Origin of the sequence: Promicromonospora sp. NPDC057138 (assembly GCF_042670845.1) — a bacterium.
In the GTDB taxonomy this organism is placed as follows: domain Bacteria; phylum Actinomycetota; class Actinomycetes; order Actinomycetales; family Cellulomonadaceae; genus Promicromonospora.
In genome coordinates this window covers 1-40,687 of sequence record NZ_JBHUUX010000056.1, presented here as the reverse complement: position 1 = coordinate 40,687, position 40,687 = coordinate 1, and the positions used below count along the sequence as shown (strand labels likewise).

30 protein-coding genes are annotated in these 40,687 nt (G+C 72.9%); 14 read left to right on the top strand and 16 right to left on the bottom strand.

The genetic code is table 11. From position 1 onward, the window contains the following. Positions 1–68 precede the first annotated feature (68 nt). The 5 genes from ACFT2C_RS22895 to ACFT2C_RS22875 all read right to left on the bottom strand — a co-directional run bounded on the left by ACFT2C_RS22895 (position 69) and on the right by ACFT2C_RS22875 (position 9,023). Entirely contained in the window at positions 69–1,952 is a 1,884-nt protein-coding gene (locus ACFT2C_RS22895; RefSeq protein WP_377209385.1) for an OmpL47-type beta-barrel domain-containing protein, read from the bottom strand. A 26-nt stretch (positions 1,953–1,978) separates the two neighbouring features. Further along, positions 1,979–6,019 (bottom strand): ThuA domain-containing protein, encoded by a 4,041-nt coding sequence (locus tag ACFT2C_RS22890; protein WP_377209384.1) that lies wholly within the window; start codon positions 6,017–6,019, stop codon positions 1,979–1,981. Between the two features lie 34 nt (positions 6,020–6,053). Continuing rightward, entirely contained in the window at positions 6,054–7,148 is a 1,095-nt protein-coding gene (locus tag ACFT2C_RS22885) for a multicopper oxidase domain-containing protein (protein ID WP_377209383.1), read from the bottom strand. Between the two features lie 259 nt (positions 7,149–7,407). After that, on the bottom strand, positions 7,408–8,022 hold the full coding sequence (locus ACFT2C_RS22880) for a hypothetical protein (RefSeq protein ID WP_377209382.1): 615 nt from the start codon (positions 8,020–8,022) through the stop codon (positions 7,408–7,410). A gap of 104 nt (positions 8,023–8,126) precedes the next feature. Then, the gene (locus ACFT2C_RS22875) at positions 8,127–9,023 is read right to left on the bottom strand and encodes an alpha/beta fold hydrolase (RefSeq protein WP_377209381.1); all 897 of its coding nucleotides are present in this window, start codon (positions 9,021–9,023) and stop codon (positions 8,127–8,129) included. Between the two features lie 79 nt (positions 9,024–9,102). Here ACFT2C_RS22875 and ACFT2C_RS22870 point away from each other — a divergent pair, with 79 nt between their 5' ends. The 4 genes from ACFT2C_RS22870 (at position 9,103) to ACFT2C_RS22855 (ending at position 12,279) form a co-directional block, all read left to right on the top strand. Then, positions 9,103–9,735, top strand: coding sequence for a TetR/AcrR family transcriptional regulator (locus ACFT2C_RS22870; RefSeq protein ID WP_377209380.1), 633 nt, complete (start codon positions 9,103–9,105; stop codon positions 9,733–9,735). Between the two features lie 74 nt (positions 9,736–9,809). Then, the gene (locus tag ACFT2C_RS22865; protein ID WP_377209379.1) at positions 9,810–10,592 is read left to right on the top strand and encodes an alpha/beta fold hydrolase; all 783 of its coding nucleotides are present in this window, start codon (positions 9,810–9,812) and stop codon (positions 10,590–10,592) included. A gap of 71 nt (positions 10,593–10,663) precedes the next feature. Further along, positions 10,664–11,350: an NUDIX hydrolase gene (locus ACFT2C_RS22860; protein WP_377209378.1), complete on the top strand. Its 687-nt coding sequence runs from the start codon at positions 10,664–10,666 to the stop codon at positions 11,348–11,350. Next, the gene (locus tag ACFT2C_RS22855) at positions 11,347–12,279 is read left to right on the top strand and encodes a threonine/serine dehydratase (RefSeq protein ID WP_377209377.1); all 933 of its coding nucleotides are present in this window, start codon (positions 11,347–11,349) and stop codon (positions 12,277–12,279) included. Before ACFT2C_RS22860 ends, ACFT2C_RS22855 begins: the two co-directional genes overlap by 4 nt. A 1-nt stretch (position 12,280) precedes the next feature. On the opposite strand, the gene ACFT2C_RS22850 is transcribed toward ACFT2C_RS22855, so the two are convergent. Next, the gene (locus ACFT2C_RS22850) at positions 12,281–13,171 is read right to left on the bottom strand and encodes an aminoglycoside phosphotransferase family protein (protein WP_377209376.1); all 891 of its coding nucleotides are present in this window, start codon (positions 13,169–13,171) and stop codon (positions 12,281–12,283) included. 166 nt (positions 13,172–13,337) lie between these two features. Here ACFT2C_RS22850 and ACFT2C_RS22845 point away from each other — a divergent pair, with 166 nt between their 5' ends. Further along, positions 13,338–15,398: a HelD family protein gene (locus tag ACFT2C_RS22845; protein ID WP_377209375.1), complete on the top strand. Its 2,061-nt coding sequence runs from the start codon at positions 13,338–13,340 to the stop codon at positions 15,396–15,398. Positions 15,399–15,408: 10 nt separating this feature from the next. Here ACFT2C_RS22845 and ACFT2C_RS22840 read toward each other — a convergent pair whose 3' ends face one another. Further along, on the bottom strand, positions 15,409–16,860 hold the full coding sequence (locus ACFT2C_RS22840; protein ID WP_377209374.1) for a GuaB1 family IMP dehydrogenase-related protein: 1,452 nt from the start codon (positions 16,858–16,860) through the stop codon (positions 15,409–15,411). A gap of 173 nt (positions 16,861–17,033) precedes the next feature. On the opposite strand from ACFT2C_RS22840, the gene dxs reads away from it, so the two are divergent. Then, positions 17,034–18,920 carry a 1-deoxy-D-xylulose-5-phosphate synthase gene (gene dxs, locus ACFT2C_RS22835; RefSeq protein ID WP_377209373.1) on the top strand — a complete coding sequence of 629 codons (1,887 nt, stop codon included), beginning with the start codon at positions 17,034–17,036 and terminating at the stop codon, positions 18,918–18,920. Positions 18,921–18,997: 77 nt separating this feature from the next. Here dxs and ACFT2C_RS22830 read toward each other — a convergent pair whose 3' ends face one another. Beyond that, positions 18,998–19,378, bottom strand: a complete 381-nt coding sequence (locus ACFT2C_RS22830) for a helix-turn-helix domain-containing protein (protein ID WP_377209372.1) — start codon at positions 19,376–19,378, stop codon at positions 18,998–19,000. A 465-nt stretch (positions 19,379–19,843) separates the two neighbouring features. Between ACFT2C_RS22830 and ACFT2C_RS22825 the strand changes: the two genes are divergently transcribed. Next, entirely contained in the window at positions 19,844–20,509 is a 666-nt protein-coding gene (locus ACFT2C_RS22825) for a GNAT family N-acetyltransferase (RefSeq protein WP_377209371.1), read from the top strand. A 4-nt stretch (positions 20,510–20,513) separates the two neighbouring features. On the opposite strand, the gene ACFT2C_RS22820 is transcribed toward ACFT2C_RS22825, so the two are convergent. Further along, entirely contained in the window at positions 20,514–21,170 is a 657-nt protein-coding gene (locus ACFT2C_RS22820) for an MSMEG_1061 family FMN-dependent PPOX-type flavoprotein (protein ID WP_377209370.1), read from the bottom strand. Between the two features lie 98 nt (positions 21,171–21,268). On the opposite strand from ACFT2C_RS22820, the gene ACFT2C_RS22815 reads away from it, so the two are divergent. The 5 genes from ACFT2C_RS22815 to ACFT2C_RS22795 all read left to right on the top strand — a co-directional run bounded on the left by ACFT2C_RS22815 (position 21,269) and on the right by ACFT2C_RS22795 (position 28,633). Then, positions 21,269–23,470 (top strand): DEAD/DEAH box helicase, encoded by a 2,202-nt coding sequence (locus tag ACFT2C_RS22815; RefSeq protein WP_377209369.1) that lies wholly within the window; start codon positions 21,269–21,271, stop codon positions 23,468–23,470. Positions 23,471–23,531: 61 nt separating this feature from the next. Further along, on the top strand, positions 23,532–26,117 hold the full coding sequence (locus ACFT2C_RS22810; RefSeq protein ID WP_377209368.1) for a tetratricopeptide repeat protein: 2,586 nt from the start codon (positions 23,532–23,534) through the stop codon (positions 26,115–26,117). A gap of 82 nt (positions 26,118–26,199) precedes the next feature. Continuing rightward, positions 26,200–27,084 (top strand): hypothetical protein, encoded by an 885-nt coding sequence (locus ACFT2C_RS22805; RefSeq protein ID WP_377209367.1) that lies wholly within the window; start codon positions 26,200–26,202, stop codon positions 27,082–27,084. Further along, positions 27,081–27,857, top strand: coding sequence for a hypothetical protein (locus tag ACFT2C_RS22800; RefSeq protein ID WP_377209366.1), 777 nt, complete (start codon positions 27,081–27,083; stop codon positions 27,855–27,857). The genes ACFT2C_RS22805 and ACFT2C_RS22800 overlap by 4 nt, the downstream gene beginning before the upstream one ends. Before the next feature lie 29 nt (positions 27,858–27,886). Then, positions 27,887–28,633, top strand: coding sequence for a metallophosphoesterase family protein (locus ACFT2C_RS22795; protein ID WP_377209365.1), 747 nt, complete (start codon positions 27,887–27,889; stop codon positions 28,631–28,633). On the opposite strand, the gene ACFT2C_RS22790 is transcribed toward ACFT2C_RS22795, so the two are convergent. Further along, a complete protein-coding gene (locus tag ACFT2C_RS22790; protein WP_377209364.1) occupies positions 28,634–29,404 on the bottom strand; it encodes a class I SAM-dependent methyltransferase in 771 nt (256 codons plus the stop codon). A 253-nt stretch (positions 29,405–29,657) separates the two neighbouring features. Between ACFT2C_RS22790 and ACFT2C_RS22785 the strand changes: the two genes are divergently transcribed. After that, positions 29,658–29,888, top strand: a complete 231-nt coding sequence (locus tag ACFT2C_RS22785) for a helix-turn-helix domain-containing protein (RefSeq protein WP_377209363.1) — start codon at positions 29,658–29,660, stop codon at positions 29,886–29,888. Between the two features lie 154 nt (positions 29,889–30,042). On the opposite strand, the gene ACFT2C_RS22780 is transcribed toward ACFT2C_RS22785, so the two are convergent. Both ACFT2C_RS22780 and ACFT2C_RS22775 read right to left on the bottom strand, forming a co-directional pair. After that, the gene (locus ACFT2C_RS22780; protein WP_377209362.1) at positions 30,043–30,675 is read right to left on the bottom strand and encodes a metallophosphoesterase; all 633 of its coding nucleotides are present in this window, start codon (positions 30,673–30,675) and stop codon (positions 30,043–30,045) included. A 12-nt stretch (positions 30,676–30,687) separates the two neighbouring features. Then, a complete protein-coding gene (locus tag ACFT2C_RS22775; RefSeq protein ID WP_377209361.1) occupies positions 30,688–32,322 on the bottom strand; it encodes a hypothetical protein in 1,635 nt (544 codons plus the stop codon). Positions 32,323–32,454: 132 nt separating this feature from the next. On the opposite strand from ACFT2C_RS22775, the gene ACFT2C_RS22770 reads away from it, so the two are divergent. Continuing rightward, the gene (locus tag ACFT2C_RS22770; protein WP_377209360.1) at positions 32,455–33,867 is read left to right on the top strand and encodes a PLP-dependent aminotransferase family protein; all 1,413 of its coding nucleotides are present in this window, start codon (positions 32,455–32,457) and stop codon (positions 33,865–33,867) included. Here ACFT2C_RS22770 and ACFT2C_RS22765 read toward each other — a convergent pair. The 4 genes from ACFT2C_RS22765 to ACFT2C_RS22750 form a co-directional block, all read right to left on the bottom strand. Continuing rightward, on the bottom strand, positions 33,812–35,134 hold the full coding sequence (locus tag ACFT2C_RS22765) for an amino acid permease (protein ID WP_377209359.1): 1,323 nt from the start codon (positions 35,132–35,134) through the stop codon (positions 33,812–33,814). The genes ACFT2C_RS22770 and ACFT2C_RS22765 overlap by 56 nt on opposite strands. Before the next feature lie 57 nt (positions 35,135–35,191). Then, on the bottom strand, positions 35,192–37,015 hold the full coding sequence (locus ACFT2C_RS22760; RefSeq protein WP_377209358.1) for an NAD-binding protein: 1,824 nt from the start codon (positions 37,013–37,015) through the stop codon (positions 35,192–35,194). A gap of 87 nt (positions 37,016–37,102) precedes the next feature. Continuing rightward, positions 37,103–39,166: a 3-hydroxyacyl-CoA dehydrogenase NAD-binding domain-containing protein gene (locus tag ACFT2C_RS22755; protein ID WP_377209386.1), complete on the bottom strand. Its 2,064-nt coding sequence runs from the start codon at positions 39,164–39,166 to the stop codon at positions 37,103–37,105. Positions 39,167–39,232: 66 nt separating this feature from the next. After that, complete coding sequence (locus tag ACFT2C_RS22750) at positions 39,233–40,483, bottom strand: thiolase family protein (protein WP_377209357.1); 1,251 nt, start codon at positions 40,481–40,483, stop codon at positions 39,233–39,235. Positions 40,484–40,687 lie beyond the last annotated feature (204 nt).

Genomic DNA, 40,687 nt, shown 5'->3' with positions numbered 1-40,687 from the left:
GCCTGCCGCCAGGTCTCGCCCGGCTCGACCCCCGGTGGGCGAGCCTGTCGAGACCTCTTGCGGCCGGGCTACCGGCCCACGTCGGAGCGGTTGGCTGCGCTTGTCAGCTTGTCCGCCTGCCTCGGGGTGAGGACGCCGTCCGCACCGAGCCGGTCGGCGATCTGGCGGACGTGGCTCACGAACGCGGTGTGGCTGACCCATCCGCCGTCCGCGTCGACGAGGTCGGCGACCGTGCAGCCGTTGCCGGTGTCGACGTTGGCCACCTTGCTGTCCACGTTCCCCATGATCACCGTCGGGCGCTCGTCCGAGACCGGGCAGGCGTCGGTTCCCTCCCGGGAGACCGAGAACGTGAGCGTCCCCGTCCGGGTGACGTTCCCGGCGTTGTCGGTGGCCCGGTACCCGAGGGCGTGCGCGCCCGGCTCGGTGACGTCGAACGGGCCCGTGTACTCCCGGAAGACGAAGTCGTCGAGCGCGTACTCGATGAACGCCACCCCCGACTCGTCGTCCCGGGCCGTGATGGACACCGTCGCGGCGTCGAGGTAGGCGCCCAGCTCGTCCTGGTCGCCGTCCACCTGCGCCGACGCGATCGGCGGCGTCCGGTCCGGCGGATCGCTGCCGCCGACGACGACCAGCGACGCAGTGCCCGGCGCCGAGGTGTTGCCCGCGGTGTCCGTGGCCCGGTACGACACCGTGTGGGCGCCCGTCACGTCGACCACCACCGGATCGGTGTAGGCCGTCCACCCCGCGCCGTCGAGGTCGTACTCGACCTCGGCCACGCCCGAGCCGGCGTCCTCGGCCAGGAGCGCCACCGTCGCCGAGGCGACGTACGCGCCGTCGGCGTCCTGCTCGCCCGTGACCTGGGCGGTCACCGTCGGTGGCGTGGTGTCCTCCTGGGACGGCTCGACGACGGCGAACGACGCCGAGCCGGGCTCCGAGACGTTGCCGGCGTTGTCCGTGGCCCGGTAGGACACCGTGTGCTCGCCCGGTGCGTCGACGACCACCGGGTCCGTGTAGGCGGCATAGCCCGCGCCGTCCAGGTCGTACTCGACGCTCGCCACGCCCGATCCGGCGTCGAGGGCCGCGAGGCTCACGGTCGCGGACCCGACGTAGGCGCCGTTGGCGTCGAGCTCGCCCGTGATGTCGGGAGTGACGACGGGCGCCGTCGTGTCCTCCCCGTCAGCGGGCACCACCGTCACGTGCACCATCCCCGGTGCGGAGACGTTGCCGGCGTTGTCCGTGGCCCGGTGCTCCAGCAGGTACGTGCCGGGCTGGTCGAAGACGACTGGCTCGGCGTACGGGACGTACGCGCCGCCGTCGACCGAGTACTCGACCGAGGCGACGCCCGAGCTGTCGTCCTCGGCCGCGAGGCTCACGGTGGCCGAGCCGATGTACGCGCCGTCGGCGTCCTGCTGCCCGGCGACCTGCGCCGTCACGACCGGGGCGGTGGTGTCCTCGCCGCCGCCCTCGGTGACCACGAGCTCGCCCACCATCGTGCCGTGGCCCGGGATCGCGCAGAAGTACCGGTATGTGCCCGGGGTCAGGACGACGTCCGCCTCGTACCGGCCGCCGTTGTTGTCCAGCGGGTTGGCCAGGATGTCCAGGGTGACGTCGTGGTTGTACCCCGGCGTGCTGGTGTCGAACGTCAGGGTGTGGGACATGCCCATGGTGTTGCCCGTGGCCGTGCTGTTCTCGAAGACCACGGTGGCGGCCCCGGCGGTCGCCGTGGCGGGAGCCGTCGCGTACTCGGAGATGCTGGCGCTCGCGGTCCAGGTCAGGACCTGTTCCGCTGCCTCGTTGGTCGCCTGGTCCGGCGCCCCGGCGGGGGCGGACCAGGCGGTCACGCCGTTGTCGCGGGGCTCCATGGCGACGGCCCCGGCCGAGGCCAGCGGCAGCGCCACGAGCGCGCTGACCGCGGCCCCGGCGAGAACCCGGGACAGCTTGCGTCGGAACATGGGGACGCCTCTCGTCTCGGCGGACCTCACAGGTCACGCACCCGGATGTTGCGGAACTCCATGGCGTCCGCGTCGCTGTGGTTCTGCAGGCCGACGAAGCCGCTGAGGAACTGCCGCAGGTCGGTCGGCGGGTCGCCGGCGCGCGAGGACTCCTTGCCCGGCGAGTTCTCGAACTCGTTGATGACCACGCCGTTGCGGAGGATCGTGTACTGCTGGCCGACCACCCGGATCTCGTAGTCGTTCCACTCGCCCTTCGGGGTCACGCGTGCGTCCGCCAGGCCGTTCGGGTCGAAGTTGTACACCGAGCCCGTCTTCTGGGGCTCGCCGGTCTCCCCGTCGTAGATCTGGATCTCGTGCCCGCAGTAGATCGCCACCCAGGCCTCGGCGTCGGTCAGCTGGCCGCAGTCGGGGCGCTCGTCCCGGGGGACGCGCGGGTCGGGGAACCGGGTGAAGACGCCGCTGTTGGCGTGGCCGTCACCGGGGGCGACGTCCTTGAACTGGAGCTTGAGCGAGAAGTCCGCGAGCTCCTCGCCCGGGTACCAGAGCATGCCGAGCCCGCCCTGCGCCCGGATGGAGCCGTCGTCGCGCAGGTCGAACCGGCCGCCCGGGGCCTGCCGCCACTCGGCGAGCGACTCCGCGGTGCCGTCGAACAGCCACCGGTAGCCGGTGCTGCCCTCCGCCCCGACGCCGGACTCCTCGGCGGCCTCGACCAGCGCCGTCCGCTCCTTGCGGGTGATCACCTTGTCCGCCACGAGCCGGTCGGCCACCGCGGTCACGTGGTTCACGAACCGGCCGTTGGTGTCCCACTCGGCCTCGTCGCGGACCAGGTCGTTGATCGTGCAGCCACCCAGGTCGTCGTTGCTGACGCCGCTGTCGACGTCGCCGGTCCAGACGGTGGGCCGGTCGTCCGGGATGGTGCACTCGGTGGTGGCCGGCACGTCGACGGTCGTTGTCTCGCCGTCGGCGTAGGTCACCGTGAGGGTCGCCTCGAAGCGACCGACCCGGGCGTAGGTGTGCCGCGGGTTCGCCTCGCTCGACGTCGTCCCGTCCCCGAAGTCCCAGGCGTACGAGACGCCGCCGGAACGGTCGCCGGTGAAGGCCACGGTGAGCGGGTCGCTCTGCACGCTCGCCCCGGACGCGGCGGGCACCGGCGTCGGCGGGCCTCCGCGATAGCTGATCCGGACGAGCTTCTGGCGGTCGGTCAGCGAGAAGAAGCCGCCGCCGTAGTCGAGCAGGTACAGCGCGCCGTCCGGGCCGAACTTGGCGTCCATCCACTGCTCGACGTCGTCGTTGCCGTTGCCGCCGGAGATGATCTGGCGCAGGTCCTCCGCGAAGACCGGGGGACCGGCCTCGTCGACCGTGTCCGGGTTCACCGTGACGGCGATCCGGTTGTTCGCGTTCGACTGGTCACCGATGAACCACTTGTTGTCCCAGTACGCGGGCCAGGCGGCGCCGCTGCCGGTGTCGACCTCGGACCGGTGGTACGTCGGGCCGTTCATCACGGCCTGACCACCGCCCCGCAGGTACGGCTGGGTGTAGGTCGCCTCGGAGTCGACGTACGACGGGATGCCGTTCTCGCGCTCCGGGAAGACCGGGCCGCCGCCGCTCGGCGAGTACCAGATCATGTTGTCGCGCACCGGCGGGAGGTCGACCAGGCCGGTGTTGCGCGGCGAGGTGTTCTTCGGGTGGTCGCAGTCGTACCAGCCGGTCAGGACCGTCGCGTCCTCGTTGCTGCGGTCCCGGTAGGGCTGCCCGTTGCCCATGCAGTAGGGCCAGCCCTGGTTGCCCGCCGACGTGATGATGGTGGCGGTCTCGTACTTGGCCGGCCCGAGCTCAGGGTTCGGCAGGCCGGCGTCCGGCCCGACCCACGCCGCCGTCAGCCAGTCGTTCTTCGTGTCGTAGGCCAGCCGCGAGATGTTGCGCACGCCCATCACGTAGATCTCCGGGCGCGTCTTGTCGCCCGGGTCGTCCGCCTCGGGGAACAGGTTCCCCTGGGGAATGGTGAACGTGCCGTCCGGCTCCGGGTGGATCCGCAGGATCTTGCCGTTCAGGTCGTTCGTGTTGCCGGCCGTGCGCCGCGCGTCCTGGAACGAGATGCCCGCGTACTCCTGGGTCCAGTTGTTGCCGGAGTACCCCTCGGAACCGCCCGAGGAGTTGTTGTCGCCCGACCCGATGTACAGGTTGCCGTCGTCGTCGAAGTCCATCCCGCCGCCCGCGTGGCAGCAGCTGTGGATCTGCGTCTCCCACTGCAGCAGGTCCTTGCGGGTGGACTGGTCGATGGTGTTCGCCTCGGCGTCGTACGTGAAGCGCGACACCGTGCGCTGGCCGACGCGCCGCTCGACGTCGATCGACTCGTGCGGCATCCAGTAGAGGTAGATCCACTGGTTCTCCTCGAACCGCGGGTCGAGGGTGATGCCGAGCAGGCCCTCCTCGTTCTTCACGAGCTCGCTGCCGCTGCCGCGGTTGCCCATGACGTCGAGGGTGGTCAGCAGCTTCGTCGTCCCCGAGCCCGGGTCCCAGCGGTGGACGGTGCCGCAGCCCAGCCCCACGTCCGGGTCCTCCCACGGCACGACCGGACCGGACGGGCAGGCCGCCTTGCCGATGTAGAAGACGCCGCCGTCCGGCGCCACCGTGAGCCCGTGCGGCTCGCCGATCTGGTCCAGCGTGCCCGCCGCGTTCTTCGCCGTCAGCCGCTCGGACTCGTAGTTCGACGCGATGGTCGCCTGGCAGTCGCCGCGGACCATGCCCGTCGACCACAGCAGGCCGCCCAGCAGGTGGTCCCGGAACTCCGGCTCCGCGTAGCTCGCCGCCGTGCCGCCCATGCCGGTGTAGAACGACCGGCCGCCGTCGTAGTCACGGCACCACGAGATCGGGTGGAAGGCCCCGTTCGCGCCCTCGCCCGCCTCGTAGTCCCACTCCTGCACCTGCGCGACGGTGTGCACGTCGCCGACCGGGTTCGGCGACCAGTTCAGCCACCGGTCCGACCGCGTCCAGTTCAGCGGGAGCCCGTCGTTGGCGGGGTGCGCGCGGTCGACGACGTTGACCGTCGCCTCCTGCACCGGCACCACGGGGTCGGGGTCCTCCTCGCCGGAGGCGTCGAAGAGCTGGATCTCGGCGAGCTGGGTGAGGTCGTCACCGGCGTTCGCCGTGATGTCGAGCCGGTAGTGCTGGTAGGCGGCCGCGTTCTCGAAGCTGTAGTCCCGCGTCGCGAAGCGCTCCGGGAAGTCCTGGTCCGCCTGCGTGTCCAGGTCGGTCCACGTCGTCCCGTCGGCCGAGCCCTGCAGCGTCCAGTCCTTCGGGTCGCGGCCGGCTGAGTCGTTGGCCGACGTGAGCGCGTACCGGGTGGCCACGACGGGCTCCGCCATCTCGAGGTCGATCACCGCTGTCGGCTCGAAGGCGAGCCACTTCGTGTTCGAGTCGCCGTCGATGAGCTTGGTGGCGATCTCGTTCGGCGGGTTCTCGGCGCTCGCGGTGACGCTCGCGACGGCCAGCGGGTCCGGCAGGTTGCCGGCCGGCCGGGTGCCGATCAGCCCCGTGAACCACTGCGAGCGGTCCTGAGCGCGGGCGGCGTCGCGGACCCCGAGGAACCCGCCGCCGCCCTGCACGTAGGCCTTGAGGGCGTCCTCCTGCCCGATGCTGAGCTCCGTCCCCTCGGCCGAGAGGAAGGCGACGCCGCGGTACTGGGCGAGGTTCGTCGCGGTGAAGACCCTCGGGTCGCTGGCAGTGTGCACGGTGAACCCGTGCTCCGCGCCCAGCTCCCGGATCGTCCGGACGGCGGTCGTCACCGGGTCGAGCTGCTTGTCGGGCGCACCGTAGAACACGAGCACCGTGACGTCCGCGGCGTCCTGGGCCGCGGCCGGTGCCACCCGCGCGGCGGGTGCGACGGCTGTGCGGGCGCCGTCGGCGGTGGTGCGCTGGGCCTGCGCCGGGACCGTCGCCAGCCCGACGACGAGCGCGGCGCCGGCGACCGCGGCGAGGACGCCGCGTGCCGTCCTGCCGCGTGCCGTCCTGCGCACGGCGGCGGCTGCCTCGAGGATCCTGCGCCTTCCTCTTCCTGTCCGTTCCATCACTGCTCCTTTGCGCGTGATCAGGGTGTGGCGGTCAGTGCTCGGAGTGGCTCGCTGCCTCGGGCCCGGCGGCGGACCCTGTGGCGGATCCGGCGGCGGGTTCGGTCGCGGCGTCCGTCGTGTGTCCGCCGTGCTCGTGGAACCGGTCGATGGCCTCCTGCGCGCCGTCGGGCATGGACCCGTCCGCGTTGCGGACCAGGAAGATGCCGGCCATCCCGCCGTCCGAGTGGAACTGGACGTGGCAGTGGTACATCCACGCGCCCGCGCCCACGGACTGCCCGGCCTTCACCTGGAAGCCGAAGGAGTCGCCCGGGTTGAGGTCGCGGGTGTCGATCACCTGGCTGGGGTCATCGGGGCCGGTCAGGTAGCCGGTCCGGTTGTTCGCCCAGCGGTGGGCGTGCAGGTGGAACGTGTGCAGCTGGTCCCCGTGCCCGATGGCGACGAACTCGACCTTCTCGCCGAGGTTCGCCTCGAACATCGGGGTGTCCGGCGCCGACTTGTTGTTGATGGTCATGTCGTTGAACACGACGGTGTAGGTGCGGTCGGGCACGATGTCGCCCGCGCGCCGCACGATGAGCCCGCCGTACAGGCCCGCGCGCAGGCCCGCGGTGCCGTGCTCGCCGTCCATCGCGTGGTCGTGGTAGTGCCAGTAGCCCGCGGTGCCGGGCATCCAGTGGCCGTCGTCGAGCCGCGTCTGCACGTGGCTGCGCCAGGTGTAGGTGCGGGTCTCGCCGGGCTCGTTGAACGAGTCGTTGAACGGGCTGCCGTCCGACTCGGTCGCGTAGTCGACGCCGTGCGGGTGGATCGACAGGCGCTTGTCGGTGTTGTTCACCAGCTCGACCTGGAGGGTGTCGCCCTCCCACATCTCGAGCAGAGGGCCGGGGATGGTGGCCTTGCCCGGGGCGAGCCCGTAGCCGTAGAGGCCGCCGGGCAGCGGCTCCGCGTAGACGGTGATGTGCCGGGTGGTGCCCAGCGGGCGGATGGCCCCCGGCGCGACGGCGGCCGCGGAGTCGGCGCCGAGCGACAGCGCGGCGGCCGGCGCCATCAGGCCGGCGAGCGTGCCGGTCAGGATCGTGCGGCGGGACACGCCGCCCAGCGGGGATGTGGTGTCGGTGCTGTTCTCAGGCATGCGTCTCCGTTCGACACCGCCGGGCAGGCGTTCGGGCCGTCCCGGCGAGACAGGGATCAGGAGGGACTGGGGCTCAGACGCGCGAAGCGGGCGGCGGCGCCGCGATTGACAGCGTTGTCACGAAGGTGGACCACAGAGTCGTTCCCTCCAAGGACGTCGGCTCGCGGCCGTCGGCGATGACGGTCGCGTCCCATTTGCGAACCTAGGGCGACTTATGCCGAGTGTCAAGCAAAAGTCGAAGTAGCGACGTCAGACTTCATCAAGCCAGCCAGGTAAAGACGGCGGTGCCGATCAGCATGGCTCCCGTGAGCAGGCCGGTCAGGGGGTGGGCGAGCGCCGCCGTCGACCGGTGGTACCGCGAGGGCGTGGCCGTGCGGAGCGCCCAGCCGAGCGGCCAGGCCAGGAGGGCGGCGAGGAGCCCGGCCGCGGCGCCGAGGTACAGGACGGGCACGTCGAGGGTGTTGGCGATCACCGCCACCTGGACGGCGGTGGAGATCGCGACGACGGTCGGGATCAGGTGGAGCCGGGACTTGCCTGCGGTGACGCCGGCCTTGTCCTCGTCCTTGGCCGCCGCCACCGCCCTGCGGTACTTGCTCGCGACGAACCCCGTGCACAGGCGGGTCAGGACTCCGTGGGCGAGGAGCGCCGCGACGTAGATGCTCACGACCCGCCCGGTCACCACCGTGCCGTCGGGCCAGCTCCGCACGGCGACCAGGACGCCGACGGCCACGACGACGCCGGCCAGCACGACGCCCACGACGGGGAGCAGCCGGGTCCACGGTCCGGAGTGCCGGAACGTCCAGGTGAACCAGAGGGCCGCCAGGACGCCGGACGCCGTCGCCGACAGGGCTTGGTCGCTCGCGTGCTCCATCATCTTCCCCCTCCGCGGAACCGGACAAACCGGGCACCAGCGTAGGGTGTTTCTGCAGGTCAGGGAAGGATTGGTGCGGGCGGATCGCGACCCGCCCCGCACCCGGGCTACGCCGACGCCGGTGCCGTCAGGTGGTCCAGGATCCTGGTCCGGACGGCGGGGTCGCCGAGGATCTTGTTGTGCCCCAGCCCGGTGGTGGTGAACAGCTCGCCCGACGCCGCGTGGGCCTCGTGGAGCTGCTCGGACAGGAGATGTGGGTTCATGCGGTCCCCGGTGTCGTGCACCCAGAGGGTGGGGACCGACGCCGGTACGGTGCGCGTCAGCAGATCGAACCGCTCGTAGACGTCGGGGTGGTCGGGCAGGCCGTATCGCTGGGCGGCCGTCGCGAAGCGGTCGCGCAGCTCCCAGGGGAGTCCCGCCGTGCGGACGAACCAGTCGGTGGCGGCGCGGACCGACGTGAGGCCGGAGACCGCGGTGAACCGCTCGGCCTCGATGCCCTCGTGCAGGGCGATGCCGGCGGGGAGCACCCCGAGCGAGTGCCCGACGACCGCCGCCCAGGGTGCGTTCTCGGCGTCGGACAGCCGTCGGATGACGGCGAGGTCATCGAGTCCGGTGCGATGGCGCCCGCCGGACGCGCCGTGCGCGGGCGCGTCGTAGGCGACGACCCGGAGGCCTGCGCCGGTGAGGTCCTCGACGATTCGGCTGAACGCCGACGCGCGAGAGCGCCAGCCATGGACGAGCAGGACGGCGGGCGCTCCTGCCTCGCCCCAGGTGTACGTGGCGACCGTGACGGATCCTCCCGCCTCCCGGCCGCCGCGGAACGTGGGGCGGTGCGCGAGCGTGCCGCGCCGGGCGGAGTCGTGGACTGCCTGGTCCGCGGCCCGAACCGTCGCCGGCGCTCCCGCTCGCCAGTAGGAGGCCGCGCCCAGGGCCAGGGCGAGCGGCGGAGCGGTGCGGCCGAGGGCGCGGAACGAGGCACGGGCTGCGCGCTGGGTCAGGGACACGGAAGACCTCCTGGGGCGAGACAATCTGTACGATCGTTCGCACACTATCCGATGTGCGAACGGTCGTACACTCTCTTGTGTGGACCAGCCGACCGACCTGCGCCGAGCCCGCGGCGACCGCACCCGTCGCGAGGTGCTCGACAGCGCCGTCCAGGACGCCTCGGTGCGGGGGCTGGACGCGCTCACGTTCGGAACGCTGGCGGCGTCGGCCCCCGTCAACAAGAGCGCCATCGCCGGGCTCTTCGGGTCCAAGGAGAACCTCCAGCTCGCCGCGGTGGAGCGGGCCAGGGAGATCTACACCGAGCACGTGATAGTCCCCGCGCGGTCCGCCGACCGGGGCCTGGCGCGGCTGTGGGCGCTGGTGCGGGCCTGGACCGAGTACTCGCGGTCGCGGGTGTTCCGGGGCGGGTGCTTCTTCCGCACCGTCGAGGTGGAGTTCGACATGCGCGAGGGTGCGGTGCACGACGCCGTCGTCGAGGCGCAGCGGTCCTGGGAGTCGTATCTGGTGCACCAGGCGCAGGCGGCGGTCGACGCCGGCGAGCTGGCCGCGGACACCGACCCGCACCAGGTGGCGTTCGAGGTCGACGCGCTCCTGAACGCCGCGAACGACCGGTCGCTCCTGTTCGGCGACGACTCCGTGTACGGGCGCGCGCTGGAGGCGGCGCGGTCCCTGCTGGTGGCGCGCGGCGCTGACCGGGCGGTCCTTGGTTAGCGAGACGTCCGAATGTTGCAGATCTGTGTAGATCTGGTTGCAGGCCGTATACATCCGCTCGTTACCCTCAGTTCATGGTGTTGTGGCAGGAGGTTCCCGACGGCGCGGCCGAGTCACCACAGCCCGTCGCGCTCGCCACCACCCGCTGGGGCGCCGGGCCCGGCCGGGCGCTGCTGCTGCACGGCATCGTGTCCGCCGGGGCGACCTGGTGGCGGCTCGCCGAGACGCTCGCCGAGGACGGCTACGCGGTGGTGGCCCCCGACCTGCGCGGGCACGGGTCGAGCCCGCGTGCCGACTCCTACCTGCTGGCCGACTACGTCGCCGACGTCCGTGCGCTCGGCACCGGCTGGGACCTCGTGGTGGGGCACAGCCTCGGCGGCCTGCTCGGCGCGCTGGCCACCGACGCCGACCGCCGGTTCACGCGCCGCCTCGTGCTGCTCGACCCGGCGCTCGACATCACCGACGACCGGTTCGCGACCGAAGCAGAGGACGAGATCGCCGAGGCGACCCACCCGCCGTCGGCCCGGGCGGTGCAGGCCGCGCACACGGTATGGGACCGGCGCGACGCGGTGGCGGTGGCCGCCGCCGCGAAGGCCGCCGACGCCGCCGCCGTGGCGCGCACCCTGCGCGACAACGCGCCGTGGCGGCACACCGACGTGGTCACCCGCCTCGTGGTCCCCACGCTCGTGCTGGGGGCCGACCCCGCGCACGGCGCGCTGTTCCGCCCGCGCACCGGCGTCGAGCTGATGATCCGCAACCCGAGCGTGCGGGCGCGCGTCGTGGTGGGCGCCGGACACGCCGTGCACCGCGACCGGCCGACGGCGGTGGCGACCGCCATCCGGTCGTTCCTCTGGTGATGTCGCGGGCGGGTTTTCCGGTGGGTCTTCCGGCGGACAGGAGTGTCGGCGGCCGGGGTTATGGTCGGGCAGTGAGCTCATCGGCATCCGCACGCAAGCAGCTGGTCGCCCTCGCCGAGCGAGGCTTCGAGGGGCCGTGGCGGCACGCGCGCGGGGACTTCTCGGACGAGGCGCGCCCGGCGTCGGTCCTCGTGCTGTTCGGCGTGCTCGACAGCCTCGCCGCGCAGCGGGACGACGCCGATCTCGCGGTGCCCGCCGACCTCGACGTCCTGCTCCTGGCGCGGGCCACGACCCTGCGCAGCCACGCCGGGCAGGTCGCCTTCCCCGGCGGCCGCGCCGACGACGGGGAGGACGCCGTCTCCGCGGCCCTGCGCGAGGCCGTCGAGGAGACTGGGCTCGACCCGGCCGGCGTGGAGGTGCTCGGCGCGTTCGGCGAGCTGCCCATGCCGGTCAGCAACCACGTGGTCACGCCGGTCCTCGGCTGGTGGGCCCGCCCCACGCCCGTACGGGTGGTCGACGTCGCCGAGTCGGCGCACGTCTTCCGCGCCCCCGTGGCCGACCTCCTGGACCCCGCCAACCGGTTCACCGTCGTGGCCCGCCGCGGCAACCGGTCCTGGCGCGGCCCGGGCTTCCACGTGCACGACGGCGACCTGACCCACCTCGTGTGGGGGTTCACCGCCGGGGTGCTCGACGCCATGTTCGACCAGCTCGGCTGGACCGAGGACTGGGACCGCACCAAGGAGCTGGAGATCTCGTGACCGACGTGACCCGCGACGCGATCCGTGCCGCCGAGACCCTGATCCGCCCGCACGTGCGGCACACGCCCGTGCTCGACGTCGACCTCGCGGACTTCGGCCGCCCCGCGCACCCCGTCTCGCTCAAGCTCGAGTGCCTGCAGCACTCGGGCTCGTTCAAGGCGCGCGGCGCCTTCACCAGCCTCCTGACCCGCGACGTGCCCGACGCCGGCGTGGTCGCCGCCTCGGGCGGCAACCACGGGGCCGCCGTCGCCTACGCCGCGGCTCGGCTCGGCATCCCCGCCACGATCTTCGTGCCGAGCGTGACCTCGCCCGCCAAGGCCGAGCGCATCCGCTCCTACGGCGCGAAGCTCGTCATCGGCGGCGACCGGTACGCCGACGCGCTCGCCGCCAGCGAGGAGTTCGTCGCCGGGACCGGCGCCCTGACCGTGCACGCCTACGACCAGCCCGCCACGCTGATTGGGCAGGGCACGCTCGGGCTGGAGCTCGCCCAGGACCTGCCCGACCTCGACACGCTGCTCGTCGCCGTGGGCGGCGGCGGGCTCATCGGCGGAATCTCCGCCTGGTACCGCGGCGACGTGCGCATCGTCGCCGTGGAGCCGGAGGGCTCGCCGACCCTGCACCGGGCGCTCGCCGCCGGCGAGCCGGTCGACGCGCCGACCGAGGGCATCGCGGCGGACTCGCTCGCGCCCCGGCAGGTGGGGCAGCTCATGTTCCCGCTGGCTCAGCAGTTCGTCGCCGAGTCGGTGCTGGTCACCGACGACGCCATCGCCTCGGCCCAGCTCTCCCTGTGGGAGGCGGCCCGCGTGGTGGCCGAGCCGGGCGGCGCGGCGGCGCTCGCCGCGCTGCTGTCCGGCGCCTACGTGCCGGGGCCGGGGGAGCGGGTGGCGGTGCTGGTGTGCGGGGCGAACACGACCGCCGTGCAGTTCTGAATCAGCCGAAGAGCTGCTCCACCGCGTGCTCCCCGACGCCGACCATGATCGGGTGCGTGTCCGGGTAGGAGAAGCAGATGGTCGTGTACAGCAGCGCCCAGCCGCGCGCTCTGCGCCACATCCCGGCGTCCCAGCCGCGCCCGTCCCGCGCCCGCGCGTCGATCACGCGGCGGAAGCGGTCACGGCCCGCGGCGTCGAAGGTCAGCCACATCGCCCCAAGGTCCGACGCCGGGTCGCCGCTGGTCACGTCCCCGAAGTCGATGACGGCGGACAGCCGGCCGCCGTCCGCCACAAGGTTGGCCGGGTGCGGGTCGCCGTGCAGCCACATGGGGACGCCGTCGTACCCGGGGGCGGCGACGGCGTCGGCCCACAGGGCGCGGGCGGGCGCGTGGAGGCGCTCCGGGAGCAGCGCGAGGCGGTCGTCGAACGTCGCCTGACGCTCCTCGATCGGGATCCCGCGGAACCTGTTCCCCGGGGCGTCCTCCGGCGCGGGCTGGTGCAGCGCCACGAACACGCGGGCCAGGTGCTCGGCCCACGCCGTGCGCTCCGCGGCGGGGACGGCGGCCGCGGGGACGCCGTCGACCCACCGCACGATGCCCCACGGCCACGGGTAGCCGAGCGCCGCGCTCGGCGCGCCGATGCGGACCGGGTCCGGGACGGCGACCGGGAGCCGCGGGGCGAGCAGCGGGAGCACGCGGTGCTCGTTGCGCATGAGGTCCGCCCCGAGCTCGCGGCGTGGCAGGCGCAGGGCGAGGCCGTCGCCCAGCCGGACTATCACGTTGTCCCAGCCGTTCGCCACGAGGTCGAGGGGCAGGTCGGCGAGGTCGGGGTGCTGCTCCTTCAGGAGCGACCGGGTGAGGTCGACGGTCACGTCGAGGTCGGCAGCGACCACGGCGGCCTCCTTGTCCTGGTACTTGCTCCTGTGCGGAGCCCCGGGGTTCGGGCGGGCAGTCAACAGTACCGGTATGGCCTGTGCGCCACGCCCGAGCGCGGTGCATGCCCGGGAACGTTCTGCGATCTCGTTGCGTTGACATCAGGCCCAACCACGAGGAGACCCGGTGCAGCAACGCCAGATCGAGAAGTCCGCCGAGCAGGAGTACGTCGACGCCCTGTACGCCAGGCTGGACGGGGAGGTCGCCCGGGTACGTGCCGACCTGGACTCCGCTGTACGCACCTCGTCGACCGACCCCGAGGAGGCGTACACCCGCGAGGTGCGCGTCGCGATGCTGGGCCGCCGGGCGCGCGCCCTGGGCGCGGCCGAGCACCACCTCTGCTTCGGCCGGATCGACCGCGCGGACGGCAGCTCGCTGCACATCGGCCGCACCGGCCTGAGCGACGACGACGACCAGCTCCTCGTCGACTGGCGCGCCGACGCCGCCCGCCCGTTCTACGCCGCCACCGCCGCGCACCCCATGGGGCTGCACCGGCGCAGGCACCTGCGCCTCGAGGACCGCACGGTCACCCGGGTCAGCGACGAGATCCTGGACGACGCGGAGCCGGGCCCGCACGACGTCGTCGGGGACGGCCCGCTCCTGGAGGCGATCGGCGCCCGGCGCACGGGTCGCATGCGCGACGTCGTCTCCACGCTGCAGGCCGAGCAGGACGCGATCATCCGCTCCGCGCACCGCGGCGTCACGGTCGTGGAGGGCGGGCCGGGCACCGGCAAGACCGTGGTCGCCCTGCACCGCGCCGCCTACGTCCTGGCGGGCTTCGAGGAGGCGCGGGCCGACGGTGTGCTCGTGCTCGGCCCGAACTCGCGGTTCCTCGACTACATCGCCGAGGTCCTGCCCTCGCTCGGCGAGAACGACGTGGCGATGAGCACCGCCGACCGCCTGGTCGCCGACGCGCTGGGCCTGGCCGAGCCCGCAGCGGCGGGCCACGACCTGCGCCGTGCCGCGGGCGACGTCCGGCTGGCCGACGAGATGGCCGAGATCATGCGGCGCTACCAGGCGCCCGCCGGCACCCTGACGGTGCTGGTCGACGGAGACCCGGCCACGCTGGACGAGCACGCCCTCGCCGAGGCCCGGGCCACGGCCGGCGGCGCCGGGCTGCCGCACAACCAGGCCAGGGCCCTGTTCAAGGACCTGGTCGTGGACTTCGTGGCCGACGAGGTGCAGGCCCGCGCCCGGGTGATGCTCGCCAAGCTGGACGAGGACATCGAGGTGCTCACGGGCGGCGTCAACGTCGACAAGGCCGCGGCGGGGGACCTGGCGCGGCTGGGCTTCGCCCCGGACGACGGCGGCACCTTCGGGCACGCCGCCGCAGTGGCCGAGCTGGACCCGGGCGCGCTGCGGGCCGAGCTCGTCGAGGACCTCGCCCTGGAGCGTGCCGTCGAGGCCGCGTGGCCCCTGCTGGAGGCGGACGACCTGGTGCTGGACCTGCTCGACGAGCATCCGGAGCTCGCGGTGGCGGGCATCCTCGACGGCTCCGAGGCCTGGACCGCCGCGCACCTGCCGCTGCTGGACGAGGCGGAGCACCTGCTGAACGGCCCGCCCGCCCGGGCCTACGGGCACGTGGTGGTCGACGAGGCCCAGGAGCTGACGCCCATGCAGTGGCGCTCGGTGCTGCGCCGGTGCCCGGGCCGGTCCATGACCGTGGTCGGCGACCTGGCGCAGGCCGGGCCGGCGACCGGGGCGGGCTCGTGGGCCGACGCGCTGGGCAGCGACCTGGCCAAGCGCGCCGACGTTCGCGCCCTGACCGTCTGCTACCGCACCACCGCCGAGGTACTGGCGGCCGCGGCGCCGCTGCTCGCCCGGATCGCACCGCACCAGGCGCCCAGCCGCGCGGTCCGGCACGGGGACGAGCCCCGGCGTCGGGCGCTGGACGGCGACCTGGCCGCTGCGGTGGTCGAGGAGGTGGCCCGGGAGGTGGCGAACGGCGACCTCGTGGCCGTGGTCGCCGCGGACGACGTCGCCCCCGGCCTCGCCGAGGCCCTGGACGGCGCCACGAGCGCCGCCGGCGCCGTGCGCGTGGTGCCGGTCTCCCAGGTGCGCGGCCTGGAGTTCGACGCCGTCGTGGTCGCCGACCCCGAGGGCATCCGGCACGCCCGGCCGGGCGGCGAGCGCGACCTCTACGTCGCGCTCACCCGGCCGACCCGGCGCCTGGTGATCGTCGAGTAACCGCGAGGGGTCACCAGCTTGTCGGGACGGGCATGCCTTCCTGGTAGCCGGCGGCCGACTGGATGCCGACCACGGCGCGGTCGGCGAACTCCTCCAGCGAGCGCGCGCCTGCGTAGGTGCACGCGGACCGGAGGCCGGACGTGATCTCGTCCAGCAGGTCCTCGACGCCCGGCCGCGCCGGGTCGAGGTACATCTTGCCGGTGGAGATGCCCTCCTCGTACAGGGCCTTGCGCGCCCGGGCGAACGCGGTCCCCGCACCCGAGTTGCGGGCCGCGACCGCCCGGGCCGACGCCATGCCGAACGAGTCCTTGTAGAGGCGGCCCGCGCCGTCGGACTTCAGGTCGCCGGGCGACTCGTGCGTGCCGGCGAACCAGGAGCCGACCATCACCTGCGACGCGCCCGCGGCCAGTGCCAGGGCGACGTCGCGGGGGTGGCGCACCCCGCCGTCGGCCCAGACGTGCTTGCCGAGCTCGCGGGCCGCGGCCGCGCACTCGAGGACCGCGGAGAACTGAGGGCGCCCGACGCCGGTCTGCATGCGCGTGGTGCACATCGCGCCCGGGCCGACGCCGACCTTGAGGATGTCGGCGCCCGCCGCCACGAGGTCGCGGACGCCGTCGGCCGTGACGACGTTGCCCGCCACGACCGGCACCGTCGGGTCCACGGACCGCACGGCGTCCAGGGCGGCGAGCATCTTGGTCTGGTGCCCGTGCGCGGTGTCGACCACGAGCACGTCCACGCCTGCGGCGAGCAGGTCCTTGGCCTTCGCGGCGACGTCGCCGTTGATGCCGACGGCGGCCCCGATCCGCAGGCGGCCGGACGCGTCGAGCGCGGGGGAGTAGATCGAGGAGCGCAGCGCGCCCTTGCGGCTCAGCACCCCGGCCAGGAGGCCGTCGCGGACCACGGGCGCCAGGTCGAGGCGGGACGCGTGCAGGACGTCGAACGCGGCCTCCAGCCCGCCCGGGCCGTCCAGCAGCGCGGCGTCCAGGATGTGCGGCTCGGCGGACATCACCTCCGCCACGCGGGTGAACCGGTCGACGTCGGCGCAGTCCGACTCGGTCACGACGCCGACGGGCCGGTCGTCCTCGACGACGACGGCGGCCCCGTGCGCGCGCTTGCCGAGCAGGTTCAGCACGCTGTGCACGGTGTCGTGCGGCGAGACCACCACCGGCGTCTCGATGACGGGGTCCTTGGCCTTGACGTCCGCGACCACGCCCGCCACGACGTCGGCCGGGACGTCCTGCGGGAGGATCGCCATTCCGCCGCGCCGCGCGACGGTCTCCGCCATGCGGCGGCCCGCCACCGCGGTCATGTTGGCGACGACCACCGGGATCGTGGTGCCGGTGCCGTCGTCGGACGCGAGGTCGACGTCGAACCGCGACGTGACGTCCGAGCGCGACGGGACGAGGAAGACGTCGCCATAGGTGAGGTCGGTGGCCGGGGACTGCTCGGGAAGGAATCGCACGTTTATCAATCGTAAAGAGTTCTTCTCCTCCTGCATATGAGTCTGGCCACATCGTTGTGGAGGTATCGGAGACAGACGTGCGAGCCGGTGCTCCCGTGGCACAGTGGAGAGGTCGGCGCCCCTTAGAGTGGGGCCCCGATTCCCCCGCACGGGGGCACGACGAAAGGACGCGCATGGGCCTGCTGAGCGGCATCCGTTCCCCTGAGGACGTCCGGGCGATGACGCCCGGCCAGATGCCGGAGCTCGCAGAGGAGATCCGCAGGTTCCTCGTGGAGAGCGTCTCGCGCACCGGCGGCCACCTCGGCCCCAACCTCGGCGTCGTCGAGCTGACGATCGCCATGCACCGCGTCTTCGACTCGCCGCGCGACACCATGGTGTTCGACACCGGCCACCAGGCCTACGTGCACAAGCTGCTCACGGGCCGGCAGGACTTCTCCGCGCTGCGCAAGCAGGGCGGCATGTCGGGCTACCCGAGCCGCGCCGAGTCCGCGCACGACGTCGTGGAGAACTCCCACGCCTCCACCGCCCTGTCCTGGGCCGACGGCATCGCCAAGGCCAACCAGGTGCGCGCCAAGGACGACCACGTGGTCGCCGTCATCGGCGACGGCGCCCTGACCGGCGGCATGGCCTGGGAGGCGCTGAACAACATCGCCGGGAGCCGGGACCGCAAGCTCGTCATCGTCGTCAACGACAACGGCCGGTCCTACTCGCCGACCATCGGCGGGCTCGCGAACCACCTCGACACGCTGCGCACCACCCGCGGCTACGAGGCCGTCCTGAGCTGGGGCACGCGTGCGCTGCACCGCTCAGGCCCGCCCGGACGTTTCGCCTGGCGCTGGCTGCACGGCCTGAAGAAGGGCCTCAAGGACGTCGTCGCCCCGCAGGGCATGTTCGAGGACCTGGGCATCAAGTACATCGGCCCCGTCGACGGCCACGACACCGCCGCGCTCGAGCACGCGCTCGGCCGCGCCAAGGCGTACGGCCGCCCCGTGATCGTGCACGCGATCACCGAGAAGGGCCGCGGGTACAAGCCCGCCGAGGAGGACATCGCCGACCGGTTCCACGCCGTCGGCGTCATCCACCCCGAGACGGGGCTGCCGGTCGCCCCCAGCCGGTTCGGCTGGACCAAGATCTTCGCCGACGAGATCGTGCAGATCGGCCGACGCCGGCCCGACGTCGTCGCCATCACCGCCGCCATGCTGCACCCCGTGGGGCTCGCGCCGTTCCAGGAGCAGTTCCCGGAGCGCACCTTCGACGTCGGCATCGCCGAGCAGCACGCGGTGACCTCCGCGGCCGGCATGGCCTTCGCCGGGCTGCACCCCGTCGTCGCGGTGTACGCGACGTTCCTGAACCGGGCGTTCGACCAGGTCCTGATGGACGTCGCCCTGCACAAGGCGGGCGTCACCTTCGTCCTGGACCGGGCGGGCATCACCGGCGACGACGGCGCCAGCCACAACGGCATGTGGGACATGGCGATGCTGCGGATCGTGCCCGGCCTGCGGCTGGCCGCCCCGCGCGACGGGGTGACGCTGCGCGGAGCCCTGCGCGCGGCGGTCGACGTCGACGACGCGCCCACCGTGGTCCGGTACCCGAAGGGCGCCGTCGGCGACGACATCCCGGCCGTCGAGGTGCTCGACGGCGTGGACATCGTGGGGCGGTTCGGGGTCTCGACGGCCGGCGCGGCGGCCCGGCGCGTGCTCGTGGTCGGCGTGGGCTCGATGGCGGGCTGCGCCATGGAGACCGGTGCCGCGCTCGCGGCGCACGGCGTCGAGGCCACCGTCGCGTCGCCCACGTGGGTGCTGCCCGTCCCGGAGAACCTGGTCAAGCTGTGCGGCGAGCACGACCTCGTGGTCACCGTGGAGGACGGCGTGGTCGACGGCGGCGTCGGCGACATGCTCGCGCAGCGGGCGGGGGAGCAGGGCATCGCGACGCCGCAGGTGCACGTCGGTCTGCCGGTGGCGTTCCTCGACCACGCGAGCCGCGACCACATCGTCAGGGCGCAGCGGATGACCGCCGCGGACGCGACGCGTGACGCCCTGGCGGCGCTCGCCCTGCTGTGATCGGGCCGTCGAGGCGGACGGCGACCTCGGCGCGGTAGCGCTATGAGCCGCGGCCGCGACACTGGCTTGAGCGGTGCTCACCCGTAGACGCCGGCGACGTTCCGGACCGGTTTGCGCGGCTCGTTGACGAGGACTGCCGGGTCGCAGCCGAAGAGCTGGGCGATGACGCCGACCTGGTCCAGGGTCCAGGCCGTCCTGCCGCGGAAGCGGTCGGAGACCGCCGCGCGCGACAGCCCGACCTCGGCCGCGATCTGCATCTGGCTGAGACCCCGCCGAGCGGCTTCGAACCGGATGGCCGCCGCACACAGGCTGGCGAGCCCGTCGCGGTTCAGCGTCGGAGCAGGCCGGGGCCGGACGATAGGGCGGGCCTCGCCGTCGACGTCATCGTCGATGTCGGGGTCGAGCGTGCCGTCGAAGATGGGGTCGGGGTCCAGCGGGTCGTAGTTGGTGCGTGCCATGGGACCAGCGTGACGCCTGCGCCCTGCCGCCGTCCGAGGCTGTCCACAGGGCTGGAGGTCCTGCGTACCGTCGGTCGCGGCCGGTCGGTCTGGTTGGTCTGGCCCGTTGTGTCGTCCCCCTGGGAACAGGTACCCCCGGGGAGGGGTGCCGGGTGCGGTGAACTTCGTTCGGCTGCGCCTCGACCAGTTCGCCGTGGCTGAACAGTTCGGCTGGGCCGAATTGACGATGGCGCAGGCGAACGAAATTCACCGCGCCCGGCACCCTTCACCCGAGGCAAGTGCCCGCCTGAGGCGTCAGCCGAGCTCCTCTGAGCGTTCGACCGGGCGCGTTCTACGTCTGCCCGGCGCGCTGGCTCCAGCGTCCCGGCGCCGGCCCGACTCTCCGGCCCGGTATCCGGCGTCGGCCTTGCCTGCCGGCGGGATTTCCGGTTGCTCCGGGCGGACGGCGTCTGCGACCTTCTGCGCATGGACCTCGCCAGTGCTTTCCCGCCGTTCGGCCTCCGGGTCACCTGCGGCGACCTCGAGCTGCGACTGCCCGACGACGCCGAGCTGCTCCGCCTGGCCGATGTCGCCGTGGCCGGTATCCACCCGCCTGACCGGAAGCCGTTCCTGTTCCCATGGAACGTCGGCGAGCCGGACGAGGTGCGCCGCGGCCTCCTGCAGTACCACTGGGCGTCGCGCGGCAAGGTGTCGCCGGAGGCCTGGGCGCTGGAGCTCGGTGTGTTCCGCGAGGGCGAGCCGATCGGTGTGCAGAGCGTGGGAGCCGCGGGCTTCCCCTTGACGCGCTCGGCGGGGACCGGCTCCTGGCTCGGCCTGGCGCACCACGGCCAGGGCATCGGCAAGCGGATGCGGCTGATGGCGCTGCACCTGCTGTTCGAGGGGTTCGGCGCGGCCGACGCGAGGACCGAGGCGTTCGACGACAATCCCGAGTCGAACGGCGTGACGCGCGCGCTCGGCTACGCGCCGAACGGCGTCGTCCGGCAGGAACGGCAGGGCGAGGTGGCCATGGAGAACCGGTACCGCCTGACCCGCGAGGCCTGGACCGGGCGCCCCGACGCGCACCGCCTGGACGTCACGCTGGAGGGCGTGGCGCCGGTCCGCGCGATGCTGAAGATGGATCCCGAGCCGTAGGGCCTCAGCCGTAGATCGTCTCGGCGTACTTCGGGCCGTAGTGCTCCTCGACCTCCTCGAGGGTCTGGTCCTGACGCTCCAGGGCGTGCGCGATGACGGCACGCCGGGGCACCGACTCCAGGTCCCACGCGGCGGGGTCCCACGTCTTGGAGCGCAGGAACGCCTTGGAGCAGTGGTGGAACACCTCCTCGACGTCGACCTCCAGCGCGAGCACCGGGACGTTGCGGCGCACCTGGAGCTCCGCGAGGTACGGCGCGTCGCGCACGAGGCGGGCCGTACCGTTGACCCGCAGCGTGTCGCCGCGACCGGGGATCACGAAGATGAGGCCGACGTGCGGGTTGGCCAGCACGTTGAGGAAGCCGTCGGTGCGGCGGTTGCCCGGGCGCTCCGGGATCGCGATGGTGCGGTCGTCCAGGACGCGCACGAGGGAGCCCGCGGGGTCGCCCTTCGGGGACACGTCGAGGTTGCCCGCGGCGTCGGACGTCGCGACCAGGCACAGCGGCGAGGCCGCCAGCCACTTCCGGTCGAGGTCGTGCAGCGCGGCGCGCACCTTGCCCGCCGCCGGGCCGAGGGGCGGCGGGATGATCTCGCGGAGCTCCTCGACTGTCGTGACGGGGGTTCCGCCGAACCTGCTCGGCTGGTCGCTCAGCTGATGGGTCATGGCTTCAAGATAAGCCGGGTCCGCCGTCCGCGACCAGGGTGTTGCCCAGGACAGGGTGAATGGGGCATGTCAGACCATCCGGGTACGCTCGCAGCGCCATGACCGAGCAGACGACCCTCCCCAGCCCAGCAGAAGTCCCCGCCGGCTCGCTCCGACCGTGGAAGGCCCGCGCGGCACGCCGCGTCGTGGAGCAGGCCCAGGGGCTGCTCGACGACGCCCTCGTGCTCACCCACACCGCCGCCGACCTGCGCGAACGAGTCCGCGAGGCCTACACGGCCACGCGCGAGGTGCGTGTTCACGCCGACCTGCGCACGGTCGGCGTCACGGCCCTGGAGGAGCGCCGCAAGAAGCTGCGGGTCGCCGTCCTGGAGAAAGCCGGGTTCCGGACCGTCACCCAGGTGCTCGTCGCGGGCACCGACCGCCTCGTCGAGGCGGGCATCGGCGCCGGCACGGCGAAGCTCGCCACAACTGCTGCGCGCGAGCTGGCCTCCGATGTAGACGCCGAGCTGCGGTTCCGCATCGACGTCGACCCTGACGACCCGTACGCCACGGTGCTCGTCCAGACCCTGTACGCCTTCGGGCTGGCGACCGACGCGCGGCACCGGCACCTCGACGAGGCGCGCCGCGTGGCCGCCGTCGTCCCCGGGCACCTGGAGCCGGCTCGGCCCGCCACCAGCGTCTGGCGGCGGCTCGTGGCGCCCGTCGACCGCAGGACCGCGGCCTTCCGGGCGGTCTCCGCGCTCGCGGACCAGGTGGCGGGCGCGGAGCTGACGGACGACGCGCAAGCGGTGCGCGCCGCCGTCGGGCAGCCGCCGGAGGGCGCCGAGGTGTGGGCCGACTTCGAGGCGCGGTCCGCGGAGTACTACGGCCTGCTGTCCCAGGTCGTGGACCTGGGTGACGACCACGAGGCGGCCGAGGGCGGCCTGCCCGCCGACGTCGTGCGGCGGGTCGAGGCGCAACCCCTGGACCGGACCCTGCTGCGCGCCAACCTGCGCGGCTACCAGCAGTTCGGCGCCAAGTACGCGCTGGTGCAGCGGCGCACGATCCTCGGCGACGAGATGGGCCTCGGCAAGACCATGCAGTCCATCGCGGTGGCCGCGCACCTCGTGGCCACCGGCGGCACGCACGTGCTCGTCGTCTGCCCGGCGAGCGTCGTCACCAACTGGAAGCGCGAGGTCGAGCAGCATTCGGACCTGACCGCCGTCGTGATGCACGGCACGGACCGCGAGCACGTCGCGGCGGCCTGGCTCGACGGCGGCGGCGTCGGGATCACGACGTTCGAGGTGCTGGGCCGGCTCGACCTGCCGTACGACCTGCACCCCGCGCTCCTGGTCGTCGACGAGGCGCACTACGTGAAGAACCCCGAGACCATCCGCGGTCGCGAGGTGCGGCGCTGGGCCGACCGGGCCGACCGCGTCCTGTTCCTGTCCGGAACCCCGATGGAGAACAAGGTCGCCGAGTTCAAGAACATGGTGGGCTACCTCCAGCCCGAGGTCGCCGGCCAGCTCGACCCCAACGCCGGCCTGTCCGGGGCCAAGGCCTTCCGCCGGATCGTCGCGCCCGCCTACCTGCGCCGCAACCAGGAGGACGTGCTCACCGAGCTGCCCGAGATGGTGCAGGTCGAGGAGTGGGAGCAGTTCGGCCCGGTCGACGGCGCCGCCTACCGCGCCGCCGTCCTCGCCGGGAACTTCATGGCGATGCGCCGGGCCGCGTTCGCGGTCTCCGCGCCCGACGAGTCGGCCAAGCTGGTGCGCCTGCGGGAGCTCGTCACCGAGGCGGTCGACGGCGGCCGCCGCGTCATCGTCTTCTCCTACTTCCTGTCCGTCCTTCAGCAGGTGATGGAGCTGCTCGGCGACCTCGCCGTCGGGCCCCTGACCGGATCCGTGCCTGTGCCCGAGCGGCAGACCATGGTGGACGCCCTGTCCGAGCCCGGCGGGCCGTCCGTGCTGGTCAGCCAGATCACCGCCGGGGGAGTCGGGCTGAACGTGCAGGCTGCGAGCGTCGTCATCTTCTGCGAGCCCCAGGTCAAGCCCACCATCGAGGCGCAGGCCGTCGCGCGGGCGCACCGCATGGGCCAGACCCGCACCGTCCAGGTGCACCGGCTCCTCGTCGAGGACTCCGTGGACCAGCGGATGATGGAGATCCTCGGGTCCAAGGCGGCGCTCTTCGAGGAGTTCGCCCGCCAGTCCGAGATCACCGACGCCTCGCCCTCGGCGGTCGACGTCGCCCCGCCGTCCGAGACCTCCCTGTCCCGCACCATCCTCGCCGAGGAGCAGGAGCGCCTGCGGCGCACATCCTGACCCCCGGTGACCCATATGGGTGTGATAACCGGTTCGAGCCCGACTGCGGTTCACTGACGTCGTGTCCCTGTTGTCGTCACACACCGGTGCGGCGTTCGCACACGCCGCGTCGCCCGGACGGCTGCTCGCGCCGGCCCGGCGCACCGTCCCGTTCGTCGGCCGGGCCACCGAGCTGGCCTCGCTCCTGAGCTGGTGCGACGGCCCCGAACCGGCGGCGGCCAGGCTGATCAGCGGCCCGCGCGGCGTCGGGAAGACGCGCCTCGCCCGCGAGGCCGCGCACGAGATGGCGCACGCCGGCTGGACCTGCCTCGACGTGCCCGACGGTGCGGAGCCCGCAGCCCTCGCCGCCGTCCCCGACGGCGCCCCCGCGCTCCTCGTCGTCGACGGCGCCGACACGCGCGGCCCGGCGCTCGCGGACCTCCTGCGCGCGGCCGCCCGGGGCCGGAACGGTGCGCTCCGCATCCTGCTGGTCGCGCGCGGCATCGGCCAGTGGTTCAACCGGCTCACGGCGACGGACCTGGCGGTCCGCGCGCTGCTCGAACCGGCCCGGTCAGGGGACGTCCTCGGCGCCGAGGTGCTTCCGGGCCAGGTGGACGCGCGGCTCGTGACGGCGTTCGTGGAGCCGTACGCGCGGGTGCTCGGCGTCGTGCCGCCCCAGGTCGCCGTCGCCTCGCGGGCGGGCGGCGGCGCCCCGATGCTCGACCTGCAGGCCGCGGCCCTCTGCGCGGTCATGCGCGCGCAGGCGCGCCGGCCGCGCGGCGTGCTGCCCGTCGACGTGTCCGACGCCCTCGACGAGCTCCTCGAGCACGAGCGCTGGACCTGGTTCCGCTCGGCCGAGGAGGCCGGCGTGCTCGGCGAGGCGGGCCTCGCGCCCGAGGGGCTGGACGGGCTCGTGGCCGCGGCGACCCTCACGGGCGTGCGGACGCCGGACGCCGCGGAGAACCTCGTGCGCCGCGTCGCCGCCGTCGGGCCGGGCGTGCGGCCGGGTGCGGAGGCCGACGTCGGCGGGTGGCTCCTCGACCTGGACCCGCACCGGGCGCTGCCCGGGCGGCTCGTGGACCCGCACCTGCTGGCGGAGCTCACGGACACCCCCGAGCTGCTCGGGGCGTGCCTGGCGGGGGCGGGCGCGGCGTCTGCCCGGAGGGCGGCCCTGCGCGTAGTCAGCATCGTCGTGGACCGGCTCGACGGCCGGTCCGAGGACCAGAGTGCCGCGCTGGACCAGCTCGGCGCGGCGGTGGCCGCGCTCCCGGAGGACCACGACACCCTGCGGGCGGTCTCCGGGGCGCTCCCGCACCCGTCGCTGGCGCTCGGCGAGCTTCGCGCCGAGCTCGCGCTCCGCACGCTGGCCGCCGCGCCCGACGGCGACCCCGCGCGCCGCGCCGAGGCGCTGCGCGACGCCGGGGTGGCGCTCGGGGAGGTCGGCCGCGCCGCCGACGCCGAGCGGTACCAGCGGGAGGCCGTCACCCTGTTCCGCGGGCTGGCCGCGGCGGACCCGCACCGGTTCCGGCCTCGGCTGGCCGCCCTGCTCGCGAACCTGGGCGCCACCTGCTCCGACCAGGGCCGGCCTCAGGAGGCGCTGCGCTGCGAGGAGGAGGCGGTCGACCTGCTCCGGGTCGTCGCGGCGGACCGCCCGGGCGTGCTGATCCGGGACCTGACCATGGCGGTGTCGAACCTGGCCGTGACGTTCGCCGAGCTGGGCAAGCCGCTGGCCGCGCTCGGGCCGAGCCGCGAGGCGGCCGGACTGTGGCGCCAGCTCGCCGGCGCGAACCCCGAACGCTTCACCTGGGCGCTGGCCCTGTCCCTGATGAACGTCGCGCGGCGGCTGCTCGAGCTCGGCCGGGCCGAGGAGGCGCTGGGGCCCGCGGCGGAGTCGCTGGCGATCCGGCGGCGCCTGGCCGCCGCCGACCCGGACGAGCACCTGTCCGGCCTCGGGGACTCGCTGCAGGTCATGGGCGCCGCGCTCACGGACCTGGAGCGCGGCGCGGAGGCTTTGCCGTACATCGAGGAGGCCGTCGAGACCCGCCGTCAGATCGCCGAGGAGAATCCTGGGCGGTACCTGCCGGACCTCGCGTACTCGCTCCAGGCGCTCGGCAGCCGGCTCTCCGACCAGGGCAGACGGGTCGAGGGCCGCGCGCTGCAGCAGGAGGCCGTCGAGGTGCAGCGCAGGCTCGTGGCCGACAACCCCGGACGGTACGCGCCCGAGCTGGCGGACGCGCTGTCCGCCGTCGGCGTCACCTGCTCCCGGCTGGGTTTGCCGCAGGAAGCGTTGGACGCGGAGCGCGAGGCGACCAGGACGTGGCGCGAGCTGGTCCGCACCGACCCGCACCGCTACCGCCCCCGGCTGGCGCAGTCGCTGGCGAACGTGAGCGCGATCTTCGCCGTCCTCCGGCTCGGCGACGAGGCCGTGGCACCCGCGGGCGAGGCGGTGGCGCTGCTGCGCGAGCTCGTCGCGGAGAACGCGGCGCGGTACCGGCCGCGGCTGGCGGAGGCGCTGCGGGCGCTGGCGCTCGCGCTGCACGACCAGGAGCGGTTCGACGAGGCACAGCGGGCGCGGGCGGAGGCGGAGGAGCTGGGCTGGGCGCTGGGGGCCTCGGCCGGGAACGCGGTGGCTCGCGATAGTTCACCGGCGAAACTGATGTTTCGTTAATATCTAGACTTGACCAAATTGTTGCTTTAGCATCAGATTCCTGGTACCAGGTCGTTGTGCGCGAATCCTGGGGGTGGTCCACATGCAGCGTTGGGCACGAGGGAGTCTTCTGGTCGTCGCGCTGGGTGCGATGTCGAACCTCGCCCTGAGCTTCGTCCCCGATGTGATTCCATATCGGGTGACGATTGCGATCGTCTGGTGCACGGCCGTCGGAACGGTGGTCATCGCCGTCGTGTACCTGTTCGAGCAGACCATCGCCGCCCGCCAGCGGGTGGAGCGGGAGGCCGAGCTGGAGCGGGCTCGCCTGCTGGACGAGCTGCGCCAGCACCGGGGCATCGCGTGGGTGAGCGCGGACCGCGAGCACCGGAATGCTTCGCTCGACATCTGGAAGGCGGCGCGGCGGCAGGTCGTCGTCTTCGGGTTCGGCATGACGAGCGTGGCGCGCGATCCGAACCTGATCTGGGCAATGGTCAACCGCGGCGTGGACGTCGACGTGATCAAGGTCGATCCCGAGTGGCTGGTCGACCACCCCGCGATCGCCGCGACCATCGACGGGTACTACGACCGGGACGAGGCGTTCATCGGGCAGGTGCTGCAGGCGCACGTCCGGCTGGAAGGGCTCGCCCGCCAGATCAACGCGGCGGGACGGGGCCGGCTGAACATCCACACCTACCGGACCACTGTCCAGTACAGCGGCTCGATCCGGGACCCGGGAACACCCGAGGCGTCGGGGTACGTGGAGTTCCACCTCTACCGGAAGTCCATCGAACGCCTCGGCATCGGCCTGAAGCAGTACGACGGCGACGACGACCTCAACCCGCCGATCCTGCGCCACGTCCTGCACTCGCTCTCCCTGGCCGTGGGGCATCCGGTGCCGGCGGCGGAGCGTCGTCCGCCGGCTCTGGGTCCCGGGGAAGAAGGACGGGCGCTGGGCGAGGAGTGCGAGCGCCCGGGAGCAACGTCGTGACGGACCGCGGGGGATGGGCGCGCGGAGGTTTGGTCGTCGTAGCGCTTGGCGTCGCGTCGAACCTCGTTCTGACCTTCGTGCCGGACGTCGTCCCGGAACGGGCGGCTCAGGTCATCGTCTATTGCATGACGGCGGTGATCGTGGTGGCGACGCCGCTGTGGGTGTATCGCGAGCTCGTGGAGTCGTCTCGCCGCCTGGAGGAGGAGCGCCGCCGGATGCGGGGTATCGAGGCCGTCGGTGGCGACTACAGCCGGGAGGGTGACACCTATGAGGTTTGGGGCGCGGCTCAGGAGCGCGTGCTCTGTTTCGGGGTCGGACTGACCAGGATCTCCGCCGATGAGGACCGCATCGCGGAGGCGGTGGCCCGTGGCGTGAGGGTGGACTTCGTGATGGCGGATCCGCAGTGGTCGCGGGAGCGGGCGCAGGTCCAGGACTTGGTGGGCGTCTACTACGACGAGGACGCATTTCTCACGCGGATGGAGAAAGCGCACGGCACTCTTCGGTCGTTCGCTGAGCGGTTCGATGGTGTGAGCGGCGAGGGCGTGGTTTACGTGCACACCTATCGCTCCTGGGTGCAACACAGCGCGACGATCGCGGACCCATGGTCACCTGAACCCAAGGGGTACCTGGAGTTCCATGTCTTTCGTCGGCAGGCTGCCTGGATTCGGCTCCGTGCATCAGGGTTCGACGGTCCACCCGGAGGCCAGTCGTACGTGACGCACATTCTTCGCGAAGTTGATCGATTGCTCGGATATCGGCTTGAAACCGCGTAACGCGGCCGAGATGTGGCACTATCCGGGGTGTGCCTTTGGAGAAAATTGCCCTGATCAGCGACGTGCACGGCAACCTGACCGCACTTGAGGCGGTTCTCAACGACATCGGGTCTCGGGAGGTAGATCGGATCATCAACCTCGGGGACTTCGTCGGAAAGGGGCCGCGGGGCAGCGAGACGGTCGATCGGTGCGACAAGGTGTGCGACGTCAATATCCGGGGCAACTGGGACGATCACCTGCCGACGTGGAGCGACGAGTCGGCGACCGAGATGACCTGGTGGCGCGACGAGCTGCGCCAGGACCAGCGCGAGTGGCTCAAAGCGCTGCCACTAAGTCACGACCTGCTGATCAGCGGGCGGCACATCAGGCTGTTCCACGCGTCGGCGAGCAGCCCGCACGTCCGGGTGCATGCTCACCACACGACCGAGGAGTTCGAGGGCATGTTCGTCAACACCCCGATGACCGGCCACGGGCCGGCGCCCACCATGGTCGGGTACGGCGACATCCACGACGCATTCGTCGAGGTGGAACGCGGACGGACGCTCTTCAACGTGGGCAGCGTGGGCAACCCGCTGGACGAACCGGTCCCGAGCTATGCGATTCTCGAGGGGATGGTCGACGAGCCGGGGCCGGCGCCCTTCGGGCTGCAGTTCGTCCGGGTGCCGTACGACATCGAGGCCGAGATTGCCGCTGCCGCACGGCTGGGCATGCCTGCGCTCGAGCCATATGCGGTCGAGCTGCGCACGGCCGTGTATCGGGGGTTCCAGGAGATGTGATCAGGCCGGTCGGGTCACTGCGACGTCGATCCAGAGCTTCTCCGCGGAGTCCGGGTCGACGACCACCCACGGCTGAACCGAGACCTTCGCGCCGTAGACGTCGCGGGCTGCCTCGGCCACGAGCCAGACGAAGTACTCAAGCGTGTAGTGGTTCCGCCAGCGATGGGTGACCCGGCCGTCCGCACCCGCCTTGGTCTCCAGGCCCTGCCGGTTCGACATGGCGGCGGTCGTGGAGATCAGGGCGGTACCGCCGGGGGCGACGTAGGCGAGCACCTTGTGCACGGCGTCGTCGTCGGACTCGGGCGGGAAGAGGTGCACGAAGGCCGTAGCGAGAACGAGGTCAAAACGTGTGCCGTCGAGCCGGGCCTGCGCACCGTGCTCGTCGATGTACCGGCCGGAGAGGAACTCGCCGTGGAGCAGTCGCGGCCTGCTGGCCAAGGTCGGGTCGTCCGCGAGCTCACGTGCCGCGGTGATCATGGGCGCCGAGAAGTCGACGCCGGTGACCGCATACCCCAGCGCGGACAGGACGCGTGAGTGGGTGCCGTCCGCGCAGCCGATGTCCAGCGCCGTCGGATGTGCGTCAACGGCAATCTGCGGCAGCCGATGAGTAAGCCATTTCTTGGCGTTCTCTTGACGGATCTCCGCAGAGCCCCTGTACGTTCCCGCGAGCATGTCATAGGCGGCGCGATTGATATCGAGAATCGCCTGAAGATCGGGAGACGCGCTGCCGACGGCTGGAATCAGTGTGGGCACTGCGGACGGCGCGGCCATCCATCCCCCTCGCGCGCGATGGATCGTTTCGATCCGCCAGTTGACTGGAAACCCGCCGCCTCGCAATCGGGGACCAGCGGAATGGCGCTTATCGTGTCACATCTCACGCGGCGCCGCGTTCACTCGTCGGGGTGTGTGCGTGAGCAATTGCCATGTCCGCGGCCGTCGCGGGAGAAAAGAATCTTGGACCAGATACTGAAACTCGCACCGATTCGACTGGACTCCGACCGCCTGAACGAGCAAGACTGGCCGTGTGAACGAGATCACATTGGAAGCAGAAGTCATCAGACCGCACCATGACCTGACCGCGCTTGAGGCGGCCCGGCTGCTGGGAGTGTCCAAGCTGCACGTCATCGACCTTCTCGAGGCAGGTGAGATCGACTACCACATGGTCGGCGCGGACCTCATGTTCAACGCCGAGGAGATCGAGTCCTACAAGTCGGACCGCGAGCACCGCGACTCGGAGTCCCTCGTATCCGCATGACCCCCCGCGCGGCGGGCGGCGCCCTGGCGCTTCCGCTGACGCAGTGCGTGGGCCTCGAGCACCTTTGACGCCACGCACCCTGACGCCTGAGCGCACGTTCATCACCTACAGAACGTGCGCTCTTGTCGTGTCCGACGTCGTGTCGCGAGTCGTGTCAGGCCCAGCCCAGCGGTTCCAGCTCGCGAGGGCCGTCGCCGATGAGCCCGGCGATCGTCTCGGCGGACACGGGCCGCCCGCCCCAGACGTCGACGCCGACGTTGATCTGCCGCCCGCGCTGGCGCCACGTGTCGTGCACGTGGCCGTGCACCACCCAGCCGCCCCGGTCCACGGGCCGGTACTCGACGAACCGGTCCGCGCCGTGCGAGTCGCCCTCGAACGGGAAGTGGGACAGGTCGACCTCCTCGTCGCCGAGGGCCACCCGCTCCGGCCGGTCATGGATCTCGGCGAAACCCGCGGCCAGGTAGCGTTCCCGCGCGGCCGCCCGACGCCGCTCGCGGCCCTCCGGGTCACCCTTGCGTAGGGCGCGGTCGCCCTCCCAGCAGCGGTCGTGGTTGCCGGGAACGAGGATCTTGCGGCCCGCGAGCCGCCCGATGTGTGCGAGGGACTCGTCGAGGGCGCCGAGGGCGACGTCGCCCAGCACCCACACGGTGTCGTCGTCGGTGACGGTCTCGTTCCAGAGCTCGACGAGCCGGGCGTTCATCGCGGGGACGCCGGGGAACGGGCGATCGCAGAACCGGATGATGTTCAGGTGTCCGAAGTGCAGGTCGGACGTGTAGTACGTAGTCATGTAAGACGCCATTCAACCGCTCCCGGGCCGCCGAGGGAACTGAATTCGGCGGCCCGGGAGCGGACGGCGGGGCTCAGGGCCCCGTTGTCCAGACGCAGGTGGAGCTGTCCGTCGTGAATTCGGCCTCCTGGACGCCGCCGTCCAGCCAGCCGCGCACCACGCCTTCCTGCCGACCGCCGTGCGGTAGTCGCCGGCCGGGATCGTGACCGTCGTGCTCGGGATCGTCAGCGAATAGCTGGTGCACTCCGGCTCGTCACCCTCCGCGTAGTACACGCAGCCGTCGCACGCGTCGATAGCGATGACGCCGGTCGCGGGCCCGGTGTAGACCATCTCGAACGGGTCGGGGCTGTGGTTGAAGACAGTGATCGTGACCGTCCCCTCAGGCTCGGCACGAGCGGGCAGGCCCACGCCCGCCGAGGGTTCGAGCTGCGCGATCCCCGTGGCGATCCGGAGCCGTTCCGCGTAGTCGGCGTCCTTCGCCCGCGGATAGGTGTCGAGGAGCGCGTCCAGGTTCTCGTGCGCAGCCGTGTACTGCCGGTCCTCGAACTGCGTCACGCCGCACGTGAGGAGGCCGGCGGGGACCTCGGTGCGCGCCTTGTCGGCCAGCGCGCTGACCTTCCCCGCGTCGAATCCCCCGAGAAATCCGGTCGATGCCGTCACCAGCGTCGTGTCGGTGCAGCCGCCCTTGCTCGTCAGGTTCCTGATCAGGTCGTCCCGCCAGGCCGCCAGCTCCTTGGGCAGGTCCTGGGCGGGGTCGCTGGCCGGGTGATCCTTCAGGAGCTCGGTGAGCATGGGGCGCGCGCTGGCGAGCACGCCGCGCTCCGTCGAGCGCAGACCGCAGTCGTGCAGGCCGCCGGGCAGCTCGCTCCGGGCAACATCGCGCAGGGCCCCCGTCGTGCCGGGCTTCGCGAAGTGCCGCTGGGCGGCTACGGCGTTGCAGATGTCCGTGCCCTTGGCCTGCGCGTACAGGTCGTCGATGAGGCCCGGGACGCGGTCGGCGGCACGTGTGCGCGAGTGCTCGGCCGCGGTCCGCACATAGGTCGCGTAAGCGGCGTCGTACACCTTCTCGTACGGGGGGAACGCGGTGCCCGTCGACTCCAGGCTCTCCTCGGCCTGGTCAAGGTCGTAGGCGAGGTACTGCTCCAGCACCTCGTGCTGCGTCACGACGTACGCGGCACCCAGCAGCGGGACGACGGCGAGCGTGGCCCACGCGACGCGGCGGGCGGCGCCCGGGGTCCAGACGGTGGGGCGCCGCACCTCGCGCCGCATCCGGCGTCGGGCGAGGAGCGCCGCGTCCAGCGCGAACAGGACCAGCGCGCCCACGTAGCCGACCGCCCACCAGGCGTCGATCGGCTCGCGCCCGATCGGCAGCGCGAGCCACACGAGCGCGGCCGTCGCGGCCAGCGCGACGACGAGGCGCGCCCAGGCCCGCAGGTGCAGGTAGCCCAGCCCGAAGCCGCTCAGGTTGAGCAGCGCGGCGGTCAGCGGGCGGGCCGACGGCGCGGGCTCGCCTCCGGTCGGCTCGGTCGGCTCGGCATCATCGACCGTCTCGGGCGTCTGGGCGGCCGCCGCCGTCTCGGGCATCCCGGCGGGTGCGTCGGTCGGCTCCTCGGGTGGGGTGGCCGCCGGCGCGGTGTCAGTGCTCATGAGCCGCGATGCTAGGTGCGCCTTTTGCCCCGAAGCGGCGAAAAGGGGCTGCCGAACAGGGTGAATTGCCGCGATGAGTCCGAACCGTAATGGGCGGCTGTCAGGTACGCCGGGATGGGTCATGATCGGCGGGTGGACCTCGCCGTCGATCTCAGCCAGCGCACCGGGCGCACCGACGCCATCTACCGGGCCCTGCACGGTGCCCTGACCACGGGCCGGGTCGCGGCGGGGGAGCGGCTGCCCTCGACGCGCGACCTCGCGCGCGACCTCGGCGTCTCGCGCGCGAGCGTCGCCACCGCGTACGAACGGCTCGTCGCGGAGGGGTTCCTGGAGACGCGGACCGGCGCGGGCACCTTCGCCACCGCTGCGGCGAGCGACGCCCCGCCCGTGCGGCACCGGGGCCCGGGCGCACTTCGCCCGCGGGCGGGGTGGCGCTGGAGCGCGCATCCTACGAGCGCGGACGCGCCGGTCCCGGACTACGACTTCCGCGTGGGCATCCCCGACGCAAGCCTCTTCCCCTTCGACACCTGGCGCCGGCTGCTGGCCGCCGAGTCGCGCGCGGGCGGTGCCGCGGCCGGCTCGTACGGCGGCCCGGCGGGCCTGCCCCGGTTCCGCGAGGCCGTCGCCCGCTACGTGGCGGGCTCCCGCGGGGTCCACGCCGGGCCCGACGACGTCATCGCCACCACCGGTGCCCAGCAGGCCCTCGACCTGGTGGCGCGCGTGCTGCTGGAACCGGGGGACGTCGTCGCCATGGAGGACCCCGGCTACCCCGAGGCGCGCGAGCTCTTCGCGCTGCACCGGGCGCGCGTCGTGCCGGTGCCCGTCGACGCCGACGGCCTGGTCGTGGACCAGATCCCGGCCGAGGCCCGCCTGGTCTACACCACGCCGTCGCACCAGTTCCCACTGGGGATGCCCCTCTCGCTCGCCCGACGGCGGGCCCTGCTGGCACACGCCGCGCGGCACGGGGCCGCAGTGGTCGAGGATGACTACGACAGCGAGTTCCGCCGGGCCCGCCGTCCGCTGGAGTCGCTGCAGGCCCTCGACCGGGACGGCCGCGTGGTCTACGTCGGTACGTTCTCGAAGTCGCTCCTGCCCGGCCTGCGGGTCGGCTACCTGGTGGCGCCGCCGTCGCTGAGGGAGGCGCTGCTCGCGGCCCGGCAGCTCACCGACGGGCACGGCGCCGTGCACGTGCAGGCCGCGCTCGCGCGCTTCATCGACGATGGCCTGCTCGCCCGGCACGTCCGGAAGGCCTCGGCCCGCTACACGGAGCGGTACGAGATCCTGCTGGACGCCTTGGCGGAGCTGCCGGTCGAGCCCGTCCCGACCGCGGCGGGCCTGCACCTGGCGGCCTACCTGCCCGCGGACGCCTCGGTGAGCTCGCAGGTCCTCGTCGCCCGTGCCCGACGCCGGTCGCTCGCCCTGGAGTCCCTCGCCGCCCTCGCGGTGGGCCCCCACCGCGACGGGATAGTGCTCGGGATCGGCAGCGCGGTCACGAGCTCGATCCGGCCAGGGATTCGGACGCTGGGGCGTCTGCTGACGCCGTGACGGCCGGAGCGGCGGAGGGTGCGGCCGGCGCAGCGACGCGCGCCCGGCGGCGCCGCCACGTCGCCCAGGCGAGGCCGCCCAGGGCGGCGAGTACCGGGCCGGTCATGTGCGGGCCGGTCATGACGAGCAGCCCGAGCGCGGCGCCCAGCGACACCACGGCGCACCACCATGCGATGCCCCACCGCGGCAGGAGGCGCAGCGCCGCCGCCGCGCCCACCACGTAGAGCAGGGAGAACGTGGCGGTCGCCATGAGGAGTATCGCGTCGGTGGACTGGTGCAGGGCGGCGAGCAGCGCCGTCGTGCCGAGGGCGACGCCGGCGATGAGGGCCAGCGAGCGGCGGGGCGTGCGGCCCGGCGCCGTCGCGAGCCAGCCCGGGAGCGCGCCGTCGCGGGCGAGCGCGGCGCCCATCCGGCTGCCGCCCGCGAAGTAGACGTTGATGGCGCCGATGGTCAGCAGCACGGCCAGCACCGTGGTGACGGGCCGGGCCTGCTCGCCGAACCCGAGCACGAGCAGGTCCGAGAGCGGCGCGGGCCCGGGCGCCGGGCCGAGCACTGCCACGGTCGCGAACGCGACACCGAGGTACAGCACCCCGACGGCCGCCACCGCTATCGCCGTGGCCCGCGGGATGTCCCGGGCAGGACGGCGGTACTCCGCCGACAGCGAGCCCAGGATCTCCCACCCGGCGAAGGCCCAGACGAGCAGGGCGGCCGCGGAGCCCACAGCGCCCCAGCCGTGCGGGGCGAACGGGGTCAGGTAAGCGGCCTGTGCGTGCGGGAGCGCCACGACCACCGCGACCGCCAGCAGGAGCGCCACCACTCCTGCGATGACGAGCTGCGCCGTGCCGGACACGCGCAGGTCGAACCAGTTCATGACCGCGCAGACCGCGATGATCGCAACGGTGGTGACGAGCGCGGTCCCGGTCCCGCCGCCGGTCGCGTCGGCGACGTAGGCGCCGGCGAAGCCCGCGGCGGCAGGGGCGCCCACGGGGATCGTGGCGTAGAAGGCCCAGCCGACCATGGTGGACGCCCGCTCGCCGAACGCGAGGCGGGCATAGGTGGCCACCCCGCCGCCGTCGGGGTGGCGCGCGCCGAGCGCCGCGAACGTCGTGGCGAGCGGGATCGACAGGAGCACCAGCGCGCCCCACGCCACCAGGGACGCCGGGCCGGCCACGTCCGCGGCCAGGGCGGGAAGCGAGATGACGCCGGTGCCGAGCATGGCGCCGAGGGTGAGCGCGGCGCCCTGGGGGACGCTGAGACCTTGTCGCATGACCCTGACGCTAGGCGCCCGGTGGACCGGCGAACGGGCCGATCCGGGGCCAGTCGTTCAGGCCGATCCGGTTCGCTCCGGCTCGCCTGGGCTGTTCGACGCCGTCCGCGCGTGCTGCGGCGCGCTCGCCAGCTCGCGCAGCCGGCGCAGCCCCGCGGTGGTCGCGACGACGATCAGCGTGTCGTCCGGGTGCAGGTACCAGCCCTCCGACGGCTCGATCATCCGGCCGCCGCCACCGCTGGCCTGCGGCTTGGTGCGGATCGCGAGCAGGCGGCTCTTCACGTCGGCCCCGCCGTCCCCCTCGGCGCCGTCGAGGTCGACGTCGTCGGGCTGCATGCGGGCGAGCCTGCTGCCCTCCATGATCACGATCTCGGCGAGCACCAGCACCCGGTCCCGGTACGGGATGGTCGCCTTGACCTCCTGGCCGATCATCGCTGCGGCGAACCACGGCGCGGCGAGGAACGAGGAGCTGAGCCCCGCGGAGTCGGGGATCTCGCGCCGGATGCGGCGCGACAGGTCCTTGTCGTACACCCGCAGGACCGTGCGCAGCCGCGCGGGCGCGTCCTTGGGCCGCGGGATCGAGCGGGCCGCGAAGCCGATGCCGATGGTCGTCGCCCCGCCGCTGGTGACCACCACTATCGCCTGGGCGGTGTCCACGTATGCGGCGCGCAGGGTCGCCGCCCGGCGGGCGTCGCCGATCACGACCGGGACGTCGCGGGCGCGGGCGATCGCGACGCCGCGCGCCGACTCGGCGACGTCGACGGCGACCACCGGCACACCGCGCCGGTCCAGGGACCGCACGATGCGGGTGCCGAGATCGCCGAGGCCGACGACGACCACGTGGTCGGCCATCGGGTGCAGCGGGGAGCCGGTGTCGAGCAGGCGCTGGGTGCGCACCACGCCGTCGACCACGACACCGGTGACCCACGGGATGACCGCGACGCTCACGATCGTCAGCACCACCTGGGTGGCCTTGACCACGGGGTTCGCGTCGTTGTCCGGGTCGCTGCCGGCGAGAGAGGGCAGCACCGCCTCGTACAGTGCCCCGGCCCAGGACGAGCCCGTGGCGAGCTTCATCGTCACAGCGCCGACGAGGACGACCACGAGAAGGACCCCGGCGGCGAGCAGCAGGTTCCAGCCGGAGGTGATCGCCAGGGTGCGCAGGTACTCGCCGAACCGGCGTCGCCGGTGCGGGTCCACCTCGTCCTCGTCGGGCTCGAGGTCGGCCTTGATCTCGGGCAGGACGTCGTCCTGCGCGGCGTCCGCCAGGAGCACCTTGGGGGCGAGCCCTGGCATCTCGTCGTCGTTCGGGAGCGCCGTGACCGTGCCGTCCGCGGCCGTGGCGAACAGGACCATGCGGGTCGGCAGGGACGTCTGATCGTCCGACACGGCGACCAGGCGGCGGTGCTGCACCGGGAGGCGGATGAGGCGGCGCAGCGCGGCGCCGACGATCTCCGGAGCCGCGAACGCCGACGACGACAGCACCGTGCAGCGGTCGCGCTGCAGGTGCCGGCCGAGCGACTCGTCGAAGATCCGCACCACGACGTGCAGCTCGGGCCAGGCCTCGCGGAGCAGGAGCGCCAGGGCGACGTTGCCGCCGTCGTCCTGGTTCACGAGGGCGGCCGCCGCGGCGCGGCCCGCGCCGGCCGCCTTGAGCGCCTCCTCGTCGAGACGGTCCGCCTCGAGCACGTCGATGCGGTCGCCGTTGCCGTCGCGGTTGATGGCGAGCATCTCCTGCGCGTACCGGGAGGTGCGGTCCGGGACGACGACGGTCACCGTGCCGCTGAAGCGGGTCGTGAGCGCCCTGGTCAGGCGATAGGCGAGCGGCCCGTCCCCGACGACGACGTAGTGCGCGTGCGCGCCCGATCCGGCATCTGTCATGTTCGCAGAGCGTAGCGGGACCCTCCGACAACGAGCCCACGGGTGGGGGCTCGCCGCCGGAGGGTCCGGTCGGGCGCTACCTGCGGCTCAGGAGGGGACGTTCGCCACGCCGTCCGGCAGGAGTCGCCTGCCCAGGACCTTCTCGCTGTAGCCCGTCCGGTCCAGGTACGGCGTGATGCCGCCCGTGTGGAAGCCCCAGCCGGCGCCGAGGATCATCGCGAGGTCGATCTGCTGCGGGCCGGGCACCACGCCCTCGTCCAGCATCAGGCCGATCTCGGTGGTCAGCGCCGTGAGCACGGAGTCGAGCACGCCGTCGGCGTCGAGCACGCCCGGCTCGCCGGGACGGGCGGGGCCGAAGTACTCCTGGACGGCCGGGTTGACCGGCTTGTGCAGGCCCTTGGCCGGGGCGTCCAGCACCACCCGGGTGCCGTCCTCGACGATCCTGGCCAGGCCCGCCGACACCGGGATCCGGTCCCCGAGGTTCTCCCGCAGCGAGGTGAGCACGTGCTGCGCGACGGCGGGGCCGACCAGGTCGGTCAGCTCGAACGTCGGCATCGGCAGGCCCAGCGGCGCGAGCGCCCGGTCCGCGACCTCGACGGGGGTGCCGCCCTCGATCGCGTCCACGACCTGGCCCATCACGAGCAGCAGCAGGCGGTTCACGATGAAGCCCGGACGGTCGGCCGACATGATCGCCGTCTTGCGGAGCTTCTTCGTGATGGCGAACGCCGTGGCCAGGGCCTCGTCGGAGGTGGCTTGCGCGTTGATCACCTCGACCAGCGGCATCTGGGCCACCGGGTTGAAGAAGTGGATGCCGACCACGCGCGCGGGGTGAGCCAGGTCCGCCGCCATCTCGGTGACGGACAGCGCCGAGGTGTTGGTCGCGAGCACCGTCTCGGGGGAGATGACGCTCTCCAGCTCGGCGAACACCTTCTTCTTGAGGCCCATGACCTCGGTGACGGCCTCGATCACGAAGTCGCACGAGGCGAACTCGCCGATGTCGGTGGTGCCGGACACGGACGCCACGATGCGGGCGGCGGCGTCGGGCGCCAGGCGGCCGCGGCCGGCCAGCTTCTCGGCGGTCTCGCGGACGAAGGCCAGGCCCTTGTCCACGCGCTCCTGGTCCAGGTCGCGCATGACGACGGGGACGCCGAGCCGCTGCGCGAACAGGAACGCCATCTGGGCGGCCATGAGGCCGGCGCCCACGACGCCGACCCTGGTGATCGGCTTGGCGAGCTTGGGGTCGGGAGCACCGACGGGCTTCTTGCCGCCGCCCACGAGGTTGAACGCGTAGATGCTGGCGCGCATCTCGTCGGACATGATCAGGTCCGCCAGCGCCTGGTCCTCCGCGGCGAACGCCTCGGCCTTGGTGGCGTTCCGGGCGGCGGCGATGAGCTCCAGCGCGCGGTGCGGCGCGGGGCGCGACGCGCCGACCAGGGTGTCGAGCTGCGCCTTCGCGGCGGCGACGACGCCGTCCCACACGGGCTGCGGGTCGAGCTCGCGGCGGGGCACCTCGACCTCGCCGGTGACGACCTTCGCGGCCCAGATGATGGACTGCTCCAGGAAGTCGGCGGCCTCGAACAGCTCGTCGACCAGGCCGATCCCCCGGGCCTCGGCGGGCTTGTACGGCTTGTTCGCCGCAGGCCGCGTGAGGATGACGTCGATGGCCTTCTCGACGCCGACCAGGCGCGGCACGAGGTAGGCGCCGCCCCAGCCGGGCACCAGGCCGATGCCGGTCTCGGGCAGGCCGAGCGCCGCGGCGTCGGACGCCACCGTGCGGTAGTCGCAGTTGAGGGCGACCTCGAGGCCGCCGCCCAGCGCCAGGCCGTTCACGAACGCGAAGGTCGGCACGCCGGTGGCCGCGCGCAGGTCGCCGAGGATCGTGTACGCGGCGTGGCCCGCGCGGCCGAGCTCGACCGCCTCGTCGTGGCCGTGCACCGAGGTGATGCCCTTGAGGTCGGCGCCGGCGGCTACGAAGTAGGGCTTGCCTGTCACGCCGACGGCGGCGATCTCGCCGGCTTCGGCCCGGGTGCGGACGACCTCGAGGGCCGCCTTCAGCTCGGCGATGCCCGCCGGGCCGAGGGTGTTCGGCTTGGTGTGGTCCAGGCCGTTGTCGAGCGTGACCAGCGCGAGGACGCCGGCGCCGCCGGGCATCCGCACGTCGCGGACGAGGGAGTGGGTGACGCGCTCGGTGAACGTCGTGGGGGTGTCGGGCACGGGTCAGTTCTCCTCGTCCGTGTGGCCGGAGTAGTCGGCGTGGTGCGGGTTCTCCCAGATGACGCTGCCGCCCTGGCCCAGGCCCACGCACATCGCGGTGAGGCCGTAGCGGACCTCGGGGTACTGCTCGAACTCGCGGGCGAGCTGGGTCATCAGGCGGACGCCGGAGCCGGCCAGCGGGTGGCCCATGGCGATGGCGCCGCCGTACGGGTTGACGCGCGGGTCGTCGTCGGCGATGCCGTAGTGGTCCAGGAAGGACAGCACCTGCACCGCGAACGCCTCGTTCAGCTCGAACAGGCCGATGTCGTCGATGGTCAGGCCGGCGGTCTTCAGCGCCTTGTCGGTGGAGGGCACCGGGCCGTAGCCCATGATCTCCGGGGGCACGCCGGCGAAGCCGTACGAGACCAGGCGCATCTGCGCGGGCAGGCCCAGCTCGGCGGCGACGTCGCCCGCCGCGAGGATGGCGCCCGTGGCGCCGTCGGTCAGGGGGGACGACGTCGCGGGGGTGACCCGGCCGCCCGGGCGGAACGGCGTCTTGAGACCCTGGATGGACTCGAAGGTGGTCTCGGGGCGGGGCAGCTCGTCGGTGGTGGCCAGGCCCCAGCCCTGCTCGGAGGAGCGGACGGCGACCGGGACCAGGTCAGGGTCGATGTTGCCGTTGGCCAGCGCCTTGGCGTACTTGGCCTGCGACTCGACGGCGAACCGGTCCGCGCGCTCCTTGGTCAGGTGCGGGAACTTGTCGTGCAGGTTCTCCGCGGTGACGCCCATGTTCAGGGCCTGCGGGTCCACGAGCTTCTCGGCCACGAAGCGGGGGTTGACGTCGGCGTCGAAGCCCATCGGGTGGCGGCCCATGTGCTCCACGCCGCCGGCGATCGCGATGTCGATGGCGCCCATGGCGATGCCCGCGGCGGTCGTCGTGGCGGCGGTCATGGCCCCGGCGCACATGCGGTCGATGGCGTAGCCCGGCACGGACTGGGGGAGACCGGCGAGCATGCCGACCGTGCGGCCGAGCGTGAGCCCCTGGTCGCCCTGCTGGGTGGTGGCGGCGATGGCCACCTCGTCGATCCGCTCCGGGGGGAGCTCGGGGTGGCGCCGCAGCAGCTCGCGCACCACCTTCACGATCAGGTCGTCGGCACGCGTCTGCGCGTAGAGGCCGTCGGGCTTGGCCTTGCCGAAGGGCGTACGGGCGCCGTCGACAAAGACGACGTCGCGCACCGCACGGCGGGCACGCGGTGTTTCCGGGGCTGCGGTCATCAGCAGAACTCCTGGGGTTTTCGGGACGGCGACGTCCGGTGAGCGACGCCGCTGGATCGCGATACACGCTACCGCGAGTACCGGTAAAAAGCACGCACGAAGTGAGACCAAGTTCGGGGACTGCTGAAACGGAGTCTCGCCCTCGCGACTGACGAAGTAGAGCGCCTGTCCGAGTCTCCCGGTGGACGCCGGGAGACTCGGACC

What these genes read in the sequence shown, in the direction of transcription:
- ACFT2C_RS22885 (WP_377209383.1), bottom strand. Translation starts at nt 7,148, where the DNA reads ATGCCTGAGAACAGCACCGACACCACATCCCCGCTGGGCGGCGTGTCC.
- ACFT2C_RS22775 (WP_377209361.1), bottom strand. Translation starts at nt 32,322, where the DNA reads ATGAGCACTGACACCGCGCCGGCGGCCACCCCACCCGAGGAGCCGACC.
- ACFT2C_RS22805 (WP_377209367.1), top strand. Translation starts at nt 26,200, where the DNA reads ATGCAGCGTTGGGCACGAGGGAGTCTTCTGGTCGTCGCGCTGGGTGCG.
- ACFT2C_RS22790 (WP_377209364.1), bottom strand. Translation starts at nt 29,404, where the DNA reads ATGGCCGCGCCGTCCGCAGTGCCCACACTGATTCCAGCCGTCGGCAGC.
- ACFT2C_RS22780 (WP_377209362.1), bottom strand. Translation starts at nt 30,675, where the DNA reads ATGACTACGTACTACACGTCCGACCTGCACTTCGGACACCTGAACATC.
- ACFT2C_RS22815 (WP_377209369.1), top strand. Translation starts at nt 21,269, where the DNA reads ATGACCGAGCAGACGACCCTCCCCAGCCCAGCAGAAGTCCCCGCCGGC.
- ACFT2C_RS22890 (WP_377209384.1), bottom strand. Translation starts at nt 6,019, where the DNA reads ATGGAACGGACAGGAAGAGGAAGGCGCAGGATCCTCGAGGCAGCCGCC.
- ACFT2C_RS22820 (WP_377209370.1), bottom strand. Translation starts at nt 21,170, where the DNA reads ATGACCCATCAGCTGAGCGACCAGCCGAGCAGGTTCGGCGGAACCCCC.
- ACFT2C_RS22760 (WP_377209358.1), bottom strand. Translation starts at nt 37,015, where the DNA reads ATGACAGATGCCGGATCGGGCGCGCACGCGCACTACGTCGTCGTCGGG.
- ACFT2C_RS22750 (WP_377209357.1), bottom strand. Translation starts at nt 40,483, where the DNA reads ATGACCGCAGCCCCGGAAACACCGCGTGCCCGCCGTGCGGTGCGCGAC.
- ACFT2C_RS22765 (WP_377209359.1), bottom strand. Translation starts at nt 35,134, where the DNA reads ATGCGACAAGGTCTCAGCGTCCCCCAGGGCGCCGCGCTCACCCTCGGC.
- ACFT2C_RS22830 (WP_377209372.1), bottom strand. Translation starts at nt 19,378, where the DNA reads ATGGCACGCACCAACTACGACCCGCTGGACCCCGACCCCATCTTCGAC.
- ACFT2C_RS22880 (WP_377209382.1), bottom strand. Translation starts at nt 8,022, where the DNA reads ATGATGGAGCACGCGAGCGACCAAGCCCTGTCGGCGACGGCGTCCGGC.
- ACFT2C_RS22825 (WP_377209371.1), top strand. Translation starts at nt 19,844, where the DNA reads ATGGACCTCGCCAGTGCTTTCCCGCCGTTCGGCCTCCGGGTCACCTGC.
- ACFT2C_RS22895 (WP_377209385.1), bottom strand. Translation starts at nt 1,952, where the DNA reads ATGTTCCGACGCAAGCTGTCCCGGGTTCTCGCCGGGGCCGCGGTCAGC.
- ACFT2C_RS22755 (WP_377209386.1), bottom strand. Translation starts at nt 39,166, where the DNA reads ATGCCCGGCGGCGCCGGCGTCCTCGCGCTGGTCACGCTCGACAACGGC.
- ACFT2C_RS22865 (WP_377209379.1), top strand. Translation starts at nt 9,810, where the DNA reads ATGGTGTTGTGGCAGGAGGTTCCCGACGGCGCGGCCGAGTCACCACAG.
- dxs (WP_377209373.1), top strand. Translation starts at nt 17,034, where the DNA reads ATGGGCCTGCTGAGCGGCATCCGTTCCCCTGAGGACGTCCGGGCGATG.